General features: G+C 73.7%; 51 protein-coding genes (1 of these 51 running past the window's edge). 40 read left to right on the top strand and 11 right to left on the bottom strand.

Annotated features, from left to right (window positions below):
• A protein-coding gene (locus ACXJKF_RS16970; protein WP_456788891.1) for a malic enzyme-like NAD(P)-binding protein crosses the window boundary here: on the bottom strand, positions 1-674 show its 5' end (the start). 721 nt of this gene lie to the left of the window's left edge; the window shows 674 of its 1,395 coding nt (coding positions 1-674); it begins with the start codon at positions 672-674; its stop codon lies beyond the left edge, outside the window.
• 34 nt (positions 675-708) lie between these two features.
• On the opposite strand from ACXJKF_RS16970, the gene ACXJKF_RS16965 reads away from it, so the two are divergent.
• Positions 709-1,536 carry a cell filamentation protein Fic gene (locus tag ACXJKF_RS16965; protein WP_456788890.1) on the top strand — a complete coding sequence of 276 codons (828 nt, stop codon included), beginning with the start codon at positions 709-711 and terminating at the stop codon, positions 1,534-1,536.
• A 388-nt stretch (positions 1,537-1,924) separates the two neighbouring features.
• Here ACXJKF_RS16965 and ACXJKF_RS16960 read toward each other — a convergent pair whose 3' ends face one another.
• Positions 1,925-2,731, bottom strand: coding sequence for an HAD family hydrolase (locus ACXJKF_RS16960; protein ID WP_456788889.1), 807 nt, complete (start codon positions 2,729-2,731; stop codon positions 1,925-1,927).
• 370 nt (positions 2,732-3,101) lie between these two features.
• Between ACXJKF_RS16960 and ssd the strand changes: the two genes are divergently transcribed.
• From ssd to ACXJKF_RS16915, 9 genes are all read left to right on the top strand, one after another.
• Positions 3,102-3,866, top strand: coding sequence for a septum site-determining protein Ssd (gene ssd / locus ACXJKF_RS16955; RefSeq protein ID WP_456788888.1), 765 nt, complete (start codon positions 3,102-3,104; stop codon positions 3,864-3,866).
• Positions 3,863-5,062, top strand: a complete 1,200-nt coding sequence (locus ACXJKF_RS16950) for a TadA family conjugal transfer-associated ATPase (RefSeq protein ID WP_456788887.1) — start codon at positions 3,863-3,865, stop codon at positions 5,060-5,062. Before ssd ends, ACXJKF_RS16950 begins: the two co-directional genes overlap by 4 nt.
• Positions 5,059-5,847 (top strand): type II secretion system F family protein, encoded by a 789-nt coding sequence (locus ACXJKF_RS16945; RefSeq protein WP_456788886.1) that lies wholly within the window; start codon positions 5,059-5,061, stop codon positions 5,845-5,847. Before ACXJKF_RS16950 ends, ACXJKF_RS16945 begins: the two co-directional genes overlap by 4 nt.
• A gap of 142 nt (positions 5,848-5,989) precedes the next feature.
• Positions 5,990-6,541, top strand: coding sequence for a type II secretion system F family protein (locus ACXJKF_RS16940; RefSeq protein WP_456788885.1), 552 nt, complete (start codon positions 5,990-5,992; stop codon positions 6,539-6,541).
• A 459-nt stretch (positions 6,542-7,000) separates the two neighbouring features.
• Positions 7,001-7,642 carry a DUF4244 domain-containing protein gene (locus tag ACXJKF_RS16935; RefSeq protein ID WP_456788884.1) on the top strand — a complete coding sequence of 214 codons (642 nt, stop codon included), beginning with the start codon at positions 7,001-7,003 and terminating at the stop codon, positions 7,640-7,642.
• Positions 7,639-7,989, top strand: coding sequence for a TadE family type IV pilus minor pilin (locus ACXJKF_RS16930; protein ID WP_456788883.1), 351 nt, complete (start codon positions 7,639-7,641; stop codon positions 7,987-7,989). Before ACXJKF_RS16935 ends, ACXJKF_RS16930 begins: the two co-directional genes overlap by 4 nt.
• Positions 7,990-7,991: 2 nt before the next feature.
• Positions 7,992-8,447 (top strand): Rv3654c family TadE-like protein, encoded by a 456-nt coding sequence (locus ACXJKF_RS16925; RefSeq protein ID WP_456788900.1) that lies wholly within the window; start codon positions 7,992-7,994, stop codon positions 8,445-8,447.
• Positions 8,448-9,082: 635 nt separating this feature from the next.
• Entirely contained in the window at positions 9,083-9,430 is a 348-nt protein-coding gene (locus tag ACXJKF_RS16920) for a hypothetical protein (RefSeq protein WP_456788882.1), read from the top strand.
• Complete coding sequence (locus tag ACXJKF_RS16915) at positions 9,412-9,936, top strand: GyrI-like domain-containing protein (protein ID WP_456788881.1); 525 nt, start codon at positions 9,412-9,414, stop codon at positions 9,934-9,936. The genes ACXJKF_RS16920 and ACXJKF_RS16915 overlap by 19 nt, the downstream gene beginning before the upstream one ends.
• A 124-nt stretch (positions 9,937-10,060) precedes the next feature.
• Here ACXJKF_RS16915 and ACXJKF_RS16910 read toward each other — a convergent pair whose 3' ends face one another.
• Entirely contained in the window at positions 10,061-12,796 is a 2,736-nt protein-coding gene (locus ACXJKF_RS16910; protein ID WP_456788899.1) for a DEAD/DEAH box helicase, read from the bottom strand.
• A gap of 207 nt (positions 12,797-13,003) precedes the next feature.
• Here ACXJKF_RS16910 and ACXJKF_RS16905 point away from each other — a divergent pair, with 207 nt between their 5' ends.
• The 7 genes from ACXJKF_RS16905 (at position 13,004) to ACXJKF_RS16875 (ending at position 20,689) form a co-directional block, all read left to right on the top strand.
• Positions 13,004-13,765: a LamB/YcsF family protein gene (locus ACXJKF_RS16905; RefSeq protein WP_456788880.1), complete on the top strand. Its 762-nt coding sequence runs from the start codon at positions 13,004-13,006 to the stop codon at positions 13,763-13,765.
• Positions 13,766-13,859: 94 nt separating this feature from the next.
• On the top strand, positions 13,860-14,396 hold the full coding sequence (locus ACXJKF_RS16900; RefSeq protein ID WP_456788879.1) for a sigma-70 family RNA polymerase sigma factor: 537 nt from the start codon (positions 13,860-13,862) through the stop codon (positions 14,394-14,396).
• Positions 14,393-15,502 (top strand): hypothetical protein, encoded by a 1,110-nt coding sequence (locus ACXJKF_RS16895; RefSeq protein ID WP_456788878.1) that lies wholly within the window; start codon positions 14,393-14,395, stop codon positions 15,500-15,502. Before ACXJKF_RS16900 ends, ACXJKF_RS16895 begins: the two co-directional genes overlap by 4 nt.
• 18 nt (positions 15,503-15,520) lie before the next feature.
• On the top strand, positions 15,521-16,162 hold the full coding sequence (locus ACXJKF_RS16890; RefSeq protein WP_456788877.1) for a 5-oxoprolinase subunit B family protein: 642 nt from the start codon (positions 15,521-15,523) through the stop codon (positions 16,160-16,162).
• Positions 16,159-17,022, top strand: coding sequence for a 5-oxoprolinase subunit C family protein (locus ACXJKF_RS16885; RefSeq protein ID WP_456788876.1), 864 nt, complete (start codon positions 16,159-16,161; stop codon positions 17,020-17,022). Before ACXJKF_RS16890 ends, ACXJKF_RS16885 begins: the two co-directional genes overlap by 4 nt.
• A 116-nt stretch (positions 17,023-17,138) precedes the next feature.
• Complete coding sequence (locus ACXJKF_RS16880; RefSeq protein ID WP_456788875.1) at positions 17,139-17,474, top strand: STAS domain-containing protein; 336 nt, start codon at positions 17,139-17,141, stop codon at positions 17,472-17,474.
• A 128-nt stretch (positions 17,475-17,602) separates the two neighbouring features.
• Positions 17,603-20,689 (top strand): PKD domain-containing protein, encoded by a 3,087-nt coding sequence (locus tag ACXJKF_RS16875; protein ID WP_456788874.1) that lies wholly within the window; start codon positions 17,603-17,605, stop codon positions 20,687-20,689.
• 4 nt (positions 20,690-20,693) lie between these two features.
• Here ACXJKF_RS16875 and ACXJKF_RS16870 read toward each other — a convergent pair whose 3' ends face one another.
• The 4 genes from ACXJKF_RS16870 to ACXJKF_RS16855 form a co-directional block, all read right to left on the bottom strand.
• Complete coding sequence (locus ACXJKF_RS16870) at positions 20,694-21,902, bottom strand: hypothetical protein (protein ID WP_456788873.1); 1,209 nt, start codon at positions 21,900-21,902, stop codon at positions 20,694-20,696.
• A complete protein-coding gene (locus ACXJKF_RS16865) occupies positions 21,899-22,438 on the bottom strand; it encodes an RNA polymerase sigma factor (protein WP_456788872.1) in 540 nt (179 codons plus the stop codon). The genes ACXJKF_RS16870 and ACXJKF_RS16865 overlap by 4 nt, the downstream gene beginning before the upstream one ends.
• A 68-nt stretch (positions 22,439-22,506) precedes the next feature.
• Positions 22,507-23,922, bottom strand: a complete 1,416-nt coding sequence (locus tag ACXJKF_RS16860; protein ID WP_456788871.1) for a hypothetical protein — start codon at positions 23,920-23,922, stop codon at positions 22,507-22,509.
• Positions 23,919-24,452: a sigma-70 family RNA polymerase sigma factor gene (locus tag ACXJKF_RS16855; protein ID WP_456788870.1), complete on the bottom strand. Its 534-nt coding sequence runs from the start codon at positions 24,450-24,452 to the stop codon at positions 23,919-23,921. Before ACXJKF_RS16855 ends, ACXJKF_RS16860 begins: the two co-directional genes overlap by 4 nt.
• Positions 24,453-24,679: 227 nt before the next feature.
• Between ACXJKF_RS16855 and ACXJKF_RS16850 the strand changes: the two genes are divergently transcribed.
• A complete protein-coding gene (locus ACXJKF_RS16850; protein ID WP_456788869.1) occupies positions 24,680-26,971 on the top strand; it encodes a sodium-translocating pyrophosphatase in 2,292 nt (763 codons plus the stop codon).
• Positions 26,972-26,995: 24 nt separating this feature from the next.
• Here ACXJKF_RS16850 and ACXJKF_RS16845 read toward each other — a convergent pair whose 3' ends face one another.
• Together ACXJKF_RS16845 and ACXJKF_RS16840 are read right to left on the bottom strand one after the other, a co-directional pair.
• Complete coding sequence (locus tag ACXJKF_RS16845; protein WP_456788868.1) at positions 26,996-28,057, bottom strand: substrate-binding domain-containing protein; 1,062 nt, start codon at positions 28,055-28,057, stop codon at positions 26,996-26,998.
• A complete protein-coding gene (locus ACXJKF_RS16840; RefSeq protein WP_456788867.1) occupies positions 28,054-29,847 on the bottom strand; it encodes a heparinase II/III domain-containing protein in 1,794 nt (597 codons plus the stop codon). The genes ACXJKF_RS16845 and ACXJKF_RS16840 overlap by 4 nt, the downstream gene beginning before the upstream one ends.
• Positions 29,848-30,016: 169 nt before the next feature.
• On the opposite strand from ACXJKF_RS16840, the gene ACXJKF_RS16835 reads away from it, so the two are divergent.
• From ACXJKF_RS16835 to ACXJKF_RS16805, 7 genes are read left to right on the top strand one after another with little or no spacing between them, the layout of a single operon-like run.
• The gene (locus ACXJKF_RS16835) at positions 30,017-31,060 is read left to right on the top strand and encodes a hydroxyacid dehydrogenase (protein ID WP_456788866.1); all 1,044 of its coding nucleotides are present in this window, start codon (positions 30,017-30,019) and stop codon (positions 31,058-31,060) included.
• Positions 31,057-32,925, top strand: coding sequence for a DUF2264 domain-containing protein (locus ACXJKF_RS16830; protein ID WP_456788865.1), 1,869 nt, complete (start codon positions 31,057-31,059; stop codon positions 32,923-32,925). The genes ACXJKF_RS16835 and ACXJKF_RS16830 overlap by 4 nt, the downstream gene beginning before the upstream one ends.
• A 49-nt stretch (positions 32,926-32,974) precedes the next feature.
• The gene (locus tag ACXJKF_RS16825; protein ID WP_456788864.1) at positions 32,975-34,264 is read left to right on the top strand and encodes an ABC transporter substrate-binding protein; all 1,290 of its coding nucleotides are present in this window, start codon (positions 32,975-32,977) and stop codon (positions 34,262-34,264) included.
• Positions 34,265-34,324: 60 nt separating this feature from the next.
• A complete protein-coding gene (locus tag ACXJKF_RS16820) occupies positions 34,325-35,260 on the top strand; it encodes a carbohydrate ABC transporter permease (RefSeq protein ID WP_456788863.1) in 936 nt (311 codons plus the stop codon).
• On the top strand, positions 35,260-36,150 hold the full coding sequence (locus ACXJKF_RS16815) for a carbohydrate ABC transporter permease (RefSeq protein WP_456788862.1): 891 nt from the start codon (positions 35,260-35,262) through the stop codon (positions 36,148-36,150). Before ACXJKF_RS16820 ends, ACXJKF_RS16815 begins: the two co-directional genes overlap by 1 nt.
• Positions 36,147-36,764 (top strand): hypothetical protein, encoded by a 618-nt coding sequence (locus ACXJKF_RS16810; RefSeq protein WP_456788861.1) that lies wholly within the window; start codon positions 36,147-36,149, stop codon positions 36,762-36,764. Before ACXJKF_RS16815 ends, ACXJKF_RS16810 begins: the two co-directional genes overlap by 4 nt.
• Positions 36,764-37,423, top strand: a complete 660-nt coding sequence (locus ACXJKF_RS16805) for a ThuA domain-containing protein (RefSeq protein ID WP_456788860.1) — start codon at positions 36,764-36,766, stop codon at positions 37,421-37,423. Before ACXJKF_RS16810 ends, ACXJKF_RS16805 begins: the two co-directional genes overlap by 1 nt.
• On the opposite strand, the gene ACXJKF_RS16800 is transcribed toward ACXJKF_RS16805, so the two are convergent.
• Complete coding sequence (locus ACXJKF_RS16800) at positions 37,345-37,896, bottom strand: DUF3995 domain-containing protein (protein ID WP_456788859.1); 552 nt, start codon at positions 37,894-37,896, stop codon at positions 37,345-37,347. The two genes, ACXJKF_RS16805 and ACXJKF_RS16800, sit on opposite strands and share 79 nt — an antisense overlap.
• 92 nt (positions 37,897-37,988) lie before the next feature.
• On the opposite strand from ACXJKF_RS16800, the gene ACXJKF_RS16795 reads away from it, so the two are divergent.
• Together ACXJKF_RS16795 and ACXJKF_RS16790 are read left to right on the top strand one after the other, a co-directional pair.
• Positions 37,989-38,669, top strand: a complete 681-nt coding sequence (locus ACXJKF_RS16795) for an endonuclease/exonuclease/phosphatase family protein (RefSeq protein ID WP_456788858.1) — start codon at positions 37,989-37,991, stop codon at positions 38,667-38,669.
• A gap of 165 nt (positions 38,670-38,834) precedes the next feature.
• Positions 38,835-40,406: a DUF7059 domain-containing protein gene (locus tag ACXJKF_RS16790; protein ID WP_456788857.1), complete on the top strand. Its 1,572-nt coding sequence runs from the start codon at positions 38,835-38,837 to the stop codon at positions 40,404-40,406.
• A gap of 208 nt (positions 40,407-40,614) precedes the next feature.
• On the opposite strand, the gene ACXJKF_RS16785 is transcribed toward ACXJKF_RS16790, so the two are convergent.
• Complete coding sequence (locus ACXJKF_RS16785) at positions 40,615-43,557, bottom strand: glycosyl hydrolase (protein WP_456788856.1); 2,943 nt, start codon at positions 43,555-43,557, stop codon at positions 40,615-40,617.
• A gap of 275 nt (positions 43,558-43,832) precedes the next feature.
• Between ACXJKF_RS16785 and ACXJKF_RS16780 the strand changes: the two genes are divergently transcribed.
• The 13 genes from ACXJKF_RS16780 to araA all read left to right on the top strand — a co-directional run bounded on the left by ACXJKF_RS16780 (position 43,833) and on the right by araA (position 57,422).
• Positions 43,833-45,005 (top strand): efflux RND transporter periplasmic adaptor subunit, encoded by a 1,173-nt coding sequence (locus tag ACXJKF_RS16780; RefSeq protein WP_456788855.1) that lies wholly within the window; start codon positions 43,833-43,835, stop codon positions 45,003-45,005.
• Positions 44,998-45,717, top strand: a complete 720-nt coding sequence (locus ACXJKF_RS16775) for an ABC transporter ATP-binding protein (RefSeq protein ID WP_456788854.1) — start codon at positions 44,998-45,000, stop codon at positions 45,715-45,717. The genes ACXJKF_RS16780 and ACXJKF_RS16775 overlap by 8 nt, the downstream gene beginning before the upstream one ends.
• On the top strand, positions 45,714-46,946 hold the full coding sequence (locus ACXJKF_RS16770) for an ABC transporter permease (RefSeq protein WP_456788853.1): 1,233 nt from the start codon (positions 45,714-45,716) through the stop codon (positions 46,944-46,946). The genes ACXJKF_RS16775 and ACXJKF_RS16770 overlap by 4 nt, the downstream gene beginning before the upstream one ends.
• Before the next feature lie 23 nt (positions 46,947-46,969).
• Entirely contained in the window at positions 46,970-47,920 is a 951-nt protein-coding gene (locus ACXJKF_RS16765; protein ID WP_456788852.1) for a hypothetical protein, read from the top strand.
• Entirely contained in the window at positions 47,913-49,865 is a 1,953-nt protein-coding gene (locus tag ACXJKF_RS16760; RefSeq protein ID WP_456788851.1) for an HlyD family efflux transporter periplasmic adaptor subunit, read from the top strand. The genes ACXJKF_RS16765 and ACXJKF_RS16760 overlap by 8 nt, the downstream gene beginning before the upstream one ends.
• An 83-nt stretch (positions 49,866-49,948) precedes the next feature.
• Positions 49,949-50,779 carry a pyrroline-5-carboxylate reductase gene (proC, locus tag ACXJKF_RS16755; protein ID WP_456788850.1) on the top strand — a complete coding sequence of 277 codons (831 nt, stop codon included), beginning with the start codon at positions 49,949-49,951 and terminating at the stop codon, positions 50,777-50,779.
• A 29-nt stretch (positions 50,780-50,808) separates the two neighbouring features.
• Positions 50,809-51,792: a LacI family DNA-binding transcriptional regulator gene (locus ACXJKF_RS16750; protein WP_456788849.1), complete on the top strand. Its 984-nt coding sequence runs from the start codon at positions 50,809-50,811 to the stop codon at positions 51,790-51,792.
• 101 nt (positions 51,793-51,893) lie between these two features.
• Complete coding sequence (locus ACXJKF_RS16745; protein WP_456788848.1) at positions 51,894-52,304, top strand: hypothetical protein; 411 nt, start codon at positions 51,894-51,896, stop codon at positions 52,302-52,304.
• Entirely contained in the window at positions 52,301-53,122 is an 822-nt protein-coding gene (locus ACXJKF_RS16740; protein ID WP_456788847.1) for an MmyB family transcriptional regulator, read from the top strand. Before ACXJKF_RS16745 ends, ACXJKF_RS16740 begins: the two co-directional genes overlap by 4 nt.
• A gap of 35 nt (positions 53,123-53,157) precedes the next feature.
• A complete protein-coding gene (locus ACXJKF_RS16735; protein WP_456788846.1) occupies positions 53,158-53,496 on the top strand; it encodes a cupin in 339 nt (112 codons plus the stop codon).
• Between the two features lie 112 nt (positions 53,497-53,608).
• Positions 53,609-55,189: a xylulokinase gene (locus ACXJKF_RS16730; RefSeq protein ID WP_456788845.1), complete on the top strand. Its 1,581-nt coding sequence runs from the start codon at positions 53,609-53,611 to the stop codon at positions 55,187-55,189.
• 29 nt (positions 55,190-55,218) lie between these two features.
• Complete coding sequence (locus ACXJKF_RS16725; protein WP_456788844.1) at positions 55,219-55,923, top strand: L-ribulose-5-phosphate 4-epimerase; 705 nt, start codon at positions 55,219-55,221, stop codon at positions 55,921-55,923.
• A complete protein-coding gene (gene araA, locus ACXJKF_RS16720) occupies positions 55,920-57,422 on the top strand; it encodes an L-arabinose isomerase (protein ID WP_456788843.1) in 1,503 nt (500 codons plus the stop codon). Before ACXJKF_RS16725 ends, araA begins: the two co-directional genes overlap by 4 nt.
• Positions 57,423-57,671: the final 249 nt, after the last annotated feature.

The raw sequence follows: 57,671 nt of genomic DNA, 5'->3' as shown, positions 1-57,671 counted from the left end.
CGCAGCCGGCGCTCGATCTCGAAGCAGCGCGGCGCCGAGATGTCCTCCAGGTTGATCCCCGCGAACACGGGTGCGATCGCGCAGATCGTCTCCACGATCTGGTCGACGTCGGTGGTGTCCAGCGCGATCGGGAAGGCGTCGATCCCCGCGAACCGCTTGAACAGCACCGCCTTGCCCTCCATGACCGGCAGGCTGGCCAGCGGGCCGATGTTGCCGAGGCCCAGCACCGCGGTGCCGTCCGTGACCACCGCGATCGTGTTGCGCTTGATGGTCAGGCGGCGGGCGTCCTCGGGGTGCGCGGCGATGGCCTCGCAGACGCGCGCGACGCCCGGCGTGTACGCCATCGACAGGTCGTCGCGGTTGCGCAGCGGCACCTTCGACTCGATCGACAGCTTGCCGCCGATGTGCATGAGGAACGTGCGGTCGCTGACCCGCTCGACGACCACGCCGTGCAGACCCTTGAGGGCCTCGACGATGTCCGCGGCGTGCTGCTCACCCCGCGTCGCGCACGTGACGTCGACGGTCATCTGCTCGTGGCCCGACGCCGTGACGTCCAGCGCGGTGACGATGCCGCCGGCCTTCTCGATCGCCGTGGTGAGCTCGCTGACGGCGGTCGGTCKGGCCTGCACCTCCAGGCGTGCCGTGATGGACGAGGAGACGCTCGGGGAGACCATTCGGACATTGTGCCGCGCTCACTAGGGTGACGGCGTGACCGACCCCCTGGCCCCGCTCCTCGATCTGCCCGGAGTCGGCGACGCCGTCGACCGCGCCCGGGTCGCGTGCGAGGAGCTGCGCTGGCACGAGGCCTACCGGCGGCGGTGGCGGGAGGTCCGCGCCGAGGCCGGTCTGCGGGCGACCCGTGCGTCGGCCGAGATCGAGGGCGTGCGCGTGCCGCTGTCGCTGGTGCGGTCGCTGGCGACGAGCGGTGGCGACGAGCCTGTGGTCGTCGGCGGGCTCCGCGCGACCGCCCTCGTCGAGCGCTGGATGCCCGCCCTCGGCGACCGTGGCGCCGTCGCCCTCCCTCCGCTGGGCCAGCTGCTCGCGCAGGTGCACGTCGCCGCGGCCGGCGGCTGGCTGCCCGACGCCGCCGTCGGCCGGCTGCGGTCGGCCGAGCAGCCGGGCGACCTGCGCGGCCTCGGGCCCGCACCCGTCGGCGAGGAGCTCGCCGCACGCGTCGCGCTGCTGGGCCGGACGGTGCAGGAGTCGTCGGCGCCGGCACTCGTCGTCGCGGCCGTCGTGCACGGGGAGCTGCTCACCCTGCGGCCGTTCGCCGCCGCGAACGGGGTCGTCGCCCGCGCAGTCGCGCGGCTGGTGCTGACCGCGCGGGGTCTCGACCCCACCGGGTCGCTGGTCGCCGAGTCCGCCTGGGCCGCGGCCCTCAACCCGTACCTGGGCGCTGCGGCCGGGTTCGCGACGGGATCGCCGTCCGGGGTGGGTGCCTGGGTGCGCGCGTACGGCGACGCCGTGCTGACGGGTGCCGCCGAGGCGCGGGTGATCGCGGACGAGGTGCTGGCGGGCTCGCTGGGGTCGTCGTAGGTCAGCGCGCGAGTCGAGCGTCGCGGTGCCTGTCGCGTCGGGTCATCGCCCGGGCGGACTCGTCTCGCGGCCTCGACGCGTCGCTCATGGCTTGGTCAGCGGGCGTCGCGTCCGTCGTCAGACGAACGACGGCGCCCCTGGGGGCGCCGTCGCCAACAGCTGACCGGGAAGGTGATCAGGCGTGCGTCGGTGTCGGTCGCGACGGGACCAGCCCGGTCGACCTGCCCATAGGTGGGCTCTCCTGCGCGTGGGTGCCTTCACGGTCATGCAGTTGTGAGGCCTGTCGTACCGCACATCCCCGACGAGCGGAACCCGGGCGGACGACGACGCAGGCCACGTCGATGGCGGCGCCGGATGCTGGGACGGATGTCCGTGATACGGGACGAGCTCACCGGCTCCGACGGCGCCGACGGACGAGGACCCAGGTGACCACGACGCCCGCCACGACGAGGGTCACGACGCCCGCCGTGGCGATGCGTGCCCGGCGCGGGAACAGGGGCACCGGACGCACGAACGAGAGCGTCCCCCAGCCCCGCTCGAGCGCGAGCCTGCGCAGCCCCCGGTCCGGGTTCACGGCGAACGAGTGGCCCACCGCACCGAGCATCGGTGCGTCCGTGATCGAGTCCGAGTACGCGTAGCTGGCCCCCAGGTCGTACCCCTCGGCCAGCGCGAGCTCCCGGACGGCGGACGCCTTGTTCTCCCCGTAGGCGTAGAAGTCGATCTCGCCGGTGTACCGCCCGTCGACCACGTTCATGCGCGTCGCGATGACGTGGTCCGCACCGAGGATCGCAGCGATCGGCTCGACCACCTCGGCGCCCGACGCGGACACCACCACGACGTCCCGGCCCGCCGCGTGGTGCGCGTCGATGAGCGCGACGGCCTCCGCGTACACCGTCGGGTCGATGGACTCGTGCAGCGTCTCCGCGACGATCGAGGACACCAGCGACACGTCCCACCCCGCCACCATGCGCGACAGCTGCGCGCGCAGGCGCTCCGTCTGGTCCTCGTCCGCACCGCCGACCAGGTAGAGCAGCTGCGCGTAGGCCGTGCGCAGCACCGAGCGCCGCGTGAGCAGGCCCTGGGCCAGGAACGGGCGGGAGAAGGCCGTGGCGGACGACGTCGCGATGATCGTCTTGTCGAGGTCGAAGAAGGCAGCCTCGCGCAGCACGCCCTGCTGCGTCGGGTCCTCGTCCATGGTGCTCCGCGGTGGTCGTCGTCGATGTCGGCGGCCCCCGTGCCCGGGTGCCTGGCGGCTCGCGGTGAGCCTAGTGGGCGGGGCTGACACGGCGCGGCTGCTGGGCAGGGCTGGTCCCACGGCTGGCCTGCGAGCAGCAGGGCGAGCGGGAGGACGAGGCGGGCCACGCCGCGGATGGAGCCGCGGAACGTTGGTGGCCGATCGGCGAGCGGATCCGCTGACACCCCGACCCGGTGCCGAGCCGCCCACAGCCCGCCGAGCTCGCGCGATGGTCACAGGACGCCGCAACGGTCGGCCCCGAGCCGGTGGCGCGCGGCAGTGTTCGTCGTGCGCCGGCGGTCAGGTCGGCAACGACGGAGAGGCAGTGCCGATGACCCCCCTCGCCGGTCCGCGTCCCGTCCCTCCGACCTGGCCGTCGGTCGCCTCACCCCCGCAGCGCGCGCTCGTCGTCGGCATCGTCGCCGGGCGCGGTGGTGCCGGGGCATCGACCCTTGCCGCAGCCGTCGCCCGGCACCTCGCCCGACAGACCGCGACCGTCCTGGTCGACCTCGACCGGGCGTCCGCGGGGATCGACGTGCTGCTCGGCCTGGAGGGCGCCGACGGTGTCCGGTGGCCGGACCTGGCGGACGCGCAGGGCGAGGTGCCCGGTGCCGACGTGCTCGCCCTGCTGCCGCGCTGGGGCACCTGCGCGGTGCTCAGCGCCGACCGGGCTCGACCCGGCGCACCCGAGCCGGCGGTGGTCGCCGACGTCCTGCACGCGCTGACGTCCGAGGCAGGTGCGCTCGTCCTCGACCTGGACCGGGCCGCCGTCGTGGCGGGCGAGTCCCTGGTGGCGGCGTGCGACGCGGTGCTCGTCGTCGCACCGCGCGACCTGCGCACGGTCGCCGGGATCCTCGCGATGCGCCCCCACCTGGGCCCACCGGGCGCTCCGACGTGGCTGGTCGTCAGCGGCCCGGCACCCGGCGGACTCGGTGCGGCCGAGCTGTCCGAGGCGGTCGACCTGCCCGTCCTGACGACCCTCGCGTCCGACCGCGCCCTGGCGGCCGCGCTCGAGCGCGGCGGTGTGCCCGACGCCGGCCGCACAGCCCGCTCGGCAGCCCGGGTCGTCGCGGCCCTCCACCGGGGCCTGACGTGAGCACGCTGGTCCGAGGGGTCGGCCCGGACTTCCTCGACGCGGTCCGCACGCGGCTCGGCGCGCACGGCGCCTCCGACGGCTCCCTCGGTGTCGCCGTCGAGGCGGCGGTGCGGGACGCCGGCGCGGTGCTGGGCGCCAGCGCGCTGCGCTCCGTCACGCGGACCGTGCGCGACGAGCTCTTCGGGGCCGGCCGGCTGCAGGTGCTCCTCGACGACCCGGACGTCACCGACGTGCTGGTCAACGGTCCGCGCGACGTCTGGGTGGAGCGGTCGGGACACCTGAGCCGCGCGGACGTGGACCTCGGTGGTGCCGACGACGTCCGGGCGCTCGCTGTCCGGCTCGCGGCCGCGGGGGGTCAGCGGCTCGACGACGCCTCGCCCGCGGTCGACGCKCGGCTCCCGGACGGCACCCGGCTGCACGCCGTGCTGCCCCCGGTGGCGGGCGCCTGCGCGCTGATCAGCCTGCGCGTGGTCCGGTCCCGTGCGTTCACCGTCGAGCAGCTCGTCACGTCGGGGACGCTCGCGCCCCCGCTGGTGCCGGTGGTCCGCGCGCTCGTCGCCACCCGGGCGAACCTCCTCGTCTCCGGGGCGACGGGCTCCGGGAAGACGACCCTGCTCGCCGCGTTGCTGTCGTTGGTCCCGCACGACGAACGGCTCGTGGTCGTCGAGGAGGCCGGCGAGCTGGCCCCGGCGCACCCGCACGTCGTCCGGCTGCTCGCGCGGCACGCGAACGTCGACGGCGCCGGACGGGTGGACCTGACGGACCTGGTCCGGCACGCGCTGCGGATGCGGCCCGACCGGATCGTCCTCGGGGAGTGCCGAGGTGCCGAGGTCAGGGAGGTGTTCGCCGCGCTGAACACCGGGCACGACGGCGGGTGCGCCACCGTGCACGCCAACACCGCCGCCGACGTGCCCGCGCGGCTGGAGGCGCTCGCGGCGCTGGCCGGGATGTCCCGTGAAGCCGTCGCCGCGCAAGCGGCGAGCGCCTTCGACGCGGTGCTGCACCTGCGGAGGGCCGATCGCCGGTACGTCTCCGAGGTCGGCGTCGTGGGGAGGGACGCGGCCGGTGAGCTCGAGGTGGCGTGCGCGCTCCGAGTCGACCCGTCGGGTGTCACCTCGCCCGGGCCGGCCTGGTCGGCGCTCGCGGACCGCCTCGGGCTGTCACTTGCCCGCACGACGCTGGAGGCGTCTCGGTGAGCGCCGTCGTCGGGGTGCTCGTGGCGCTCGCCGTCGTCACGTCGGMAGGAACCGGTGGCCGCCCGGTCGCCGCGAGCGCGCGAGAACGCCCAGGCGACGGGCCCACGCGTCGACGGGCTGCACCCGACCTGTCGGCGCTCCTGCTCGGTGTCTGCGCGCAGCTCCGCGCCGGCGCGGCGCCTGGTGAGGCGTGGTCCCGCGCGACCGGCACGCCGGTGGCCGGACCGGTGCCGAGCGTCGGCGTGCTGCTGACGTCGACGTCCCGCTCGACCGGCATGGGGTTCCTCGGTCGAACGACACTCCGCCCACGACCCGCACCCCGCCGACGCTCTGTGCTGTCCAGACGCTCCGACGACGGAGCCGTCCAGCGCGTCCGAGCGGTGCTGGCCGCGGCGCGGCTCTCCGACGAGCTCGGCGCACCCCTGGCGGGCGTGCTCGAACGGATCGCGTCCGCCGTCGCAGCGGACGAGGAGGCCGACGGTGAACGCCGGGCGGCCCTGGCCGGACCGCGGTCCACCGCTCAGGTGCTCGCATGGCTCCCGATGCTCGGCGTGGCGCTCGGCGCCCTGCTCGGCGCGGACCCCGTGGCGGTGATGGTCTCGGGTGGGCTCGGGACGGCGTCCGTCGTGCTCGGTGGGGCCTTGCTGCTGGTCGGCCGCTGGTGGACGGCCGCCCTCCTCGCCCGTGCGGGCCGTGCCGGCGACGATCCGACGGGGAGGTCCCGCACGGGCGCGTCCAGGACCGTCCCGTCTCGCACGGCTGAGGCCCGAGCGGACGTGCCGTGAGCGGGTGCCTGGTGAGGACGCGTCCCGTGAGCGCGCGTGCCCACCGCGGGCGAGCTGTGGCGAGGGCATCTCGGGCCGGCGCACAGGGCTGGCGCACCTCGCGCGCGGAAGTCGTCCACGCCGCCGTCGACGGCGTGCGATCGTGACGCCCTTCGTGCTCGCGGTCCTCGTCGCCCTCTCGTGCGGAGCGGGGACCAGCCCGTGGTGGTCCGGACGGGTGCTCCCGGCCGCACGGGAGCGAGGGCGGCCGGACGATCCCGTGATCGTGCCCGGGCTGATGGACGCGGTGCTGCTGCTCGACCTGCTCGACGTCGCGATCAGCACCGGAGCATCCCTGCCGCGGGTGCTGTCCGCGGTCGGCTCGGCCGTGGGAGGCCGGCAGGGGGCCGAGCTGGTGCGAGGCGGGACCGCGCTGCTGCTCGGTGCGTCGTGGCAGTCGGCGTGGGCGGGTGCCACGGTGACGGACGTCGTCGGCGCCCTCGAGGCCAGCTGGAGCACCGGGACCGCACCCGGGCCGGCGTTGCGCGCGCGAGCGGACCAGCTGAGACGGGACCGTCGGACCCGGAGCCGCACCGCTGCCGGTGCTCTCGGGGTCCAGCTGGTCCTGCCGCTCGGGCTGTGCTTCCTGCCCGCGTTCGTCCTGCTCGGGCTCGTGCCGATGCTCCTCAGCCTCGCGGGCGACCTGTTCGGGTGACCAGTGAGGCGGGAGTCGGCTTGAGTCCGTCCCTCACCTACCGACGCATCGCCGGCGCTTCCGACTCCTCGCTGCCGATTTCCTGCGCCGGTGTCGCTCGACCTCTGCCGATGTCGCCCTCGACGGCGGGTCCTCCGCGGCCGGGATGTCGCGCTGCGGCCCTGCCCAGGCGTCGTCTGGTCTCCGCGCTGACCGTCGACCACGCCTGTCTCGTCGCGGTGGGTCCCTCGTCTCCCTCCACCGCGGTCGGCGTGCCTCGGCTGCTCTGACAGGTTCCCTCCGAGCGGGATCGCACGGTGCCCTGCTGCGTCGCCACGAGCGGCTGCGCTGCTGCGTCCCGACGACGGCGCGCGACGCTGCGGTCGGCCTGCCGTGCGTCGATCGCGGCTGCATCGCCATGCCTGGTGGGTTCCTCGTGCGTCTCGCTCGCTCAACCTGCGTCTCGCTCCGTCTCCTCGGATGTCTCGGTCGTTCGAGACGTCCACAGCCCGGCTCGCCTGCACTCGCGCCACCGATGTGCCGGGCCCGGGCCTGGGCGGAGACGTCGCGGTCGAGGCTGGCGGTGCGCCGGACACTCGGCGGCGCCACGCGAGAGGAGAGGCCATGACGCATCACCCCACGGTCCCCGGGCCGGACCACCCGAACCCCCAGGACGACGACCCGACGCCCGGAGGTGCCACCCTCCGACGGGCCCCACGGCGGGGCTCCGCAGACGGCGAGGTCGGCCTCTCTCGACCGACACACGCCATCGGCGAGAGAGGCGCGACCGGTTCTGTCGATACCGCGGACGTTGCCGATGTACCGGGTGTCGCGGTCGTGGTTGAGGCGGCCGGTCGTGGCGTCCCCGGACGTGCACGAGCGGACAGCCGTCGGCTGTCGGACGGTCGACGCCGTGCGCGGCTGCCACGGTCGGTCGTGTCGTGGCACGAGCGCGGCCGGCGGACCCGGGACGAGCTCGCGGAGGCGGGGATGGCGACCGCTGAGTACGCGATCGCCACCCTCGCCGCGGTCGGCTTCGCGGGGCTGCTCGTGGTGATCCTCAAGGGGAACGAGGTCAAGGGTCTGCTGCTCGGGATCATCCGCCAGGCGTTGTCCTCGTGACCGCCGCGGGCCGGCGGGACCGTGGCAGTGTCACCGCCGAGCTCGCGGTCGGTCTGCCCGCGGTCGTCCTCCTCCTGGTGGCGCTGCTCACGGTCGCGTCGTCGGCGATCGCGCAGACCCGCTGCACCGACGCTGCCCGGGCGGGTGCCCGGGCAGCCGCACTGGGGGAGCCGGACGCTGCGGTGACCGCGACCGCCCGGCGGCTGGCCGGCGAGGACGCGTCGGTCGCGGTGACTCGTGGCGGCCAGTGGGTCACCGTCGAGGTCTCGTCGGCGGTCGTGTCGGGGTCGTGGGGGACCGCCGGGCTGCGGGCTCGGGCGACCGCGGTGTCGCGGGTGGAGCCGTGACGATGCGCCGCCGGAGCTGGAAGGGGCGCCACGTCCGCCACGACCTCGGGCGCCCGCGAGGGGGCTCCGACGTGCAGGGTCCGGGCATCCGCCAGCCGGGGTGCGCGCGGGCGCGACGTGGCGAGCAGGGATCCGGCACGGTCCTGCTCCTGGCGCTCGTCGCCGTCGCGCTGGTCGTCGCGGCGATGCTCGGACTGCTGGCCTCGGCGCAGCTCGCTCGTGGCCGGGCGCAGACGGCGGCAGACCTCGGCGCGCTCGCCGGCGCCGCTCAGCTGTTGGTGGGGCGGCCGGGAGACGCGTGCGCGACCGTCGCCACGGTCGTCCGTAGCAACGGCGCCAGGCTGACGTCGTGCTCGGACGAGGGGGCCGGAGTCGTCAGGGTGCGGGTCGTCGTACCCGGTGCTGCCGGTTCGGCGTCGGCGTCGGCACGTGCCGGGCCCGCGTCGGCACGCCCGTGATGCCGGGTTCGGACCGCTCGAACCGCTCGAACCGCGTCGAACCACGTTGCACGCGCGAGCGGACGCGCTGACGCGACGCGACCCGTCGCGACTCGCGGACCTGCCACCGGCACGTCGTCGAGCGCTCGCACCGACTCCGTCTTCAGAGCATTTAGGCCCTAGCGCGTCGCCTTCGCACGGCCGGACGCTGGGAGCAGGAGGCGCCATGAACGGGCCCGGCGCGACACGAGTGGGTAGCGGGCTCGCGCTCGTCCTGCGGTCCGGGACCCGGCCGCCGCGCGGTCGGTGCGCGCAGGACGACGAAGGGTCCCGGGGCGACGGGCCGACACCGGTCGAGGGCGCCGTGACGATTCCACCGGTGGTCGCGCCGCGAGATGTCGCCCGGGCGGCGGACGCTCGGCGGACGACCCTTCGATGTCCCGGCAGCCGTCGGCACGACCAGGGACGAGAGCCGCGTGCGTGGGACGTCACGCCGGGGGCCCGTCGCGCGCTGCGTCCGAGCTCGGACGACAGGTGAGAAGGAGAAGGAGGAGATGGAGATGTTGCGCAAGATCGCTCGTGGACTCGTCGTGCTTCTCGTGGCAGGGATGGCGGGGCTCTCGGCTCAACCGGCCACAGCGGCGACAGAACGACCCGTGGCGGATGTGACGATCCTGCCGAGAGCGCACGTGACCGACGGCGGGGCGTCGATCACCGTCCGGCTCCTCGTCCGGTGCCGGCCGGTCGACGGCGTCCAGTGGGAGGGCTTCGTCAACGTCACCCAGGGCGACGTGTTCGCCTGGGCGGGGCTGCCGCTCGTCTGCGACGGACGTCTGCACATGGCGCACGTCGTGCTCCCGGTGAGCGCTCCGCCGGACACTGCGTGGTTCACACCGGGTGGTGCCGAGGTGTCCGCCGTGATCATGGACGAGAACACACTCGTCGAGTACGCCAACGACGCACGCTCGGTGAGGGTGGTGGCGATGTGCMGCCGCGGTTCCTGACCGTGCTCGTCATCGACGTGTCCGGGACCGACCCGAGGAGCATCATGGACATCACCCTCGAAGACCAGCCGACCGTGATGGTCGCGATCCTGCGCGAGCGCGTCGCGATGGGCGCCCTGGCCGCCTTCTACGACCGGGCCTATCGCACGGTGCTCGAGCAGGCGGCGGCATCCGGGCTCGCCGTCACCGGCCCGGCGTTCGGCTGGTACCGCCACATGCCGACGGACTCGGTCGATCTCGCCGCGGGCTTCCGGGTCGGCGCGGACGCCGCCCGGGCGCTCGGGGACGGAGTCGAGGTCGTGGAGCTGCCAGGCGGCCCGGCGGCGGTCGGGGTGCACCTCGGTAGCTACGACGGCCTCTCCGGAGCGTGGGCCGAGCTCCGCACGTGGATGTCGGACCATGCTGCGCAGATGCGTGGCGACTTCCTCGAGGTGTACGTCACGGACCCGTCGGAAGCCGATCCGAGCCAGAACGAGACGCGTCTGGTGCTGCCGATCGTCACGTGAGCTGACGTGGCACCGCCGGCCGCCCCCATCCCGCGGCCGGTGCGAGGCGTGCGCGAACGGCGACCTGAGACAACGGCTCGCCGGCCGCAGGTGACCGGTCGCTCGGCCGGAGGCGTGCGCTGGCTCAGGTGGCCGTCGGGGCGTGGGCGAGGACCGCGGTGAGAAGCCGGATCGCGGCTGCCTTGTCCAACGGGTTGTTCGCGTTGCCGCACTTGGGCGACTGGACGCACGCGGGGCACCCGGCGAAGCAGCGGCAGGAGGCGATGGCGTCGCGGGTCGCTCGCAACCAGGTGGCGCCGAGCGTGAAGCCGCGTTCCGCGAAGCCGGCGCCGCCGGGGTAGGCGTCGTGCACGAAGACGGTGGCCTGCTCGGTGTCGACGTGCAGTGCGGTGGACAGACCGCCGAGGTCCCACCGGTCACACGTCGCGAGCAGGGGCAGGAGGCCGATGGACGCGTGCTCGGCGGCGTGCAGGGCGCCCGGGGTGGCCTCGACGGTGACGCCGGCCGCCAGGAGGACCTCCGCGGGGGCGGTCCACCAGACGGCGGTGGTGCGCAGGGTGCGGGCGGGCAGGTCGAGCTCCTCGGTGCCGAGCACCTGCAGGTCCGGGATGCGTTTGCGCTGGTAACCGAGGACCTGGGTGGTCACGTCGACGGACCCGAACCCCCAGGTGACGGGGCCCCAGGGGACCTCGGCGTCGACGGACTGGATCTCGGTGGTCGTCACCCAGCGAGCCCACGTGCCGTAGTCGACGTCGCGGCGGGTCACCAGGGCGACGCCGTCCTCGAGCCGGAGCTCGTCGACGACGTAGGACGCGCCCTGGTGCACGTAGACGGCTCCGTCGTGGACGGTGGCGTCCGCGGAGGCGGCGTCGACCGTGCCGAGCAGGCGGCCCGTGACGGACTCGACGACGCGGACAGGGTCACCGCCGGAGCCGCGCAGGTCGGTCAGGCGGCTGGCCTGCTCGTTGTGGGTCCAGTACCAGCCGGAGGGGCGCCGGCGCAGGGTCCCGCGCTCGACCAGCTCGGCCAGCAGCTCGGCGGTGCGCGGCCCGAAGAGATCCAGCTCCTCGAACCGGAGGGGAAGCTCGGCGGCCGCGGCGCACAGGTGCGGCGCCAGGACGTAGGGGTTGGTGGTGTCGAAGACGGTGGCCTCGACGGGGGTGTCGAAGATCGCCTCGGCGTGGTGCACGAGGAACGTGTCGAGCGGGTCCTCGCGGGCGACGAGGACGACGAGACCGTCGGTGCCGGCGCGTCCTGCGCGGCCCGCCTGCTGCCAGAGCGAGACGCGCGTGCCGGGCCACCCGGCGATGAGGACGGCGTCGAGCCCGGAGATGTCGACGCCCAGCTCGAGCGCGTTCGTCGTCGCGAGCGCCCGCRGCGCGCCGGACCGGATCGCGGCCTCCAGGGCGCGACGTTCCTCCGGCAGGAATCCGCCGCGGTACGCCTGCACGGAGGTCGCGAACGTCGGGTCGATCTCCAGCAGGTGCGCCCGCGTGGTGGCCGCGACGGACTCCGCGCCGCGCCGCGACCGCGTGAAGGCGAGCGAGCGCGCGCCTGCGGCGGTGAGGTCGGCCAGCAGGTCGGCGATCTCGGCGGTCGCCGTGCGCCTCGGACGGTCGGAGGGCTCCGCGACGACCCGCTCGCCGGTTCCGAGCGGACCGGAGCCTTCGCGGGTGTCGAGCTCCTCGGACCTCGGAGCCGCGCCGAGCAGTCCCGTTCGGCCGTCCGCGCCGAGCGGGTCCGGAGCGTCGCCGCCGTGCCCGACGCTCGCGCCGAGCGGGCCAGGCGCGTGACCGCCGTGCCCGGGGGCTGCGCCGAGCGGGCCGGGCGCGTGCCCAGCGCCGAGGTCGGGAAGCGCCTGGGCGAGGAGGTCGGACAGGACGACGGGGTCCTCKGCGCCGGCGAGCGCGGGCGGCGACGCGACGCTGCCGACCGCACCCCAGATGTCGTCCGGGCCGGGCGGGCTGAGATCGTCGGCGCTGCGGGTGACGTGGCGGGGGAGCGCGAGCGGGGTGGCCCACGGGTCGTCCTCGGGCAGGAGCGCGGACCAGGGGGCGTCGGAGCCGGGCAGCTCGGGCGGCTGCCACAGGACGAACGTCTTGCGACCGGCGGGGGAGGCGTCGGCGGTCACGGCGGTGACCTCGGAGGGGTCGACACCGATGAGCCGCGCCGCGCTGGCGGCGGGGTCGGAGGTGGTGGCGGACGCGAGCAGGAACGTCGGCGTCGACCCGTAGGACGCGGCGAGCCGGCGCAGGCGTCGCAGGACCAGGCCGACGTGCGCACCGAAGACCCCGCGGAACGCGTGGCACTCGTCGACCACGACGTACCGCAGCGACCCGAGCAGCCGCGCCCACCGCCGGTGCTGCGGCAGGAGCGCGAAGTGCAGGAAGTCGGGGTTGGTCAGGACGACGTCCGCGTGCTCCTGCACCCAGCGGCGCTCGTCGAGGGACGTGTCGCCGTCGCAGGTGGAGACGCGGACGTCGCGGGTGCGGCCGGCGACGAGGAGCCGGTCGAGGGCGGCGAGCTGGTCGGCGGCCAGCGCCTTGGTCGGGCACAGGTAGAGGGTCGTCGCGCGACGGGTCACCGACTCGATGCGGCCGGGGTCGAGCAGCGACCCGGCGCTCGCGGCGCGGGCGGTGGACAGGGCGGGGAGCCAGAACGCGAGGGACTTGCCGGAACCGGTCGAGGTGGCCAGGACGGTGTGCCGGCCGGACCAGGCGGCGTCGGCGGCCTCGACCTGGTGCAGCCAGGGACGCTCGACCCCCAGCGCGCGGTACCCCTGCACCAGGTCGGCGTCCGCCCACGACGGCCAGTCCGCCTGCGTGCCGGCCCGCGCGGGCAGGTGCCGGACGTGGGTCATGCGGTCCGAGCGACCCCCGGCGGCGAGCAGCACGTCGAGCAGCGCGCCGGGTTCCACCACCCGCCCATCCTCGCACCGGGCACGTCGGCCGCCGTCCGCCCTTGCTGCGGCCCTCCGCGGCCGGAGCCCGCGCCGCCGCCGTACAACTCCAGGCTCCGGTGACGTGAAGCGCCGACACGTCGACGGCGGGACGGGCAGGATCGGTGCATGGCGGACCGGATCGATCTCAACTGCGACCTCGGCGAGGAGCTCGACGCGTGGGAGCCCGGCGTCGACGGACTCGACACGCTGCTGCTCGACATCGTGACCAGCGCGAACGTGGCGTGCGGCTTCCACGCGGGCGACGAGCGGACCATGGCCGCGGTCTGCCGGGCGGGGGCGACTCGGGGCGTGTCGGTCGGCGCGCACGTGTCCTACCTCGACCGCGCGAACTTCGGCCGACGCTTCCTCGACGTGCCGGCGGAGGTGCTGGAGGCGCAGGTGGCGCAGCAGATCGAGACGTTGCAGGCGATCGCGCTCCGGGAGGGCACGCGGGTGGCGTACGTGAAGCCGCACGGTGCGCTGTACAACGCGGTCGTGCACCACGAGGAGCACGCGCGGGCGGTCGTCGCGGCGATCACGGACCTGCCCGTGCTCGGGCTGCCGGGGTCCGCCGTGCTGGCGGCGGCGGACGCGCGAGGGCTCCGCGCGGTCACGGAGGCCTTCGCCGACCGTGGCTACCGCCCGGACGGCACGCTGGTGCCCCGCTCGGAGCCGGGGGCGCTGGTCACGGACGGCGACGAGGTGGCGGCGCGCGTGCTGAGGCTCGCCATCGAGGGCGTCGTCCGGTCCGTCGACGGGACGGACGTGCGCGTGGACGCCGAGTCGGTGTGCGTGCACTCGGACACTCCCGGTGCGGCCGTGCTGGCCCGCGCGGTCCGGTCGGTCCTCGTCGCGAACGGCGTGACGGTCGTGCCGTTCGTCGCGTGAGGACCCTCACGACCCCAACGAAACGAGGCGCCCGTCCGTCATGGTCGATGGCGGGCCCCTCGGCCGGCACGGACGAGCAGCGAGGCGGACACGGGTGGACTGGCAAGAGGTGCTGGACACGCTCGTGCGCGACCGCGGAGCGGCGCTGCTGCGGTACGGGTACCTGCTGACGGGCGACGCTGCCGACGCGCAGGAGCTGGTCCAGGACGCGCTGGTCGCGGTGCTCGCACGCAAGGCCCGGTTGCGGGAGCCCGCCGCGGTGGAGGGCTACGTCCGCCAGACGATGCTGTCGTCGTACATCGACGGGTACCGGCGCCGCCGACGGTGGCTGGGCCTGCGGCACCTGGTGGCGTCCCCGGAGGTCACGGTCGACCACGGCGACGGGGTGCACGCCCGACGGGACGTCGTCGCGGCGCTCGGGGGCCTGGCTCCGCGGGTCCGTGCGTGCGTGGTCCTGCGCTACTTCGAGGACCTGACGGTCACGGAGATCGCGGACCGGCTGCAGCTCTCGGACGGCACGGTGAAGCGGTACCTGAGCGACGGGGTGCACGCGCTGGAACGGGTGCTCGGCCCCGTTGCCGAACCCGCGTCGCCCGAGTCCCACCTGATCACCACCAGGAGCACACGATGAGCCTCGACCTGTCCGCGGCGCTGCGAGACGCCGCCGAGCGCGCTCCGGTCGGCACGCTCGAGCCGACGACGCTCGGCCGTCGGATCCGGCGGCGCCGGGCGGCGCAGACTGCGGCGCGGTCCGCCGGGGGTGTCGGCCTGGCAGGTGTGCTGGCCGTCGCCGCCACGCAGACGCCCGGGCTGCTGGGCAGGTCGCCCGGGGGCTCGGTGCCGGGCCTTCCCGCCGACGAGGTCGCCCACGAGCTGCCGCGGGCGGACCCCGACGCGGCACCGGGGGAGTGCGGCTGGGTGGTCGAGCCCGCCGCCGAGCCCGAGGTCGACCTCGGAGTCGCGCTCGACACGTACCAGCAGCGCTCCTACCTGGCGCTGCCGGTGTCGCTGACCGTGCACGTGCCGGCGGGGTTCACGCTGCGGGACCCGGTCGACGTGGTGGTGGCGAAGGACGGGGTGGTCGTCGCGCGGGCGTCCCGGCCGCACGACTTCGCGGTGGCGGACGACCCCGGTCCGCACACGATCGGCAGCTGGAGCGAGATGGCGCTCACCACGTGCGGCGGGGCCGATGCGACCAAGGCGCTGCCCGACGGGGAGTACGTGATGTACGGGGTGCTCGCAGGCGCTGACGGTGCCGGACCAGCAGCGCTCAGCCCCGGTCAGCCGCTCGTCGTGGCGGGCAACGTGCGTGAGCGGTGGTGCGGGGCGGACCTCTCCGTCCTCCCCCGCCGTGACGACCGGGTGCAGATCGACGCGGGCTCCGTCGACGACGTGAGCATGAACCTCCTGCTCGTGTGGAAGGGCGACGCCGAGGCGTCGATGGTCAGCGCGCGGACGCTGCTCGTGGACGACCGGACCGGTCGGATCGTGAGCGACTCGGACACGTGGGACCCCGCGCTGGGGCGGCTGACGGCCGATCTCGATCCCGGGTCCCCGCTCCCTCTCACCCCGGCGGTCAGGACGACGTCGTGCGTGGACGACGCACCGCTGCCGTCCGGGACGTACCGGGTGTACAGCGTCGTGACGGTCGCGCCGACGTCGCGCGACACCGGTGGCCGACTGACCGTCAACGCGACCGGGGTGGCGGAGGCGGCCGGGACGCTGACGGTGCCGTAGGTCCGGCAGGATCGGTCCATGACCGACGCACACGCGCCCCGGGTGGTGCCCTACGGGGACGACGCGGTCCTCGTGGAGCTCGCCGGCCTGGCGGAGGTCCGTGCGCTCGACGACGCGGTGCGGGCCGCGCGCACGTCGGACCCGGACGCCGGGGGCATCGTCGACCAGGTCCCGGCCGCGCGGACGCTCCTGCTGCGGGTGCGCGCGGACGTGGACCCGGGGGCGTTGCCGGTGGCGCGCTGGTGGGCGGCACGGTCGTCCCGGGCCGCCGAGGCTGCACCCCACGAGGTGGTGCTCGCCGTCGACTACGACGGTCCCGACCTCGCGGACGTCGCCCGGCTGACAGGGCTCACCGTCGACGAGGTCGTCGCGCGGCACACCGGTGCGCGGTACACGGTGGCGTTCGGCGGTTTCATGGCCGGGTTCGCGTACCTCGTCGGCCTGGACCCGGCGCTGCGCGTGCCACGGCTGGACAGCCCGCGCGAGCGCGTCCCCGCGGGGTCGGTGGCGATCGCCGACGAGTTCAGCGCCGTCTACCCGGCGGCGACCCCCGGCGGCTGGCGGCTGCTGGGCACCTGCGACGTGACCCTCTTCGACGTCGACCGCGACCCTCCGGCGCTGCTGCAGCCCGGCACGCACGTGCGGTTCACGCCCGCATGACGGGCGCGCTGGAGGTCCTCGACCCCGGCCTGCTCACCCTGGTCGAGGACCTGGGGCGGCCCGGGTGGGCGCACGTCGGCGTCGGCCGGTCCGGTGCGGCCGACGCGGGCGCGCTGCGCCTGGCCAACCGGCTGGTCGCCAACGACGAGGGCGCCGCGGGCCTGGAGGTCCTGCTCGGCGGGCTGCGCGTGCGCGCCGTCGGGGACGTGACCGTCGCGCTCGCGGGCGCGCGTGGCCCGACGTGGCTGGACGACCGGCCGGTCGGGCACGAGGCCGTCCTGGAGCTGCGCTCGGGCACGGAGCTGCGCCTCGGCACGGTCACCTCCGGCCTGCGGACGTACGTCGCCGTGCGCGGGGGGATCGACGTGCCGACGGTGCTGGGGTCCCGCTCCACGGACCAGCTCGCGGGGCTGGGGCCGGCTCCACTGCAGGCCGGGGACGTCCTGGCAGTCGGGCTCGCCCCCGTGGAATGGCCGGTCGTGGACCTCGCGCCGGTCCAGCCGCCACCGGACCGCGTCGAGCTGCCCGTGGTGCCGGGGCCGCACGCCGACTGGTTCGCGGACGTGCTGGTGCGGCTGCAGGCGGGCGAGTGGCACGTGACCCCCGCGACGAACCGGGTCGCGGTCCGGCTGACGGGACCGGCGCTCGCCCGCACCGCCGACGCCACCGGGCGCGAGCTGCCGTCGGCGGGCCTGGTCCTCGGTGCCGTGCAGGTGCCGCCGGACGGGCAGCCTGTCGTGTTCGGCGTCGACCACCCCGTCACCGGCGGCTACCCGGTGGTGGCGGTGGTCCGCCGGTACGCGCACGGCCGGCTCGCCCAGGTCCGGCCGGGGGACCGGGTCTCGTTCGTGCACGGCTGAGCCCGCGCGACGTCCGCACACCAGGGCGTCCCGACGACCGGACGGGCGGACGCTGCCGCGGGTCCCTCGTGGTCGGGTCGCGCGTCTGTTTGAATGCACGAGAGGGAGGGGACCCCATGGACGTGCGTGTGACCAGCCGGGATGTAGGTCCGCGGACGGTCGYGGAGGTGGACGGCGAGATCGACGTGTCGTCCGCCGACGCGCTGCGCGACCAGATCGCGGAGCTGCTCGAGCGGGACCGGACCGATCTGGTCATCGACCTGCGGGCGGTCCGGTTCATGGACTCCACGGGCCTCGGCGTCCTCGTCGGCACCCTGAAGAAGGTCCGCCTGGCGGGCGGTCAGCTCCAGCTGGTGATCGACTCCGAGCGGCTGCTCAAGGTCTTCCGGATCACCGCGCTGCTCCAGGTGTTCACCGTGCACGACACGGTCGAGGCGGCACTGGACGCCTGACCGGGTGAATACGGGCGTGTCCGGTTTGTCAGATATTGACAGGGTTCTCCTCGGGGCGTGAACTCGTCGGCGGGACGACTGGCCGCCGACGTCGCGGCGACCGCTCCCCGCTCAGCGAGGGGACGACGATGCGGCTACGCGCCAGCCTCGCCACCGGTGCGGTCAGCATCCTGACGGTCGTGGGCCTGGTGACGCCCGCGCAGGCCGCCGGTGCTCCGCCGAGCGTCCCCGTCCTGGTGGGGCCGGCCGCCGGTGCGCCGTCGGTCCCGGCGGGGGCGCAGCTGCAGGTCCGTGCGAGCGACCCCGACGACGCCCAGGTGGACGTGACCTTCCACGCGCAGGCGGACACCCCCGGCACCCCGGGGTCGGGCGACCCGTTCACGCTCATGCTCATGCCGGACACGCAGAACTACGTGAGCACGTCGGCGAACACGGACATCATGCGGCAGCAGGCGCAGTGGATCGTGGACAACCGGGCGGCCCTGAACGTCGCCTTCGTCGCGCACCTCGGCGACATCGTCGGGTTCGAGACGGCGACCGTCCAGTGGGAGCGCGCCTCGCAGTACCTGGCCCTCCTCGACGCGGCGAACGTGCCGAGCGCGGTGCTGCCCGGCAACCACGACATGAACCTGACCACCGGGTCCGCGGTGCTCTACCAGCAGTTCTTCCCGGTGAGCCGGTACGCGAACGCGGCGTGGAACTCGCCGACGGCGTCCTACGGCGGGTACCTCGGCCAGGACCAGTTCGGCGACGACCCCGTGGACCGGCAGAACCTCGACTCCTACTCCCTGTTCACCGCGGGCGGCATGGACTTCCTGCTGCTGAGCCTGGAGCTCAACGCCCCCGACGCGGTGCTCGACTGGGCGCGGCGGGTGCTGGCCGCGCACCCGGACCGTCGGGCGATCGTCGCGACGCACAGCTACGTCGACACGGCCGGTGGCCTGACCACCCAGGTCGCCCGCACGGACGGCGGGAACAGCGGGCAGGCCATCTGGGAGGAGCTGGTGCGTCCCAGCTGCTCGGTGTTCCTGGTGGTCAGCGGGCACTTCTCCGACGCGGTCACCGCCGAGGCGCGCCGGACCGACACCAACGCCTGCGGGCAGCCGGTGCAGGCGATGCTCTCCGACTACCAGGACCGCCCGCACGGCGGCGACGGCTGGCTGCGCTACCTGACGTTCGACCCGGGTGCCGACGAGATCCGCGCGTTCACGTACTCGCCCTACCTCGGGCAGTTCGAGACGGACGCCGACAGCCAGTTCACGGTCCCGTTCGACATGACCGAGCCGGCCGACCTGCCCGTGGTCGGCACCGCGACCGTCGCGTCCGGCGCGGTCGCGTCGGTCCCGGTCCCGGCGCTGCCCCCGGGCACGGTCGTCGACTGGTACGCGACGGTCGACGACGGCACGACGGTCACGCGCGGACCGACGTGGTCCTACACGACCGCGCAAGCGGGCCCGGCGACGCTCGCGTCGGACGCCTTCTCGCGGACGGTCGCGAACGGCTGGGGCTCGGCCGACGCCGGTGGTGCGTGGACCGTCGGGGGCGGCACGACACGGTTCTCGGTCGGCTCCGGCACGGGACTGCAGTCGGCCGCGGCCGGGGGGACCGTCGCCGCGACGCTCGGGTCGGTCGTGTCGACCTCGTCGGACGTGTCGGTGTCCGTCGGGCTCGACCGCGTGCCGTCCGGACCGGTGTACCTGACGGTCTCGGGGCGGGCGGTCGGGAGCGCGGACTACGGCGCCCGCGTGAAGGTGCTGGCCACGGGCGCGGTGCAGTTGCACACCGAGCGGTCGGGCACGGTGCTCACGGGCAACACGCTGCCCGGGCTGACCCTGGCCGCCGGTGACCGGCTGCGGGTCCGCGTGCAGGTCGAGGGGACCAGTCCGACGACGGTGCGGGCGCGGGCGTGGAAGGTCGGGTCCACCGAGCCGACCACGTGGCAGTACACGGCGACCGACTCGACGGCCGGCCTCCAGACCGGCGGCGGGGTGCGCCTGACGACGTACGCGAGCTCGACCGTGACAGGCGGTGCGATCGTCGCGCGGTACGACGACCTGCTGGCGACGGGTGTCGGCGGGACGACGCCACCGCCGAACGTCGCGCCGACCGCGAGCTTCACCGCGACCGCGGCCGGGCTGACGGCGTCCGTCGACTCGTCGGCGTCGACCGACTCCGACGGCACGATCGTGAGCCGCACCTGGGCGTTCGGCGACGGCACGACGGGCACGGGCACGACGACCAGCCGCACGTACGCCGCGGCGGGCACGTACACGGTCACGCTCACGGTGACCGACGACGACGGCGCCACGGCGAGCACCACGCGCCAGGTGACCGTCACCGCGCCGCCGCCGAACGTCGCGCCGACGGCCAGCTTCACGGTCACGGCGGCCGGTCTGGTGGCGTCGGTGGACTCGTCGGCGTCGGCCGACCCGKACGGCGCGATCGTGAGCCGGACCTGGGCGTTCGGCGACGGCACGACGGGCACCGGCACGACGACCAGCCGCACCTACGCCGCGGCGGGCACGTACACGATCACGCTGACCGTGACCGACGACGACGGCGCCACGGCGAGCACCACCCGGCAGGTCGTCGTGGCCGCCGTGCCACCGCCGACCACGCTCGCGACGGACTCGTTCACCCGCACGGTCAGCAACGGCTGGGGCGGCACGTGGACCGTCGGCGGCGGGAACACCCGGTTCTCCGTGAACGGCAGCGTCGGCCTGCAGGCGCCGGCCATCGGCGGCACCCTCACGGCGACGCTCGGCGGGGTGTCCTCGACCGCGACGGACACCACGGTGGCCGTCAGCATGGACACCGTGCCCACCGGCCCGGTGTACCTGACGGTCGCGGGACGGGTCGTCGGGTCGGCCACCTACGGCGCGCGTCTGAAGCTGATGCCCACCGGCGTCGTCCAGCTGCACACCGACCGCAGCGGCACCGTGCTGGCGGGCGGCACCCTGCCGGGCCTGGCCCTGACCGCGGGACAGCAGCTGCAGGTCCGGGTGCAGGTGCAGGGCACCTCACCGACGGTCGTGCGCGTCAAGGCCTGGGCCGCCGGCTCCACCGAGCCGGCCGCCTGGCAGTACACGACKACCGACTCGACCGTAGGCCTGCAGTCGGCCGGCGCTGTCCGGCTGCAGACCTACCTCAGCTCGTCGGCGACCACCCTGGCGGTGGCGCGCTGGGACGACCTGGCGGTGGCGCCGATCGGCTGACGCGTCAGTCCCGGCGGATCGTGTAGAAGACGGTCGGCTCTCCGTCCTCCGACGTCGATGGTGCGACGGTGACGTCCCACCCCGCCACGGTGAAGGTGAGGCCGGACGGGACCGGCAGCACGTCGTCCGGCACGTCGTCGCCGAGCAGCCGGACGGCCTCCGTGGCGGCGTCGTCGCCGTCGACGGCGATCATGACGTCCCACCCCTCGCTGCTCGACCCGCGCGCCGGGGTGACCGAGACCAGCCGGCCGCCGATGAGGGGGACGTCGTCGACCGGGAAGCCCTCGGGGAGCGCGGTCGGTGCGGGGGGCATGTCGAGCAGGGACACGGACCAGGGGCCCGCCACGGCGCGCTCGCCTGCGTCGACGTAGCTCACGTAGACCGAGTAGTCGCCGGCGGGCAACGGCACCCCCCCGGGGTCCTGGTCCGTCGCGCAGGTGCTCAGCTCCGTGCTGGTGATGCTCGTGACCACGGAGCTGTCGGACGAGGAGATCCACCCGTACTGCGGGTCGGGCGACGGGTCGGCGTCGGACGCCACGACGGTGCCGTCGTGGGTGATCAGGATCTGGCTCTCGAGCTCGTCGCCGACGACGGTGATGTACTCCGGGGTCTGCGCGACCTCGAGCTGCTGGCGCGCGACCTCCACGCCACGGTCCAGCGCGTCGACCTCGCCCACCGTGAGCGGGACGCCGGCCGGAGGACTGGCCAGCCTGCTCGAGCGACGCGCCTCCGCGGCAGCCAGCGACTCGTTCGCGCTGCGCACCTGCTCGGCGACCGCGGCGTCCCGAGCCTCCGGCGACAGCTCGCGCACGAGGATCGGGTTCATGAAGCGTCCGAGCAGGGTCCCCAGATCGGTGCCCTGCGGCGGGACGGTGGAAGGGTCGTCCATGTACCAGGAGCCGTCGTCCGCCGACGGCATCAGACCGACACGTCCGGGCTCGGCCACCGGGAGGAGGCCGATGTCGGAGCCGCACGTCCCGGGCCCGGCGTCGGCACGCGCCGCGGGGAGCACGGACAGGGGGTCGCGTCCCCCGACGTACACGGCGCCGAGCGCCACGGCCCCGACGGCACCGACGGTCACCCCGCCGCGCACTCCCGCACGGACGGTGCGGCGGCGCCGGATGCGGCCGGTGAGGGACAGGACGTCGAAGGGGGAGTCGTCGGGGCCGGTGTCGACGGCGTCGTGCAGGGCGCGGGTCAGGTCGGGGCTCATCGGGTCACTCCTGTCGGGACGAGCTGGATGTCGATCGTGTGGGCGTCGGGCAGCGGTCCCAGCAGGGACTCGAGCTGGCCGATGGCGTCGAAGAGGTACCGCTTGACGGTGCCGTCGGAGAGCGCGAGCCGGCGGGCGATCTCGGGCACGGTCAGGTCGTCGTAGAACCGGAGCACCACGCAGGCGCGGAGCCGGGGCCGGAGCGTGAGGAGCGCGGTCTGCACGTCGAGCCGCGCCGTGCTGGTAGGCCCGTGGTCGGCCGTGTCGTCGTCCCGCGCGAGCAGGTGCCGGACCGCCGTCCACCGTGCCCGGCGCCGGTAGGCGTCCAGGAAGATCGTCAGGATCGCCTGCCGCACGTACGACTCGGCCGCGGCCGTCTCCCGCAGAGGGCGACCCTGGCTGAAACAGCGAACCAGCGCGTCCTGGACCAGGTCCTCACCCTCGCGCTCGTCGCCCGTGAGCAGCGTCGCGTACCGCACGAGCGCACGCCCCCGAGCCCGCACGAGCTCGTCCAGTACCTGTTCCCAGGCCGTCATGCCACCTCCCTGTGGTGCCGTCATCTTCCTGGACGACCGGGAGGTGCGAATCGTTGGTCAGGTGAGGGTCAGGTGAGGGTCACCGGGAACGGCGCGCCCAGCGTGACGGAGTAGATGTCGTCCGGTCGGGGCAGGTCCACCGTCTCGGTCGCCGTCCGGACGACCGGGGCGTTGAAGATCCACGCGGGGTAGACCGTGTACTCACCCGGCGGCAACGGGGTCCCGGTGCTCAGCGGGTAGCCGCCGTCCTGGCTGCACGACGTCAGGACCCGTCCGTCCGCGGAGAACGCCAGGGGTGCGCCGGCACCGAGGTCGAGCGAGGAGAACGCGTCGTTCGCCTGCACGGTGGTGCCGACGACGACACCGTCCTGCACGACCCAGTACTCGATCGCGTGGTAGCCGAACAGTCGCAGCCGGCCCGGGCCTGTGTACTGCACCGCAGCGGTCGCGGTCAGAGGGGCACCCGAGGCGATCGTCGTGGCGACGGGCGCCACCTGCAGGTCGAGCATCGCCCCGCGGACCGGTGCGGCCGGTGCGGGTGCGTCGCAGGCGGGCGGCCCGGCGAAGGTGGTGCGGTCGAGCGGCACGTCCGCCCCGGGCAGCGGGGACTGCGACTCGGCGTCCCCCGTCACCGTCACGGTCGTGGGCTCGCCGACGGCCGTCGCCCGGGTGCCGCCCAGCGCGGCCGCCTGCTCGAACGTGAGCGAGTTCTGGAAGAGCTCCGCCGGAGCCTCCTGGAGGTCGTCGTAGGTCACGACCTCCGCCCACGGGCGCAGCTCGTACGTCCCTGCGGGCAGGGGTCGGCCGACGGTCGTGGGGCCGCCGTCGCCGGGGTCGCACACCGTGAGCCCGAGCGGGCCACGGAACGAGGTGATCTCGCCGTCGTTGCCGCTGCGCCCGGCCATGACGTCGTACGGCTCCGGCGAGAAGCCCGCGGTGCCGACGACCACGCCGTCCTTCAGGACCGCGACGCGCGGCCCGCCGTCGGGCACGGCGTACGCGAGGAAGTCGCCGTCGAGCTCACGGTCGACGACACCGCCGGCTGTCAGGAAGTCGCCCGAGGTGAGCGTGGCGGCATCCGGGGCCACCCGCGCGACCACGCGGTCGTCGACCGGGTACGCCGGTGCGGCGTCCGCGAGCGCACCGCAGGCGCCGAACGGCAGCGCGGGGTTGCCCACCGGCAGGACGACGGGCGCCACGGTCGGCGTCGGGTCGGGCGTGGGCGTCGGCGACGTCGTCACGGTGGGGCTCGGCGTGTGGGCCGGGGGCGGCGGCGCCTGGTCCGGGAGGAGGGCGAACGCCGCGCCGGCGACGATGACGACTCCGGCCGCCGCTCCGGTGACCGCGAGCGCGGCGCGCGTCCGGCGGTGCCGACGGGCGAGGCCGGTGATCCGGTCCACGGGCAGGGGTGCCCGGACGGCTCGGTGGTGCAGCTCCGCACGGTCGGCCAGCTCGTTGAGGGCCGACTCCAGGTCGCGGTTCATCGCGCGCCTCCCTTCGTGATCGTCGCGACGTCCTCGGAGGCCAGACCCGGCTGCGGGCCGAGCAGCGGCTCCAGCTTGTGCCGCGCGTCGGACAGGTAGCGCTTGACGGCTCCCTCGGACACGCCCAGCCGCAGACCGATCTCGGGGAGCGTGAGGTCGTCGTAGAACCGGAGCACGACACATGCGCGCTCGCGGGGCGTCAGCACGGTGAGCGCGCGTGCGACGTCGGCCCGGTCGCCGGCGGCCGTGTTCGGGTCGTCGGTGACGTCGGGCGTCGCCAGCAAGGGGGTGACGGCGGCGAAGCGGGCCCGGGCCCGGTAGCCGTCGAGGTAGGTGTTGAGGATGACCCGTCGCACGTACGCCTCGACCCAGGTGACCTCGGCGGGGCGGCGTCGCGAGTAGGTCCGGACGAACGCGTCCTGGACCAGGTCCTCGGCCGAGGCCATGTCCCCGGCCAGCAGGTACGCGTACGCGACCAGCGCCGACCCGCGCTCGGTGACGAGCCGGTCGAGATCCGACTCCCAGCTCATGCTCGTCCCCCTCGGTCGGTGCGCAACTGCCTTCACCTGTCCAGACGCCCCCCGGCCGCGAACGGTTGGGGTCCCCACGAATCGTCCCGCGAACGGCGTCCCCGATCACGCTTGCGTCGTGGTGCGATCCACGTCACATCTACTGGCTAGACTCGCCCGGTCGCGCAGCAACGGGGCTGTGGGACGGGCGTGGTCAGGGGGGCCTCGCTGATGTCCGAGGAGGATGCATGGTCGAGCTCGGGTCCACGAGCATCACGATCGTCAGTGTCATCGCGGCCGTTGCGGTCGCGTCCCTGCTCATCGCCGTTGTCCTGCGCCGCCAGGTGCTCGCGGCCGGTGAGGGGACCGAGTCCATGCGCGAGATCGCGCGCGCGGTCCAGGAAGGGGCGTCGGCGTACCTGAGCCGGCAGTTCCGCACCCTGGCCCTCTTCGCGGTCGTCGTCTGTGCCCTGCTGTTCCTGCTGCCGGGCGACAGCGGCGTCAAGCTGGGCCGGTCGGTCTTCTTCCTGCTCGGGGCCGCGTTCTCGGCCGCGATCGGGTATCTGGGCATGTGGCTCGCGACGCGGGCGAACGTCCGGGTGGCGGCAGCCGCGTCGGAGGTCGGTGGGCGTGCAGAAGGTGCGCGCATCGCGTTCCGGACCGGCGGGTTCGTCGGCATGAGCGTCGTGGGCCTCGGCCTGCTCGGCGCCGCGTCGGTGGTCCTGATCTACCGGGCGGACGCGCCTGCGGTGCTCGAGGGCTTCGGCTTCGGTGCCGCGCTGCTCGCCATGTTCATGCGGGTCGGCGGCGGCATCTTCACCAAGGCTGCCGACGTCGGCGCCGACCTGGTCGGCAAGGTCGAGCAGGGCATCCCGGAGGACGACCCGCGCAACGCGGCCACGATCGCGGACAACGTCGGCGACAACGTGGGCGACTGCGCGGGCATGGCGGCGGACCTGTTCGAGTCGTACGCCGTCACGCTGGTCGCGGCCCTGATCCTGGGCAAGGCGGCGTTCGGTGAGCAGGGGCTCGTGTTCCCGCTCATCGTCACGGCCATGGGTGCCGTCGTCGCGGTGCTCGGCGTGTTCATCACGCGGGTGCGCGGCGCGGAGAGCGGCCTGGCGGCGATCAACCGGGGCTTCTACATCTCGGCGCTCGTCGGCGTCGCACTCTCCGCGGTCGCGGCGTTCATCTACCTGCCGTCGTCCTTCGCGGACATCACGGGGGTCAGCGACGCGCTGGCGACGCACGGTGGTGACCCGCGGGTGATCGCCTCGGTCGCCGTGGCGATCGGCGTCGTGCTGGCGGGCGTCATCCTCTGGGTGACCGGGTACTTCACGGGCACGACGAGCAAGCCGACGCTCCACGTCGCCCGCACCACCCTGACCGGCGCGGCCACCGTGGTCCTGTCCGGCATCGGGGTCGGCTTCGAGTCCGCCGTCTACACGGCCGGCATCATCGCAGCGGCCATCTGCGGGCTCTTCCTGCTGGCCGGCGGCTCGGTGTCGCTGTCCCTGTTCCTCGTCGCGCTCGCGGGCTGCGGCCTGCTGACCACGGTCGGCGTCATCGTCGCCATGGACACGTTCGGGCCGGTGAGCGACAACGCGCAGGGCATCGCGGAGATGTCCGGCGACGTCACGCCCGAGGGTGCGCAGATCCTCACGGACCTCGACGCCGTGGGCAACACGACGAAGGCCGTCACCAAGGGCATCGCGATCGCGACGGCCGTGCTGGCCGCGACCGCCCTGTTCGGCTCCTACGCCGACGCGGTGTTCAACGCGCTGCAGACGGCGGGCGAGGCGGGCGACGAGCTCACCCAGGCGATGCTGAACTACAGCATCATCAGCCCGGTCACCCTGGTCGGCGTGATCCTCGGCGGCGCGACGGTGTTCCTGTTCTCGGGCCTGGCGATCGACGCCGTGACCCGCGCCGCAGGAGCCATCGTGTTCGAGGTGCGACGCCAGTTCCGCGAGCACCCCGGGATCATGACGTACGAGGAGCGACCGGAGTACGGCAAGGTCGTCGACATCTGCACCCGTGACTCCCTGCGGGAGCTGGCCACACCCGGTCTGCTCGCGGCGTTCGCGCCGATCGCGGTCGGGTTCGGGCTCGGCGTCGGGCCGCTCGCCGGCTTCCTCGGCGGGGCCATCGCGACCGGCGTGCTCATGGCGGTCTTCCTGGCCAACTCGGGCGGCGCCTGGGACAACGCGAAGAAGATCGTCGAGGACGGCAACTTCGGCGGCAAGGGGTCCGACGCGCACGCGGCGGCGGTCATCGGCGACACCGTCGGCGACCCGTTCAAGGACACCGCCGGTCCGGCGATCAACCCGCTGATCAAGGTCATGAACCTCGTGGCCCTGCTCATCGCGCCGGCCGTCGTCGCCATCTCGGTGGGCGACGACGCCAACCAGACGGCCCGTCTGTCGATCGCGGTCGCGGCCGCGCTCGTCGCCGGTGGCGCGGTCGTGGCGTCCCGGCTCCGGGCGGCACGTGCGGACAAGAACGACCTCACGCGAGAGGCCGAGAAGGCGCTCGCCTGACGGCAGCCGGCTGCTCCCCCGTCCCTAGGACGGGGGAGCGGTCGACTCCCGGATCATCAGCTCGGGCGTGACCGTCACGCGGTGCACGGCCCGGGCGGGCTCGCCCAGCCGGCCCACCAGCAGCTCGACCGCCGTCCGGCCGATCGAGCGGCGCGGCGGGCGCACGGCCGTCAGCGGAGGGTTGGCCAGCCCGGCGACCTCGTCGTCGTAGGCCACCACGGACAGCTGCCCCGGCACGCGGATGCCACGCTCCTCGCAGCGCTCCACCAGCGAGATCGCCTCCGGGTCGGAGTGCACCAGCAGCGCGGTCGTCCCGGCCGCCAGGCACGCGTCGAGGATGCGGTCCACCTCCGCGCGCCACAGCGGGTCGCGGTAGTTCACCATCGACAGGTCGGGTGCGGCGTCCAGGCCGAGCCCCTCGCACGCGCTGAGCCAGCCGGTGCGGACCTTCGGTGCGGTCGGGCTCGCCTGGGAGTAGGCCAGCCCGATGCGTCGGTGGCCCAGGGACGCGAGGTGGTGCACGGCGATGCTCGCGCCGAGCGCGTGGTCGGACACCACCGACTCCATCGGCGCGCCGTGCGGCGGGATCGTCGCGGTGCGCTCCAGCAGGACCACCGGGACGTCCAGCCCCGCCAGCCGCGCCAGCAGGGCGTCGCCGCCGGGCCCGGACAGGTTGGGCGCGATGAGCAGGCCGTCGACGCCGACGGTCTCGACCAGGCCGGTGACCTGCCGCTCGTCGTCCTCCACCTGGTACGACGAGCCGCGCAGCACCAGCCGGACACCGAGGCGCGCGGCGGCCTCCCGGGCACCCTGGAGGACGCCCGGGTAGTAGTAGTCGAGCGACGGGACGACCATGCCGAGCGTCGCGGCGACGGGTGCCTCCTCGTCGCCCTCGGGGGTGGCCAGCAGGGTCGCGCCGCCGTGCACCCGGCGGACCAGGCCCTCGTTGGCCAGCTGCGTGATGTCGCGGCGGACGGTCACCGGGGTGACACCGAGCGCGGAGGCGACGTCGCTGACCCGGACCGTGCCCTCGCGGCGCAGGACGTCGAGCAGCTGGTCGCGGCGGGTCACCGGCAGGGACGTCATCGGGCTGTCTCCGCAGCGATCTCCATCGTCACGACCAGCGAGCCGTGGCCCGCGGAGTCGTCGACGGCCAGCTCCAGGCGCATGAGGTGGTCGCCCCACACGTCGGAGAGCATCGGGTCGTCCAGCGGCCGGACGGTCAGCGACGAGGTCACCGTGGCAGGGTCCCAGGTCAGGCGGGTCGGGCGCGCGTCATCGGGCGGGTGGATCGTGACGTGTCCCGGTGCGGTGACCTCCACGGTGCMGGCCAGCATCCAGTGCACGACGCTCCCGCCGGGACCCGGTGCGACGTCCCAGTCGTCCGCGACGAGCACCCGGGACGCCGCTCGGTCGAGCGTGACGGTACGGGTCCAGCGGGTCAGGTCCTCGGTCGGGTAGGCCGCAGCGAGGTCGAGCCGGAGCCGTTCCCCGTCGTGGGACGGCTGGGTGGCCCGGAACTGGCGACCGTCGTGCTGCGGGGTGCCGCGGACCTCGGGCACGGAGTGCCACGAGCTCTGCATCGTCCAGATCGCGTACCGGTCCGGGCCGAACGTCTGCGCTGTGTACGTGGGGCGGCCCGGGTCGACGACCACGGGCACGCCGTCGACGGCGACGACGACGGAGCCGACGTCGTTGTGGTTGTGCGACTCGCCGTTGTGCCCGCCCTTGAGCGCGACGGCCAGCCCGCGCGGCGATCCCGCGGTCTCGCGCAGGAGGCCCACCTCCGTGCTCGGGAACCAAACCTGCGCGGGCAGCGGGGACGGCGGGGCGATCGTCGGCCACGCGTCGTAGGCGAGCGACTCCAGGGTGCGGCCGATGCCTCCCCGCTCGGGCAGGGCGGCGCAGGCGTGCTCCGCGGCGGCGTGCGCGGCGGCCGCCTCCGAGCCGGTGCGCAGCGCCCACGCGTGGAGGACGTGCCACGGCAGGTCGGTCGGGGGTGTCGCGGTGCCGTCGCCGACGCCGAGGTACCACGGCCCGCCCAGGTGCATCGTGTGCGGGTAGTCGACCATCGCGCGCACGACCGGCCACGTCGAGGCGTCCTCGCCGGTGGCGTGCTCCAGCAGGATCAGGGCCTCGAGCGCGCGGCAGGCGCCCTGCCACCAGTAGCCGTAGCCCTCGTCGATCGCGCCGTCCGGCGGCAGGGACGCCAGGTAGTCCCCGAGGCCGCCGGCCACCCGCGCCACGACGGGATCGCGTTCCTCCGGCTCGAGCAGCACGAGTGCGGCCGTCAGCACGTTGGCGTGGATCCACGCGGTCCAGTTGCTCAGCGGCGGGACCAGCCAGCCCCAGTCGTCGCGCGCGACGAACGGGTCGAGCACCCGCGTGCGCACCTCGTGCCGGATCCGGCGACGCAGCCCGGGGACGCGGGTGTCCAGCTGGTCGCCCAGCACGTGGTCGATCCAGGCCAGCCGCGCGGCCACCTCGCCGGCGCCCAGGTCGAGCACGGGCTCGGTGACCACCGGGACGACCGTGCCCAGCGCGGCGGCGGCGACGTCGTGCGCGGGCCAGCACCACGAGCTCTGCTCGCACAGCAGCGTCACGCCGTCCGCCACCTCGTCGACCCACGCCGGCTCGTCCGTCACGAGCGCCGCGACCACGGCCCGGGTCAGCCGGTCCTCGCGCCCGAACACCTGGGCCTCGTACTCGACCCGGTCGCCGTCGCGGCGGTAGCGGGCGTACTGGCTGGCCAGGGGCTGCGGCCAGGGTGTGCCGCGTTCGGACTGCGCACGGGCGAGGACACCACGGTCGTCGACCGTCGCCCAGAACGAGCGGTCGGTCTGCAGAGGAAGTCCTCCGCGCACGGCTGTCGACATGAGCCCTCACTTCGGATCGGCGATGATCGAAAATGATCGTAACTCATCGGGGAAGCGCTTGACGAGGATCGTTTATGTGCGTTTAACTCCACTCTGCCGGTCAACGGCGGGTCGAACCGATCAAAGACGACATCGACCCCGACGCCACTTCGATGAGGAAGGACGACGCGTGACGCACCMCAGCACCCCCGCAGCCGCGCGGCCCCACGTCCTGCTGCTCATGAGCGAGGGCACGTTCGATCTCCAGTTCCACGCGGAGCAGGTCGACCGGCTGCGCGAGCTCGCCGTGGTCGGGGAGCCGCTGCGGCTCGACGACCTGGACAGCCCGCAGGCCCGCGCGCAGCTGGCCGAGGCGGACGTGATCGTCACGTCGTGGGGTGCACCTGCGATCACGCCGGCGCAGCTCGCCGCCGCACCCCGGCTGCGGGCCATCCTGCACGCGGCCGGCACCGTGCGCGGCCTGGTGCCGGACGAGGCGTGGGCGCGGGGGATCGTCGTGACGTCCGCCGCCGACGAGAACGCTCGGCCGGTCGCCGAGTACACGCTCGCGGCGATCATCCTGGCCGGCAAGCGCGCCCCGTTCCTCGCCGCCGAGGCCCGCACCCGTCGCGACCGCTGGTCGTTCGCCGACAAGCAGGGCAACCTCAGTGACCTGAGCAACCGGGGCCGGACCATCGGCATCGTCGGCTGGTCCCGCATCGGGCGCCGCACGGTCGAGCTGCTCGACGTCCTGGAGACCGACGGCGTCCTGGTCGCCGACCCGACGATCACCGCGGACGACCTCATGGGCACCGGCGCGGAGCTGGTGGCACTGCCGGAGCTCCTGCGTCGCAGCGACATCGTCAGCCTGCACGCCCCCGCCCTGCCGGAGACGCGTCACCTCATCGGGGCCGACGAGCTGGCCCTCATGCCCGACGGGTCGACCCTGATCAACACCGCCCGGGGCGTGCTCGTCGACACCGCGGCCCTGGAGCGCGAGGCGTCCAGCGGGCGGCTCTTCGCGGTCCTCGACGTGACCGACCCCGAGCCGCTGCCTGCCACGTCGGTCCTCTACGACCTGCCCAACGTCATGCTCACCCCGCACATCGCCGGCTCGCTGGGCTCCGAGGCGCGGCGCATGAGCGACCACACCCTGGACGAGCTCGAGCGCCTGATCCTCGGACGTCCCGTGCTGGCGCCGGTCACCCGCGAGCACCTGGTGGTGGGCGCATGACGCGCCGGGAGATCCGCAGCCGGGAGCAGTGGGCGGCGCTCGCCGACGAGATGCTGCTCGCGGTCCGCCCGTACGCGTCGCCGCAGCACGCGCTGATCACCCTGCCCGGTACGCCGGGCGGCTACGGCACCGCGGTCGACGGGCTCGAAGGGTTCGCGCGCACGTTCCTGCTGGCCGGCTTCCGGCTGGCGGGGGAGCGCGGCGCGGACCCGCACAACCTCGCGGAGTTCTACGCCGCGGGTCTCGCGACGGGCACGGACCCGTCCTCGCCCGAGCGCTGGGTGCGCCCGGAGGAGCACGGTCAGGCGAAGGTCGAGGCCGCGTCGCTGGCGCTCATCCTCGACCTGACGCGCCCGTGGCTCTGGGACGGCCTCGACTCCGGGGTGCAGGAGCGCGTCGTCGACTACCTGTCGTCCGTCGTCGGCGACCGCGGCTACCCGCGCAACAACTGGCTGTGGTTCCGGATCGTCGTCGAGACMTTCCTGCGGTCGGTGGGCGGCCCGTGGTCGGCCGAGGACCTGGAGGAGGACCTCGCGCTGCACGCGTCGTTCGCGCGCGCCGACGGCTGGTTCTCCGACGGCGACCAGCGCTCCTACGACCACTACGTCGGCTGGGCGCTGCACCTGTACCCGGTGCTCTGGGCGCGGATGCAGGGCGCGTCGGTGGAGCCCGAGCGCCAGGCCCGGGACGTCGCCCGCCTCGACCGGTACCTGCAGGACGCCATCCGTCTGGTCGGCGCCGACGGCAGCCCCCTGATCCAGGGCCGTAGCCTCACCTACCGGTTCGCCGCCGCCGCGCCCTACTGGGCGGGCGCCATCGCGGAGGTGCCCAGCACGTCGCCCGGGCAGCTGCGCCGGGCCGCGTCGAGCATCGTCACCCACTTCGTGCAGCACGGCGCGCCCGACGAGKACGGTCTGCTGACGCTCGGCTGGCACGGTCCGTGGCGGCCGCTCGCGCAGAGCTACTCCGGCACCGGGTCGCCGTACTGGGCGGCCAAGGGCATGCTCGGGCTCGCGCTGCCGGCCGACCACCCCGTGTGGACCGCCGCCGAGGAGCCGCTGCCCGTCGAGGTGGCCGACGACCTCGTCGCCGTGCGCGCGCCGGGCTGGATCGTCAGCGGGACCCACGACGACGGCATCGTGCGCGTGGTCAACCACGGCACCGACCACGCGCTCGAGGGTTCGCTCGACGGCGACTCGCCGCTGTACGCCCGGCTCGGGTACTCCACCGCGACGGCGCCCCTGCTCGACGACGAGGCGTGGGCCGAGCCGTTCGACCAGGCCGTCGTGCTGGTCGACGCCGACGGGCGGTCCACCCACCGCTCCGGGATGACGGCGCTGGAGTGCCGGGTCGACGAGGGAGTCGGCGTCGCGGCCTCGCGCAGCGTCGCGCACCGCGTCGAGGTGGACCCGACGGTGCAGACGCACGGCTCCGGCCTCGTCGGCACCTCCGTCGTCGTCGGCACCCTCACCACGCTGTCCGTCGTGCGCGGCGCGTGGGAGGTCCGGGCCGTCCGCGTCGACGACGCCGACCCGGGCCTCACGCTCCGCAGCGCCGGCTGGCCCGTCTCCGGCGAGCCGGCGTTCCTGGCGGACGGCGTCCGCAGCGGGGGCCTGACCTCGCTGCTCGTCGCCGACGGGTCCGCCACCGAGGTGCGGCTGGACAAGGACGCCAGCCCGCTCGGCACCTGGACCGCGACCCCGTGGGCATCGACCCCGGTGGTCGCCGGCAGCTGGTGGGTCACCGCCGTCTGCCTCGCACAGCACCCGAACGAACCTCCGACCGCTGCCCTCATCGACCAGCAGCTGACCGTGACGTGGGCCGACGCCCGCGTGACCACCTGCACGTTGCCCCACCAGCAGTAGCACCCGGGCGACGGCGCCCGGCGTGATGACGACCCAAGAGGAGAGCACCATGAACAGGAAGGCCCTGGCCGCCATCGGCGCCGCCGCGGCTCTCTCGCTGACGCTCGCCGCGTGCGGCAGCAGCAGCGGGGACGCGCCGGCCGACGAGGCCACCGAGTCCGGACCGGTCGAGCTGTCGGTCGCCGTCTGGAGCATGGACCAGACGCCCGAGTTCCAGGCCCTCTTCGACGCGTTCGAGACGGCCTACCCGGACATCACCATCAAGCCGGTCGACATCCTCGCGGACGACTACCCGGAGAAGGTCACGACGATGCTGGCCGGTGGCGACACCACCGACGTCCTGACCATGAAGACCCTCACGGACTACTCGCGCTACGCCGGCCGCGGCCAGCTCGAGGACGTCACCGACCTGGTCACCGACTACCCGGACGGCAAGCTGGCCGGCACCGACGGCTACGACGTGGACGGGAAGTACTTCGCGGTCCCGTACCGGCAGGACTTCTGGGTCCTGTACTACAACAAGGGCCTGTTCGACGCGGCCGGCCTCGACTACCCCGGCCACGTCACGTGGGACGAGTACGCCGACCTCGCGCAGAAGCTCACCGGCACCGACGCGGCCGGGCAGAAGGTCTACGGCACGTACAACCACATCTGGCGCTCGGTCACGCAGGCCGCGGCGCAGGCGCAGAACGAGGGCGCCGACCTGCTCAGCGGGGACTACGGGTTCCTCAAGGACCAGTACGACCTCAACGTGGGCCTCCAGAAGGACGGCTACGCGCTCGACTACTCGACGGCCAAGACGCAGCAGGTCAGCTACCGGACGATGTTCGAGACGCAGGCCACCGCGATGATGCCGATGGGCACCTGGTACATCTCCGGGATCCTGCAGGCCAAGAAGGACGCCAAGTCCACGGTCGAGTGGGGCATCGCCCCGATGCCGCAGATCGACGACGTCGACCAGACCACGACGTTCGGCGGACCGACCGCGTTCGCGGTGAACAAGGCGTCGAAGCACAAGGACGCCGCCAAGACGTTCCTGGAGTTCGCCGCGTCGCTCGAGGGCGCCAAGGCGATCTCCGCGATCGGCGTCGTCCCCGCCCTGCAGAGCGACGACGTCACCGCCGCGTACTTCGCGCTCGAGGGCATGCCCACCGACGAGCTGTCCAAGGAGGCGTTCGCGCCGGACGACGTGGCCCTGGAGATCGCCCCGTCGGACATCACGGCCGACGTCGACGTGATCCTCAACGAGGAGCACGACCTGATCATGGTCGGCGAGAAGACGGTCGACCAGGGCATCGCCGACATGGAGAGCCGCGTCAAGCAGGACGTCCTCGACTAGCAGCCCTTCGCGCGGGCCGGCTCCCACGGGCCGGCCCGCGCGGATCGGCGAAGGAGCACCATGGCCATCACCGCAGCGCCACCGACGGCGCCGACAGCGTCGTCCGCGGGGTCCGGCACCACCGGGCGGCAGTCCCGCCGCAACACCCTCATCGGCATCAGCTTCATCCTGCCGAACTTCCTCGGGTTCGCCCTGCTCACGCTGGTGCCCGTGGTGGCCGCCTTCGGGCTGGCGTTCATGGAGTGGGACTCCTACAACCCCGCCGAGTTCGTGGGTCTGGACAACTTCCAGAAGATGTTCGGCAGCGACACGTTCTGGATCGCGCTGCGCAACACTCTCTACTACGGCATCGGTCACGTGCCCCTGACGCTGCTGTGCTCGCTGGGCCTCGCGCTGGTGCTCAACCGCAAGCTGCGCGGCGTGCGGTTCTTCCGGACGGCCGCGTTCTTCCCGTACGTCACCTCGATGGTGGCCGTCGCAGTCGTCTGGAACATGCTCTTCAACCCGACGATGGGCCCCGTCAACCAGCTCCTGACCACCCTCGGCGTCGCCAACCCGCCCGGCTGGACGTCCAGCACCGACTGGGCCATGCCCGCCGTCATCATCACGAGCGTCTGGCGGGACATGGGCTACTACATGATCCTGTTCCTCGCCGGCCTGCAGACCATCCCCGTCGAGTACTACGAGGCCGCCCGCGTCGACGGCGCCAACGCGTGGCAGCGGTTCTGGCACATCACCCTGCCGACCCTGCGCCYCACCACGTTCCTCGTCCTCATCCTGCTGACCGTCGGCTCGTTCAAGGTCTTCGACCTCATCGTCGTCATGACCGACGGCGGACCCGGCCGCGCCACCCTGGTGCTCTCCCAGCTGATCTACCGGGAGGGCATCGCCCAGGGCGAGTTCGGGTACGCGTCCGCGATCTCCCTGGTGCTGTTCGTCATCGTGCTCCTCGTCACGGTGCTGCAGTTCCGCCTCGGTGAGCGGAAGGACCGCTGATGAGCGTCGTCGAAGCCCCCATCGCCACGGTGTCCCTGGACCCGGCGGACGTCCCGTCGCCCGGACCGTCGCGGCACCCCGTGCGGACCGCCGTCATGTACGTGCTGATCACGGTCATCGCGCTCGGCGTGCTCGTGCCGTTCGTGTGGATGGTCTCCTCGTCGCTGAAGAACAACAACGAGGTCTTCACCGTCCCGACGCAGTGGATCCCGCGCGACTTCCAGTGGCACAACTACGTGGACATCTGGTCGCGCATCCCGATGACCACCTACCTGCGCAACTCGCTGGTCCTGTCGCTGGTCATCACGTTCCTGCAGGTGCTCACCGGCTCCTTCGCGGCGTACGGGTTCTCCAAGGTGCGCTGGCGCGGCCGGGACGCCCTGTTCGTCGCCTACATCGCGACCATCGCCGTGCCGTGGCAGGCGTACATGGTGCCGCAGTACGTGATGCTCCAGAAGGCCGGGCTGGTCAACACGCTCTGGTCGCTGATCCTGCTGCAGGCGTTCGGCGCGTTCGKGGTGTTCCTGCTGCGGCAGTACTACCTGACCATCCCCGACGAGCTCTGCGAGGCCGCCCGCATCGACGGCCTGTCCGAGTACGGCATCTACCGGCGGATCATCCTGCCGCTGTCCAAGCCGGCCCTCGCCAGCCTCGCTCTGCTCACGTTCGTCGCCACCTGGAACGACTACATGGGGCCGTTCATCTACCTGACCAGCAACGAGCTGTGGACCGTGCAGCTGGGGCTCAAGTCGTTCGTCGGCCTGTTCGACGGCGACTACGCCATGATCATGACCGGCTCCGTGATCTCGGTCGTGCCGATCCTCGTGATCTTCCTGCTCGGGCAGAAGTACTTCATCCAGGGCATCGCGACGAGCGGGCTGAAGGGATGAGCACCCTGTCGGTCACCACCTACGAGCGCGGCTTCCGTGGCCTGTGGACCGGGCTCGTCGTCAACCTGCTGCTCGCTGTGGCGTGCTCTCCGCTGCTGCTCGCGCTCGTCCTCGTGGAGGACCCGCTGGCGTCGCTGCCGTTCTTCGCGGTGCTCTCGTGCGTGTGCGGGCCGGCGCTCCTGGGGGCCTTCGGGGCCTTCGCTGCCGACGACCGGCCGGCGACTGCGTTCGTCGCCGCGTACCGGCGCGGGTTCCTGCGCGGGCTCGCCCTCTGGGCGGGTGGGGCCGCGGTGCTCGGCGTGCTCGCCGTCAACGTCGTCGGGGCGCTGGCCGGTGACGTCGCGTTCGCGCGGCCCTTGCTGCCGATGTTCGTCGTGCTCGCGGTGCTCGTCGTCGCGGTGCTGCCGTACGCCCTGGTCGGCGCCCCGCTGCGGGTGGCGGCCGTGGTGGCGCTGCGCCGCTGGTACCTGTCCGCGCTCAACGTCGTCGTGCTCGCCGTCCTGGCCGGCGTGCTCCTGGTCAAGCCCGGGATCGGGGTCCTGGTCGCGTGCGCGCCGCTGCTCTATGTGGTGTGGTCGAACGCCCGCTACGCAGTGAGCCCCCAGGAGGACTGATGACCCACGCGCTCGTGCTCGCCGGACACGGACGCTACGAGGACCCGTGGCACGACACCGCCGCGATCGCCCACCGCGTGGCGCAGCTCCTGGCGGAGGACGGGATCGACGCGACGATCCGCGGGACCCTGCCCGGTGCGCTCGACGGCATCGAGCCGGACCTCGTCGTCGTCGCCTCCGGTCGCGGGCGACCCGACCCCGAGTTCGACGGCACCGACGCCGACTGGCTCCCGTTCCACGCGCGGCTGTCGGCGCTCGTGGCGTCCGGCGTCCCCGTGCTCGGGCTGCACCAGGCGGCCAACACGTTCCTCGACTCGCCCACCTGGGAGCCGCTGCTCGGCGGGCGCTGGGTCGAGGGCACCACCTGGCACCCCCCGCACAGCACCGCGACCTTTCGCGTGGTCTCGGACCACCCCGTCTCCGCCGGGTTGACCGAGATCACGGCCGACGACGAGCAGTACCTGTCGCTGCGGGTGTCGCMCGACGTCCACGTGCTCGTCGTCGCCGACCACGAGGGCACCGCGCACCCCGTCGTCTGGGTGGCCCCCGGCCCCGGCCGGATCGTCTACGACGCCCTCGGTCACGACGTCCGCTCGTACGACTCCCCGTCGCGCGTCGACCTGTTCCGTCGCGAGGTCCGCTGGCTGCTGAGCCGCTGACACCGCAGGGTCGCACCGGCCAGGAGGAGACCCCACACCAGGAACCAGGGCTCCCACAGGAACAGCCGCCACGTGAGCGCGCGCTCGGACAAGGGCTCGTCGAGCTCGACCACGCCCGCCGCCACGAGAGCCACCGACGCCGTCTGGAGCGTGCCGTAGAGCACGAGCACGCCGCTGCCGAGCCAGCCCAGGACCAGGAGAGGTCGCCGAGGCAGGTGACGACCMCACGGCTGGACCAGCGCCAGCGCGAGGACACCACCCAGGACCTTCAGCACCAGGGCGACGGCGTTCGCGGCGAGCAGCGCCGGCTCGCCGGCCCGGGCCATCCGCTCGATGGTGCCCCCGAGCGTGTCCAGGCCGACCGTGCTGCCCAGGGCCCACGCGAGGCTGACGCCCGCGAACGCGAAGGCCACCACGGCCGCCCCCCACGCCACCCACCGCGGGGGGACCCAGCGGTCGGACGGCGGCTCCATGACGGACCACGCTAGTCCGCGGCTGCCCGGCGCGACGCTGCGTGGCGCACTGCCCGTTGTGCCCGTTCGCAGGTCCTCGCAAGGATGGGGCGATGACCACCGCCCCTGACCGCGCCCGGCTGCGGGTCATGACGTACAACGTCAAGGGCTTGCAGCTGTCCCGGCCCGACGTCGTCGACGTCGTGCGCGCGGCCGCACCGGACGTGCTCGGCCTGCAGGAGCCGCCGCGCGGTCTCCTCGGCTGGATCCGGACCTGGCGGTTCGCGCGCGACGTGGGGATGCGGGCCGTGGTGAACGGTCGGGGCGCCCGCACGACGGCCCTGTTCGTCGCGCGGGGCCGGTCGGTCACCGGTCCGTCCGCCGTGCGGCTGCCGAACCTGTCCGGTCGGACCGCCCGCGGCGTCGCCGTCGCCACCGTCGACGGCATCCGGTTCGTCGTCGTGCACCTGTCGCTGGTCCGCGACGAGCGCGCCGCCCACCTGTCGGACCTCCTCGTCCACCACGTGCCGACGGTGCGGACGGTCGTGCTCGGCGACCTGAACGAGCCGCCCGGCGGGCCCACCTGGACGAGCCTGACCACCGTGCTGGTCGACGTCGACCCGCTGGGTGACCCGACGTTCCCCGCAATCGAGCCGCGCCTGCGCATCGACGCGATCCTGCGGTCCCCGGACCTGACTGCGGGCACCGCCCGGGTCCCGTCCGGCCAGCCCGCCCAGGTCGGGAGCGACCACCGCCCGCTCGTCGTGGACCTCCACCTCCTCCACGACGCCTGAGACCGCTGCGTCCGAGGAAGTGAGCGCCCGGGCGACCAGATGCTCGGACACTCTGCTGGGAGCAGGTGCAGTGTCCGAGGAAGTGAGCGCCCCGGCGACCAGATGCTCGGACGTTCTGCTGGGAGCAGGTGCAGTGTCCGAGGAAGTGAGCGCCCCGGCGACCAGATGCTCGGACGTTGCGGGGATGATGGCGGGGTGCCTCTCGACATCGCGCCCGGTGCGCCCCTGATCGACCCCGCGCTCGTCGCGGCGCTGCGCGACGACCTCACGGCTGCGGGGTACGGCGTCGCCGGGGTCGAGGAGGTGCTGGGGGCGGTCGCCGCCGACGCGCTGCACCGTGAGGAGCCGGTGCCGGCCCTGCGGGCGACCGAGGCGGCTGCCGACGACGTCGTCGCGGCGCTGGTCCGCACGTTCCTGCTCGGTGTCACCACGTCGCGGCGCACGCTCGAGTTGGCGTTCCCGACCCTGACGGTGGACGGGGCGTCGCGGCTCGGCCTGGTCGAGGTCGACGGTGACGACGTCCGAGCTCGCGTCGACCTGCGGCCGTACACGGCGGTCGACGGGGGTGGCGAGGTCGACTGGTGGATCGCGTCCGACCTCGGCGAGCTGGCGACCGGGCAGGCGCTGCGCACCGATCACGTGCTGGGGGTCGGCGGGGCGTCCACCACGCTGGCGCAGGTCACCGTGCGCGACGAGCGCGAGCACGTGCTCGACCTCGGCACCGGCTGCGGGATCCAGGCGCTGCACGCCACGCGGCAYTCGCGCCGGGTGGTCGGCACGGACATCTCGCGACGCGCGCTCGCGTTCGCGGGGTTCAACGCGGCGCTGGCCGGGGTTGAGCTCGATCTGCGCGAGGGGTCGATGCTCGAGCCCGTCGCCGGCGAGCGCTTCGACCTCGTCGTGAGCAACCCGCCCTTCGTCATCACGCCCCGGACGCCGGGGATGCCGTCGTACGAGTACCGCGACGGCGGCCGGGCGGGGGACGCGATCGTGCGCGAGCTCGTCGAGGGCGTCGGCGCGGTGCTGGCACCCGGCGGCGTGGCGCAGCTGCTGGGCAACTGGGAGGTGCGTCGCGGCGAGCAGTGGCACGAGCGCGTCGGCTCCTGGCTCGACGCCTCCGGCCTGGACGGGTGGGTGGTCCAGCGCGAGCTGCAGGACCCCGCGCAGTACGCGGAGACGTGGATCCGCGACGGCGGCACGACCCCCGACCGCGACCGGGCCGCCTGGGCGCAGCGGTACGGGCAGTGGCTGGACGACTTCGCGTCGCGGGACGTCGAGGGCATCGGGTTCGGCATCGTGACCCTGCGCAAGCCGCTCGGCGCGCCGACCCTGCGCCGGCTGGAGGAGGTCACCGGGACGGTCCGGCAGCCGCTCGGGCCGGCCGTGGCGGCCTCGCTCGCGGCGCACGACTGGCTCGCGATGTCCGACGACGACCTGGCCGGCCAGCGCCTCGTCGTCGCCCCCGACGTCACCGAGGAGCGGTACCTGACCCCCGGCGACCCGGACCCGCAGGTGGTCCTGCTGCGCCAGGGCGGCGGGTTCGGCCGGGCGGTGCAGGCCGGGACCGCGCTCGCGGGCTTCGTCGGCGTCTGCGACGGCGAGCTCACCGTCGGCCAGATCGTCAACGCCCTGGGTGCGCTGCTGGAGGTCGGCGCGGACGCGGTGGCCGCGGACGTCCTCCCGTCGGCCCGCGGCCTGGTCCGCGACGGCCTCCTGCTCCCGGCGCACCAGCCCTGACGACGTCCGAGGATCTGGCTGCCCCGCCGACCACTTCCTCGGACGCTCCACATCACCAACGACGGACGTCCGAGGAAGGGGCTGCTCTGGCGGCCACGTCCTCGGACGTCCGGTGGTGAGGGGGTGCTGACGTCCGCACCCCGAGGAGAGGGGGCCTCGGGAGTGCGGACGTCAGCGGGGGAGACGCGCGGGCACACGCGTCGGTCGGTCAGCGGATCTCGACGTCGTCGATCACGTGGGTGCCTGCGTTGAAGTACAGGTTCACCTTCTTCACGTCGGCCAGCTGCACGCCGCACTCGGCGCTCAGGGTGGCCAGGTCGACCAGCACGTCGGACGTCGGCGCGGAGATCCACCCCACCTGCGCGGTCTCGCACCAGGTCCACGACGACCCCAGCTGCAGGGCCGCCTTGGTGTCGAAGCCCGTGGTGGACACGACGTCGAACCGCAGCTCCGTGCGCCCGGTCCAGTCGCCGGTCGACGGACCGAACCCGAACCAGCCGCCGTCGGGAGCGGCGGCGTCGATCGTCAGCGTCCCACCGGTTCCGGTCGCCGTGCCCTCACCGATAGGCCCCCAGCCCTGGGCGCCGTCCGCGAAGTCCGTCAGCACGACGGGCTCCAGCGGGCTCGGCCGGTGGTCGTACCGGTCGAGGTACCCGGCGAAGTCGCCGCGCGTGACCACCTTGAGCACGCCGTACTTCGTCGCCGAGGTCGGCACGATGATGCCGGTCTCGGTCGCCCACGCGATGGCCTTGCCGAACGGGTGCCACGACGGGACGTCGGTGAACGCCTCCGGCGCCGCAGGCTCGGGCGACCCCGCCAGCCGCCAGAGCAGCTCAGCCGCGGACGAGCGGTCGAGCGGCCCCTTGGGCAGGTACAGCGGGATCGACGTGTCGACGAGCTTCTCGCTCGCCAGCCACTCGATCTCCTTGGAGAAGGCGTGCTTCTTGGGCACGTCCAGGAACGTCGGCTTCTTCGCCGTGGGGACGAAGGTGGCCTCGGAGTAGCGGTAGAGCAGCGACGCCACGGCCTCGCGGGTCTCCGGCTTGGTCGGCCGGAACGTGCCGTCCGGGTAGCCGTCGTCGAGGCCCTGGTCGTGCAGCCAGATGATGCTGTCGAAGTTGGGCGACCCCGGCGGGACGTCGGAGAACAGCGGCGGCGGCTCGACACCCGGCAGGGCGGCGATGTTGTCGACGACGATGCTGCCCGACGGGTCGCCGGTGCCGTCGTCGGCCGCGTTCACGTAGATGTTGAACTGCGAGATCGCCTTGAGGTCCGCGTCGCTGATCCGGCGGTTGGCGTTGGCGGTGTCCCACGGGGCCGGTCGCCAGTCGACGAACGGGAAGGTCACCACCCCGGCCTCGGTGCCCGCCAGCGACGGGTACGCCTCGTAGGAGACGCCACCGGCCACCAGCTGGAGCACCATCTTGTTCCCGGAGCCGTCCGGCTTGACCCAGAGCGCGAGCTCGTTGAAGTCGGACCAGTCGCCGCTGATCTGCTTGCCCAGGCCGGTGTAGGTCTGGGTGGCGAAGTCGTAGTCCATCCGCAGCGCCTTGGACTCCCCGCTGGTGTCGAGCGAGATGGTGTTGGCGCCGTAGGAGACGTACTCGGCCCGCAGCGCGGTGTCGTCGCCGTAGCCCTCGTAGTCGTCGACGACGCCCGGTCCGAACGTCGGTCGCGGCCCGAGGACCACGGACGAGCTCTCGGTGAGCACCTCGACACCGTCGGCGACCACGTGGACCTCGAGCGTCTTCGTGCTGTTGTCCAGCTGCGCTGCGGGGATGTCCCACGGTGCCGACCACCAGAGGCCGTCCCCGGGGGCGAGCTCGATCTCGGTGTCACCGACGGTGGCGTAGACGCGGTCGGCGTCGACGTTCTGCACGGTGGCGCGGATGGTCGTCGGTGACGTGGCCACCCGGGCGCTGTCGGCCGGGGAGGCGATGTGCAGGACCGGGCCGGCGGGMGTCGTGTCGACCGTCCGGTCGAACGCGCCGGTGACCTCACTGGCGAACAGGGTGTACGGGTCGGCCGCGTAGTCCTGGAAGTCGGGCAGCAGGGCGTCGCCGGTCACGGGGACGTAGTGCTGGCCGGCGTCGAAGTTGGCCCACGTCTCCATGTACGCGTTGCGGCTGGCCTTCGGGTCGGCCTTGATGGCGGCCAGCACCTTGGTGAACCACTTCTCCGGGCTGGAGCCGGTGGTGCCGACGCCGTTGGTCACGCCGAACTCGGTGAACGCGGAGACCTTGCCCTTCGCGTCGGCCAGGTCGGCGATCATGCCGAGGTCCTTGACGAGGCCGTCGAGGAACGCGGCCGAGCCGGTGTTGTCGTACGCGTCGAGGCCGAAGACGTCGACGAACTCGTCGCCGGGGTAGGTGCGCAGGTAGGTGTCGGCGTTCCCGCCGAACCCACTGCCCGGCCCGAACGCGTAGAGGAAGTTGGAGACGCCCTTGATGTCGCGCAGGTACTCGACCGTGTAGCGGAAGAGCTCCTTGTACTCGCCGGGTGAGCCGAACGCGGCACCCCACCAGAACCAGGAGCCGGCGTTCTCGTGGTACGGCCGGAAGATGATCGGGATGAGGTTGCCCTCGGCGTCGCGGGCACCGTCGGCCGCGGCGGCGATGTTGTCCAGGTACGCGTTCAGGTCGGCGTTCTTCGCGCCGCCGGGCAGGACCGCGCGCAGCGTGTCGCCCGTGGTGTCGTAGAAGCTGCCGCCGGTGACGAAGTTCTCCATGTGCGCGGAGAGCGTGTTGATGCCGCCGAGACCGTGCGCCTTCTCGATGTAGTCGTCGAGGGCCGCGATGTTCTGCTCGGTCGTGTTGCCCGCGGAGCCCGGGGCCTCGTCGCCCTGCAGGATGAGCGTGTCCCAGCCGAAGACCGCCGGGAAGTCGCCGGTCATGTTCTTGACGTCGGACTTGGTGCCGTCGGCGCCGGTCACGGTCAGGCCGTAGGACGTCGTGTGCTGGTGGCCGAACAGGATGCCCTCGCCGCGGATGCCGTCGAGGTAGGAGAACAGGGAGCGGGTCGCCGGGCTGGCGTCCGGGTCGACGATCGTGACGGTCTCGGCCGCCTGGGCGGCCGGCAGGGTCACGAGCCCGCTGAGCGCCGCTGCGGTGAGCCCCGCAGTCAGAGCGCGCGCGAGATGACGGTTCTTCATTGAACCTCCTGGGTGGTCTCGCCGCGTAGACCCGGCGATGTCGCCGGTCGCAGCCGAGGCGGAGCAGAGTTAGTCAAGTTACCAAAGAAAGGATGTACCGGACAGATCCGAAACGATTGAGGGCTGTCCGCTGCGCCTCGCCCACCGGCTCGACCCGGACTCACCAAGGCCCGTCGCCGATCCACAGGTGAGGCACAGGTCAGTGCTACGGGCGGCCCAGCGCGCGTCCCTACGTTCGGCCCAGGTCATTCGGCCGGGTCGACGTGAGGGAGAACATGCAGCACGTATGGAGGCGGACGACGCCGCTGACGAGGACGGTCACCGCCGTCGTCCTCGTCGCGCTCGTGGCCGCGGGGATCTGGTGGTTCGGGATCAGGGACGCGTCGGCGGCGTCGGCGGAGCCGGTCACGCGGACCGTGGCGGCGAGCCTGACCACGATGCAGAAGTCGGTCGGCGGCAGCGGGACGCTGACGCCGTCGGTGCAGCAGGACGTGAGCCTCGAGGTCAGCGGCACCGTCACCGCGGTGCCCGTCGCGGTCGGGCAGACGGTCACCGTCGGGCAGACGCTCGCGACCGTCGACACCCTCCAGCTCACCGCCGACCTGCTGCAGGCGAAGGCCACGCTGGCCGACGCGCAGGCGAGGCTCGCCGACGCGTCCGGCACCGCGCAGGTCGCCGCCGCACAGGCGCAGGTCGACGTCGCCCGGTCCGGGGTAGACACCGCGCAGGCCGCGATGGACGACGCCACCCTGACGGCACCGGTCGCGGGCCTGCTCACCGCCGTGAACCTGGAGGTCGGTGACGCGGTCGGCGGGAGCGAAGGGCCGTCCGCCGAGACCGCCGCCCAGTTCACCATCGTCGGCACCGACGCCTGGCAGGTCGACGTCACGGTCTCCGACGCGGACGTCGCGCTGGTCGAGGTCGGCGACCAGGCCGAGGTCACCCTCGACGGGGCGACCGAGCCGGTGTTCGGCACCATCAGCGCGATCGGTCTGCTGTCCACCAGCGACACGGGCGTCGCGGCCTACCCCGTCACCGTCGCGGTCACGGGCGACCAGGAGGGCCTGCACGACGGGGTCGCCGCCGAGGTCGAGCTGGTCTACGAGCGCCGCACCGACGTCCTGACCGTGCCCAGCCTGGCGGTCACGACCGCCGAGGACGGGACGACGACCGTGCAGCAGACGGACTCCGAGGGCCAGATCGTCGACGTCCCGGTGACGACCGGGGAGACGTCCGGGAACGTCACGGAGATCACCGAGGGACTGGCCGAGGGCGACGAGGTGGTGCTCGCGGTCTTCACGCCGGGCACCGGCGGCACCGGTCGGCAGAACCAGGACCTGCCCGAGGGCGGGCAGTTCTTCGAGGGCGGTCCCGGTGGCGGGCCCGTGTTCGAGGGCGGACCCGGCGGAGCGACGCAGAACCAGCAGGGCGGTCCGGCGAATGGTTGAGCTCGCGTCGCCGCGCGTCGAGACCCGCACCGAGGCGGTCATCGACCTCGTCGGGGTCACCAAGACCTATACGTCCGGCAGCATCGAGTTCGAGGCCCTGCGTGGTGTCGACCTGCGGATCGAGCCGGGTGAGTACGTCGCGGTGATGGGCCCGTCGGGCTCGGGCAAGTCCACGCTGATGAACCTGCTCGGCTGCCTGGACACCCTGACCCGCGGCACGTACCACCTGGCCGGCGAGGACGTGGGCGAGCTCGACGAGATCGACCTCGCCGACATCCGCAACCGGCGCATCGGCTTCGTGTTCCAGCAGTTCCACCTGCTCCCGTCGCTGTCGGCGTGGCGCAACGTCGAGCTCCCGCTGGTCTACGGGCGCGTGCCCTCCACAGAACGCAAGGACCGGGCCGCGGCGGCGCTGGACCGGGTCGGCCTGGCCGACCGGCTGGACAACCGGCCGGGCGAGCTGTCCGGCGGTCAGCAGCAGCGCGTCGCGGTGGCCCGCGCCCTCGTCGGCGAGCCCGCCCTGCTGCTCGCCGACGAGCCCACGGGCAACCTCGACTCGACGTCGACCGGGGACGTGCTGGACCTGTTCGACGAGCTGCACCAGCAGGGCCGCACGATCGTCCTGATCACGCACGAGGCCGACGTCGCCGCCCGCGCGGACCGGGTCGTGCGCGTGCACGACGGCCTGATCGTGTCGGACGGTGCCCGATGACCTGGACCGAGACCCTGCGCACCGGCTGGTCGGCCGTCACGTCGCACGCGATGCGGTCGATCCTCACGGTGCTCGGCATCCTCATCGGCATCGCGGCGGTGATMCTCACGGTCGGGCTCGGGCTGGGCACGCAGAAGGACGTCAGCGCGCAGATCAGCCAGCTGGGCAGCGACCTGCTCATCGTCCGGCCGGGCAGCAGCACCAGCGCCGAGGGCGTCCGCGGCGGCTTCGGCTCGCGCACCACCCTGACCACGGCCGACGCGGAGGCGCTCGACTCGTCGGTGAACGCACCCGACATCGGGAAGGTCGCCGCCGAGAAGACGTCGTCCGCGTCGCTGGAGGCCAACGACACCAACTGGACCACGAGCGTCGTCGGCACCAGCACGGACTGGCTCGACGTCCGCGGCCGCACGCTCGCCTCCGGGGAGTTCTTCACGGCCGACGACGAGGCGTCCCGCGCCGCGGTCGTCGTGCTCGGGCCGTCGACGGCCGAGGAGCTGTTCGGGTCCACTCGCGTGGTGGGCCAGACGGTGACCGTCGGCGACACAGACCTGCGGGTGGTCGGCGTGCTGGAGGCCGAGGGTGCGTCCGGCGAGAGCGACCTCGACGACCTGGCGGTCATCCCGATGTCGACCGCCGCGGACACGCTCGTCGGCGGCCAGGACCGCAACGCGGTCTCGACGATCTACGTGCAGGCCGCGTCGTCGAGCCAGCTGGGCGCCGCCTACCAGGAGGCGCAGGCGCTGCTGCTCAACCTGCACGGCATCACCGACGCCGACAGCGCCGACTTCACGATCAACAGCCAGGACGCCCTCGTGTCCACGGCGACCGCCGTCTACAAGACCCTGACGGTCCTGCTCACCGGCATCGCGGCCCTGTCGCTGCTGGTCGGCGGGATCGGGGTCATGAACATCATGCTCGTCTCGGTCACCGAGCGGACCCGCGAGATCGGCCTGCGCAAGGCGCTCGGCGCCCCGCCGTGGGCCATCCGCCGGCAGTTCCTGGTCGAGGCGGCCGTGCTCGGCCTCGCCGGCGGCGTCCTCGGCGCGGCGCTCGGGATCGTCGCCGCGCAGGTCCTGCCGGGACTGCTCGACACCTCCGTCGTCGTCTCCGGCGCCGCCGTGGCCGGGTCGGTCGTGGTCGCGATCGGCATCGGCCTGGTGTTCGGCGTCTACCCCGCCACGCGCGCCGCGCGGCTGGCCCCCATCGACGCGCTGCGCGCCGAATAGCCCTCTCAGCAAGGAGCCCTCCCATGTCCACCCTGACCACGCGACTGCTTCCCGCGCTCGCTGCGGCCTCGGTCCTCGTCCTCGCCGGCTGCACGGCCGGTACCTCGCAGGCGGCTGCGCCGACGGCCTCCGACGCCCCGCAGCAGCAGGGCGGTGACGGCCCGCAGCGCTCCGGTCCCGGCGGGGGAGGCGGCGCGTCCGGCGAGATCGCGTCCGTCACCGGCACGGTCCTGCAGGTCCGGTCGACGGACTCGCAGACCGCGGTGACCTGGACCGACGCCACCACGTTCTCCGCGACCGTCGCCGGGACGCTCGCCGACGTGACGGTCGGGTCGTGCGTCGTGGCGGTGTCGACGGCGAGCGCGGACGACACGACCGGGGACGACACTGCCGGCACCGATGCTCCGGTCGAGGCGACGAGCATCCAGGTCACCCGACCGACCGACGACGGCACCTGCGCCGGCGGCTTCGGCGGCGGGCCGGGCCTCGGCGGTGACCGCCCCGACGGGGCGCCGACCGACCTGCCGACGATGCCGGAAGGGGAGCGGCCCGACGGCGCCCCGACGGACCTGCCGCCCGGCGGTGGCATGCGGTCGTTCGGCGGCGGCGCCGTCGKCACGGTGACCGCGGTCGACGGCAGCACGCTCACCGTCGAGAGCACCGGTCCCGACGACGCGACGACGACCCGCACGGTCACCGTCACGGACGCGACCACCTACACGACGACCGTCGCGGCCGACGCTTCCGCGGTCGTCGTGGGCCAGTGCGCCAGCGCGCGCGGCGAGGCCGACGACAGCGGCAAGGTGACGGCGACCAGCATCACGGTCTCCGCCCCGACGGACGGTGAGTGCTCGGTCGGGATGGTCCAGCGCTTCGGTGGCGGACCCGGCGGCGGTGCCGGTCCGGGCGGTCCCGGTGGGGGTCAGGACGGCGGTACCCAGGACACGACGCAGGACGGTGGCACCGATGTCTGAGCTCGCGGCCCGCCCGTCCGTCGCCCGTCGGCAGCGCGCCCGACGACGACGCATCGTCGCGCTCGGAACCGCCGGTGCGCTGGTCCTCGTGGCCGCCGGCGGCGGGGTCGCCCTGGCCGTCGGCGGGTCCGACGACGGCCGGTACCGCACCGCCGCCGCCGAGCGGGCGAGCGTCGAGCAGGTCATCGACACGGTCGGGACGATCGCGTCGTCCAGCCGCCGGGACGCGTCGTTCTCCGTCGACGGCACCGTGGCGACCGTCGCCGTGACCGTGGGGCAGGTCGTCGCGGCCGGTGACGTGCTGGCGACCCTCGACACCGGGGCTCTGCAGGACGCGGTCGAGCGCGCGCAGGCCGACCTCGCTACCGCCCAGCAGCAGCTCAGCGACGACCTCGACGCGCAGGCGTCGTCGAGCACGACGTCCTCGACACCGACCTCGTCGTCGCCGACCCCGTCGGCGTCCCCCTCGTCGTCGTCGCCCTCGACCTCGGCGGCCGACGAGGCCCCTGCCGAGGGCGACTCGCACGAGGACCCCGAGGCCCCCGCCGACCCCGCCGTCGAGCGCGGGGCCGCCGAGGTGCGGGCGGCGCAGGACGCGCTGCTCGACCAGTACGGGCGGACCGCCGACGCGCTGGCCGCCAGCAGCGCGACCGTGACGGCCTCGCAGGCGACGTGCGCGGCGTTCCTCGCGGTCGTCGGCGGCGACGTCGGCACGCCGGAGCCCACGCCGGAGCCCACGCCGGAGCCCACGCCGGAGCCGACGACAGAACCCACGCCGGAACCCACCGGGGAGCCCACGACCGAGCCGACCACCGAGCCGACCACCGAGCCGACCACAGAGCTGCCGGCCGCAGCACCCGCCCCGACCGACGAGCCCGACACCTCCGCCGTCGAGCAGGCGCTCGCCGACTGCCAGGCCGCGCTGACCGGTGCGCTCGACGCGCAGACGGCGACGGACACCGAGCAGCAGGCGCTCCTGACGCTCGCCACCGCGCTCGACCAGGCGGTCCAGGCGCTCCAGGTGGCCGTCGAGGCGTCGTCCACGAGCACGAGCACCCCGTCGACGAGCACGCCCTCGTCGAGCACCCCGTCGACCAGCGCGCCGTCGACGAGCACCAGCACCCCGTCGTCGAGCACCCCGTCGGGCGGCTCCGACGACTTTACGACGATCACCGCGGCGACGATCGTGGCCGACCGGGCGGCGATCGACCTGGCGGAGGCGAACGTCACTCTGGCGCAGAGCAGGCTCCCGTTCGCGACCCTGACGAGCCCGATCGCCGGCACGGTGGCCGCGGTCTCGCTGGCGCCCGGCGACCAGGTCACGGCGTCGTCGACCACCGCGGTCGTCACGGTGCTCGGTCCCGACGGCTACACGGTCACCACGAGCGTCCCGCTGTCGTCGATCGACATCGTGTCGGTCGGCCAGCCGGCGCAGGTGACGACGCCCAGCACCGACGCGGCGCTCACCGGCACGGTCAGCAGCATCGGCATCCTCGACACGTCGACCACCGCGGACCCCGCGTACACGGTCGAGCTCGCCGTCGACCCCACGGACGAGACGCTCTACGACGGCGCCTCGGCGCAGGTCCGGATCACGGTCGCGGGTGCCGACGAGGTGCTCACCGTCCCGACGTCGGCCGTCCACGTCGACGGCGCGACGGCCACGGTCCAGGTGCTCCGGGACGGCACCCCGACCGAGGTCACGGTCACCCTCGGGGCGGTCGGCACGGAGCGCACGGAGGTCACGGACGGTCTCGCGGTCGGCGACGACGTGGTCCTCGCGGACCTCGACGAGCCGATCGAGTCCAGCACGTCGACCACGACGGGCCTGTCCGGCCTGGGCGGCGACCAGACCGAGCTGCCGGGGCCGCCGCAGGGTTTCGTGATGAACGGCGACCCGGGCGGTGGCCCGCCGGCGCAGTTCTCCGAGCGCAGCAGCGGCTGAGGGCGAGCGCCTTCCCCGGCGCCCGCCTCGCGTCGGTAGGCTCGCGGCGTCGCCTCCCGGCGGCACGGACGGGGAGGACCACGATGACCGACGAGCGCACCGGCGGCAGGCCGCAGGTCGCGGTGCTGGGTGGCGGCGTGATGGGGGAGACCCTGCTCAGCGCGCTGCTGACCGCGGGATGGGCGCCGGAGCAGGTCGAGGTCACCGAGCGGCACGTGCCACGGGCCGACGAGCTGGCGGGCCGCTACGGCGTGCGCACCGGCGCGTCGAACGCCGAGGCGGCGGCCCGTGCCGACGTCGTGCTCCTGGCGGTCAAGCCGAACGTCGTCGCCTCCGTGCTCGACGAGGTGTCGCAGGCCCTGCGCGGGGGCGAGCTCGTCGTGAGCGTCGCCGCCGGGCTCCCGATCTCCAGCTACGAGAAGCGGCTCCCCGCCGGCCAGCCCGTCGTCCGCGTCATGCCGAACACGCCGGCTGTCGTCGGCAAGGGCGCCAGCGCGATCGCCGCCGGCACGCACGCGACCGAGGGGCACCTGGTGCTCGTCGAGACGATGCTCGCCGCCACGGGGCTGGTCGTCCGGGTGGAGGAGAAGGACCTCGACGCCGTCACCGCGATCTCCGGGTCCGGCCCGGCGTACGCGTTCTACCTGATCGACGCGATGGCCGAGGCGGGAGTCCTGCTCGGGCTCAGCCGGGACCTGGCGACGAAGCTCGCCGTGGCCACCGTCGAGGGTTCCGCCGCGCTCGCGGCCCAGTCGGGGGACCACCCCGCGGTGCTGCGCGAACGGGTGTCCTCCCCTGGCGGCACCACGGTCGCGGCGGTGCAGGTCCTCGACGCCCACGGCGTGCGTGCCGGCGTCGTCGCGGCGGCGGAAGCGGCCCGGAACCGCTCGCGCGAGCTCGGCCAGCAGTACTGATGATGAACAGCGCCGCACGGCCCCCCGCCATGAGTGACGTCGCCGCGCTCGCGGGCGTCTCCCACCAGACCGTGTCCCGGGTGCTCAACGACCACCCGAGCGTCCGCCCGGAGACCCGCGAGCGGGTCACGGAGGCCATCGTCCAGCTCGGCTACCGCCGCAACAGCGCCGCGCGCACGCTGGTCACGCGCCGGTCCGGCACCCTCGGGGTGGTCACCCCGGCGACCGCGCTGTACGGCCCGACGAGCACCCTGGTGGGGCTCGAGGAGGCCGCGCGCGTGGTCGGCTGGTTCGTGTCCGTGGCGACCATCCGGCAGTTCGACGGCGACAGCATGCACACCGCGCTGGAGCACTTCCTCGGGCAGGGCGTCGACGGCATCGCGATCATCGCGCCGACGACGGAGGTCGCGCAGGCCATCGCCGCGATCGCGTCCCCCGTGCCGGTGGTGCTCATCTCCTCGGCGTCCGACGTCCCGCCCGTGCCGCACCTGCACGCCGTCGGGGTGGACCAGCGGCACGGCGCCCGGCTCGCCACCCAGCACCTGCTCGACCAGGGCTTCCCCGACGTGGTGCACGTCGCCGGCCCGCAGGACTGGTTCGACGCCCAGGACCGGCTCGCCGGCTGGCGCGAGGTCTCCGGGCCCAGCGCCCCGGAGCACATCGAGGCCGGGTGGGACGCCGCCGACGGCTACGAGCTGGGGTTGCGCATGGTCCGCGAGGGGCTGCCGCCGGCGATCTTCGCGGCCAACGACCAGCTGGCGCTCGGCCTCCTGCACGCGTTCTGGGAGAAGGGCGTGCGGGTGCCCGACGACGTCGCGGTGGTGGGGTTCGACGACGAGGTGGGCGCCGCCCACTACACGCCGCCGCTGACCACCGTCCGGCAGGACTTCGGGGCGCTCGGCCGGCTCGCGGTCGACTCCCTGCAGGCCGCGTTCGCCGGTGAGGACGTCGCCCGCCAGCAGATCCCGGCCGAGCTGGTGGTCCGCGCCAGCTCGGTGCGGACCGCTCGGTAGGCCGGCCGGCGGGGCATGACCTGGGAGGTCATCGACACGACGACCTGCCGGACGCGACGGTTCTGGTGCGACATCCGCCACCGGAGCCCGGAGGAACCACCATGACCACGTCCCCTGTCCTGACCGCCGTCCCGACGAGCGAGCGGACCCTGCGCCGCGTCCTGGCGGCGGACGCGCTCGTCGGCCTCGTCGCCGCGGTCGGGCTGCTCGCGGCGACTGACCTGTACGCCCGCCTCACGGGCCTGCCCGCGACGGTGCTCCGGGTGGTCGCCTTGCTGCTCGTCGGCTACGTCGTGGCCCTGGCGTGGACGAGCCGCGCGCGGCCGCTGCGCCGGCGAGCGGTCGGCGCGCTCGTCGTCGCCAACTGGGCCTGGGTGGCCGCGAGCGCGGTCCTCGTCACGACGGTCCCCGCGACGCCGTTCGGGGTGGTCTACGTGATCGGGCAGGCGCTGGTCGTGGCCGGGTTCGCGGTGGCCGAGGCGCGGTTCCTGCGAGACTCGTCGGCACCATGACCACAGGTTCCGGGCCTCTGCTGCGGCAGTGGCGGGTGCGCCGACGGCTGAGCCAGCTCGAGCTCTCCTCGCAGACGGGCGTCTCGACGCGGCACCTCAGCTACGTCGAGACGGGCCGGTCGAGCCCGAGCCGCGACCTGGTGCTGCGGCTGAGCTCGCACCTCGACGTTCCGCTGCGGGAGCGGAACCACCTGCTGATCGCCGCGGGGTTCGCGCCCGAGTACCGCGGCACCCCGCTGGACGACCCGTCGATGGCCGCGGTCCGGTCCGCGCTGCGGGTGGTCCTCGACGGCCACGGACCCAACCCGGCGCTCGTCGTCGACCGGTCCTGGAACCTGGTGGAGGCCAACGCCGCGGTGGCCGTGCTGCTCGGCGACGTGGATCCGGCGCTGCTCGAACCGCCGGTGAACGTGCTCCGCGTCGCGATGCACCCGCGGGGGATGGCGCCGCACATCGCCAACCTGGCCGAGTGGCGCGCGCACGCGCTCGACCGGGTGCGCAGGCAGGTCGCGTCGACGGGGGACCGCGATCTCGCCCAGCTGCTCGCGGAGCTCAGCGCGTACCCCGGCGGCGAGGTGAGGGCCGCCGCGAGCGACGGGGTGGCGGTCCCGATGGGGCTGACCGTCGGCGGGGAGCGGCTGCTGTTCCTCACGACGGTGGCGACGTTCGGCACGCCGCTCGACATCACGGTGGCCGAGCTGGTGATCGAGTCGTTCTACCCGGCGGACGCGGACACCGCCCGAGCGCTCGCCCGGCTGGTGGCGTCCGTGGACCCCGCCCTGGTCTCGGCGGTGCTGAGCCGGACCCGGGGGTCCTAGGCTCGGGTCACCGCCGAGCGCCCCTGGAGGCCCTGATGATCGACATCGCCGAGCTCGCGCAGCGGCACCTCGACGCGGCCCGGACGGACCCGCACGGCCGCTCGGCGGGGGTGGTGGCGCACGACGGCGAGCTGCGCCAGTCGGTGATCGCCCTGACGGCCGGGTCGAGCCTGGGCGAGCACAACTCGCCCAACGCGGCGACGCTGCAGGTCATCCGTGGGCGGGTGCGGGTGGACTCGGCCGAGGGAGACGTCGAGGCGAGCGCTGGGCACCTCTGGGTGCTGACGCACGAGCGGCACTCGGTGCACGCGGTCGAGGACTCGGTCTTCCTGCTCACGACGCTGACCGGCCTGGGCCGGCCGTCCCACGGGTGAGCGCTGAGGCTCCCCGGCGGAAGGTGGACCCGGAGGCGGATGTTAGCGCTAACATGTGTCTCGGCCGCCGGCGTCCGCCGCGGTCCGTGACGGACGGAGCGGAGCCCGCGTGATGACGGTCGACCCCCACGGTGCTGATCCCCGGGAGGCCATCGCCGCCGGTCGGACGACGATCGGCATCGAGCTGGGCTCCACCCGGATCAAGGCGGTCCTCATCGGCCCCGGGCACGCCCCGCTGGCCAGCGGCAGCCACGACTGGGAGAACCAGTTCGTCGACCGCGTCTGGACGTACTCGCTGGAGGCCGTCTGGTCCGGCCTGCAGGAGGCCGTCGCCGCGCTGCTCGCCGACGCCGAGGCGCAGCACGGGGTGCGGCCGACCACGGTCGGGGCTCTCGGGATCTCCGCGATGATGCACGGCTACCTCGCGTTCGACGAGTCCGACGAGCTGCTCGTCCCGTTCCGCACCTGGCGCAACACCACCACAGGCGCGGCCGCGGCGGAGCTCACCGGGCTGTTCGGCCACAACATCCCGCTGCGCTGGTCGATCGCCCACCTGCGCCAGGCGGAGCTCGACGCCGAGCCGCACGTCCCGCAGGTCGCCTTCGTCACCACCCTCGCCGGCTACGTGCACTGGAAGCTCACCGGGCGCAAGGTGCTGGGCATCGGCGACGCGTCGGGCATGTTCCCGATCGACACCGCCGTGCACGCCTACGACGAGCGGATGCTCGCGTCGTACCCCGGAGTCGACGTGGCGTCGCTGCTCCCTGAGATCCTGCTCGCAGGCCAGGACGCCGGCAGCCTGACCGAGGCGGGCGCGGCACTGCTCGACCCCACGGGCACGCTGACGGCGGGGATCCCGCTGTGCCCGCCCGAGGGTGACGCCGGCACCGGGATGGTCGCGACCAACGCCGTCGCGCCCCGCACGGGCAACGTCAGCGTCGGCACCAGCATCTTCGCGATGGTGGTCCTGGAGAAGGCGCTGAGCAGCGTGCACCACGAGCTCGACCTGGTGACCACGCCGTCGGGGGACCTGGTCGCGATGGTGCACTGCAACAACGGCGCGAGCGAGCTCGGGGCCTGGGCCGAGGTGTTCGGGCAGTTCGCCGCGGCCCTCGGAGCCACCGCGAGTGCCGACGACGTCTTCGGGGTGCTGCTGCGCGAGGCCCTGCGCGGCGACGCCGACGGCGGCGGCCTGCTGGCCTACAACTACCTGTCCGGGGAGCCCATCACGGGTCTGGACGAGGGGCGCCCGCTGGTCGTGCGGACCCCCGACAGCCGCCTCACGCTGGCCAACTTCATGCGCACCCAGGTCTACAGCGCGTTCGGCACCCTCAGCCTGGGCATGCGGGTCCTGCGCGGCGAGGGTGTCGAGCTCGACGCGATGTTCGCGCACGGCGGCCTGTTCCGGACCGAGGGGGTGGCGCAGCGGCTGCTGGCGGCCGCCGTCGGCGCGCCCGTGACCGTGGGCAGCACGGCGGGTGAGGGCGGCGCCTGGGGGATCGCGGTGCTCGCCGCCTACCTGGGCGCGGCGCGCGAGCAGGACCTGGCCGGCTACCTGGAGGACCGCGTGTTCGGTGGAGCCGTCGCGACGACGGTGGAGCCGGACGCCGACGACGTCCGCGGCTTCGACGCCTACCTGGAGCGCTACAGCGCCGGGCTGGCGATCGAGAAGGCCGCGGTGGAKGCACTGTGAGCACCTACCCGCAGGGATACCCGCACTCTGTGCTCGCTGAGATCGAGCGCACCCGCGCCGTCGTCGCCACCCTGCACGCCGAGCTCCCGCGCTGGGGCCTCGTGGTGTGGACCGCCGGCAACGTGTCGCAGCGCGTCGTCGTGGGAGCGGCACCCGGCCCCGACGACCTGCTCGTCATCAAGCCGTCCGGCGTCACCTACGACGAGCTCACGCCGGAGTCGATGGTGGTCTGCGACCTCGACGGCACCCTCGTCGAGGGCACCCGTGCACCGTCGAGCGACACCGCCGCGCACGCGTACGTCTACCGGAACCTGCCGCACGTCGGCGGCGTCGTGCACACCCACTCGACCTACGCCACGGCGTGGGCCGCGCGCGGCGAGCCGGTGCCGTGCGTGCTGACGATGATGGCCGACGAGTTCGGCGGCGACGTGCCGGTCGGCCCGTTCGCGCTCATCGGCGACGACTCCATCGGCCGCGGCATCGTCGAGACCCTGCGGGACTCCCGCAGCCCCGCGGTGCTCATGCGCAACCACGGCCCCTTCACCATCGGCAGAGACGCCAGGGCCGCCGTGAAGGCCGCCGTCATGGTCGAGGAGGTCGCCCGCACGGTGCACATCGCCCGTCAGCTGGGCGACACCGTGCCGATCGCCCAGTCCGACATCGACTCCCTGTACGCCCGCTACCAGCACGTCTACGGCCAACAGCCCACGAACACCCCGGAGAGCGACTCATGACCAAGCCCTACGCCGACCGCGAGATCTGGTTCCTCACCGGGAGCCAGGGTCTGTACGGCGAGGAGACCCTGCGGCAGGTCGCGACGCAGTCGCAGGAGATCGCCGCGGTGCTCCAGGAGACCCTCCCGGCGAAGGTCGTGTGGAAGCCCGTGCTGACCGACTCCGACGCGATCCGTCGCGCCGCGCTCGAGGCCAACGCGGACGACGCCGTCATCGGTGTGATCGCGTGGATGCACACGTTCTCCCCGGCCAAGATGTGGATCGCCGGCCTGGACGCGCTGCGCACCCCGCTGCTGCACCTGCACACGCAGGCCAACGTCGAGCTGCCGTGGGACACGATCGACTTCGACTTCATGAACCTCAACCAGGCCGCGCACGGCGACCGCGAGTTCGGGTACATCGCGACGCGCCTGGGCGCTGCGCGCAAGACGGTCGCGGGCCACGTGTCCAACCCGGCAGTGACCGCGTCGATCGACGTCTGGGTGCGCGCGTGCGCCGGCTGGGCCGCGACGCACGAGCTCACGCTCGCCCGGTTCGGGGACAACATGCGCAACGTCGCGGTGACCGAGGGCGACAAGACCGAGGCCGAGCTGCGGTTCGGCGTCTCGGTGAACACGTGGGGCGTGAACGACCTCGTGGCGGCCGTGGACGCGGTGGTCGACGCCGACGTCGACGCGCTCGTCGCCGAGTACGAGCAGCTGTACGACGTCGTCCCCGAGCTGCGCAAGGACGGCGACCGGCACGACGCCCTGCGCTACGGCGCCCGCCAGGAGATCGCGCTGCGCACCCTGCTGGAGTCGCTGGGGGCCAAGGCCTTCACGACGAACTTCGAGGACCTCGGTGACCTGCGCCAGCTGCCCGGGCTCGCCGTGCAGCGGCTCATGGCCGACGGCTACGGGTTCGGCGCCGAGGGCGACTGGAAGACCGCGATCCTCGTGCGCGCCGCCAAGGTCATGGGCGAGGGGCTGCCCGGTGGCGCGTCGCTCATGGAGGACTACACCTACGACCTGACGCCCGGCTCGGAGCGGATCCTCGGCGCGCACATGCTCGAGATCTGCCCGACGCTGACCACGTCGAAGCCGACCCTGGAGATCCACCCGCTCGGCATCGGCGGCAAGGAGGACCCGGTCCGCCTGGTCTTCAACGCCGACCCCGGCGTCGGCGTCGTCGTCTCGCTGGCGGACATGCGCGACCGGTTCCGGCTCACCGCGAACGTCGTGGACGTCGTCCCGCCCACCGCCGACCTGCCGCACCTGCCGGTCGCGCGCGCCGTGTGGGAGCCTCGCCCGGACTTCCGCACGTCCGCCGAGGCGTGGCTGACCGCCGGGGGCGCGCACCACACGGTGCTCACCACGGCCGTCGGGGTCGAGGCGTTCGAGGACTTCGCCGAGATCGCGCGCACCGAGCTGCTCGTGATCGACGAGGCGACCACCCGCCGCGGCTTCCGGGACCAGGTGCGCTGGAACCAGGTCTACTTCCGGCTCGCGCAGGGCTTCTGACGTAGACCGAACGGGTTGGCGACACCGGGAGTTATTGCCTCCCGCGACAACTGTGCATACGGTCGTGACAGCGGCGACGGACGGGGGCGGACCGGTGGCGGTGCAGGGGGTGACCGGGACCAGGTGGCTGCCGCGGGTCCACGGGAGCCCGGCGGCGCACCCGCTCCTGCGGCGAGCCGTGCAGGCCGTGCTCCTCGCCGGCGCGATGGCCGCCGTCGCGCTCGAGCTGGTCGGCCCCGCCGCGGCTTC

It is taken from the genome of Cellulomonas sp. P5_C5, from assembly GCF_054049655.1.
The sequence above is the reverse complement of the archived record's forward strand: the minus strand, read 5'-3'. Positions and strand labels throughout refer to the sequence as shown.

Excerpts from the sequence above, each read along its gene's own strand:
- ACXJKF_RS16960 (WP_456788889.1), bottom strand. The coding sequence starts at position 2,731 with ATGGACGAGGACCCGACGCAGCAGGGCGTGCTGCGCGAGGCTGCCTTC.
- ssd (WP_456788888.1), top strand. The coding sequence starts at position 3,102 with ATGACCCCCCTCGCCGGTCCGCGTCCCGTCCCTCCGACCTGGCCGTCG.
- ACXJKF_RS16935 (WP_456788884.1), top strand. The coding sequence starts at position 7,001 with ATGTCTCGGTCGTTCGAGACGTCCACAGCCCGGCTCGCCTGCACTCGC.
- ACXJKF_RS16925 (WP_456788900.1), top strand. The coding sequence starts at position 7,992 with ATGCGCCGCCGGAGCTGGAAGGGGCGCCACGTCCGCCACGACCTCGGG.
- ACXJKF_RS16905 (WP_456788880.1), top strand. The coding sequence starts at position 13,004 with ATGGCGGACCGGATCGATCTCAACTGCGACCTCGGCGAGGAGCTCGAC.
- ACXJKF_RS16895 (WP_456788878.1), top strand. The coding sequence starts at position 14,393 with ATGAGCCTCGACCTGTCCGCGGCGCTGCGAGACGCCGCCGAGCGCGCT.
- ACXJKF_RS16890 (WP_456788877.1), top strand. The coding sequence starts at position 15,521 with ATGACCGACGCACACGCGCCCCGGGTGGTGCCCTACGGGGACGACGCG.
- ACXJKF_RS16885 (WP_456788876.1), top strand. The coding sequence starts at position 16,159 with ATGACGGGCGCGCTGGAGGTCCTCGACCCCGGCCTGCTCACCCTGGTC.
- ACXJKF_RS16870 (WP_456788873.1), bottom strand. The coding sequence starts at position 21,902 with ATGAGCCCCGACCTGACCCGCGCCCTGCACGACGCCGTCGACACCGGC.
- ACXJKF_RS16865 (WP_456788872.1), bottom strand. The coding sequence starts at position 22,438 with ATGACGGCCTGGGAACAGGTACTGGACGAGCTCGTGCGGGCTCGGGGG.
- ACXJKF_RS16860 (WP_456788871.1), bottom strand. The coding sequence starts at position 23,922 with ATGAACCGCGACCTGGAGTCGGCCCTCAACGAGCTGGCCGACCGTGCG.
- ACXJKF_RS16855 (WP_456788870.1), bottom strand. The coding sequence starts at position 24,452 with ATGAGCTGGGAGTCGGATCTCGACCGGCTCGTCACCGAGCGCGGGTCG.
- ACXJKF_RS16850 (WP_456788869.1), top strand. The coding sequence starts at position 24,680 with ATGGTCGAGCTCGGGTCCACGAGCATCACGATCGTCAGTGTCATCGCG.
- ACXJKF_RS16845 (WP_456788868.1), bottom strand. The coding sequence starts at position 28,057 with ATGACGTCCCTGCCGGTGACCCGCCGCGACCAGCTGCTCGACGTCCTG.
- ACXJKF_RS16825 (WP_456788864.1), top strand. The coding sequence starts at position 32,975 with ATGAACAGGAAGGCCCTGGCCGCCATCGGCGCCGCCGCGGCTCTCTCG.
- ACXJKF_RS16810 (WP_456788861.1), top strand. The coding sequence starts at position 36,147 with ATGAGCACCCTGTCGGTCACCACCTACGAGCGCGGCTTCCGTGGCCTG.
- ACXJKF_RS16795 (WP_456788858.1), top strand. The coding sequence starts at position 37,989 with ATGACCACCGCCCCTGACCGCGCCCGGCTGCGGGTCATGACGTACAAC.
- ACXJKF_RS16780 (WP_456788855.1), top strand. The coding sequence starts at position 43,833 with ATGCAGCACGTATGGAGGCGGACGACGCCGCTGACGAGGACGGTCACC.
- ACXJKF_RS16775 (WP_456788854.1), top strand. The coding sequence starts at position 44,998 with ATGGTTGAGCTCGCGTCGCCGCGCGTCGAGACCCGCACCGAGGCGGTC.
- ACXJKF_RS16760 (WP_456788851.1), top strand. The coding sequence starts at position 47,913 with ATGTCTGAGCTCGCGGCCCGCCCGTCCGTCGCCCGTCGGCAGCGCGCC.
- proC (WP_456788850.1), top strand. The coding sequence starts at position 49,949 with ATGACCGACGAGCGCACCGGCGGCAGGCCGCAGGTCGCGGTGCTGGGT.
- ACXJKF_RS16750 (WP_456788849.1), top strand. The coding sequence starts at position 50,809 with ATGAGTGACGTCGCCGCGCTCGCGGGCGTCTCCCACCAGACCGTGTCC.
- ACXJKF_RS16745 (WP_456788848.1), top strand. The coding sequence starts at position 51,894 with ATGACCACGTCCCCTGTCCTGACCGCCGTCCCGACGAGCGAGCGGACC.
- ACXJKF_RS16740 (WP_456788847.1), top strand. The coding sequence starts at position 52,301 with ATGACCACAGGTTCCGGGCCTCTGCTGCGGCAGTGGCGGGTGCGCCGA.
- ACXJKF_RS16735 (WP_456788846.1), top strand. The coding sequence starts at position 53,158 with ATGATCGACATCGCCGAGCTCGCGCAGCGGCACCTCGACGCGGCCCGG.
- araA (WP_456788843.1), top strand. The coding sequence starts at position 55,920 with ATGACCAAGCCCTACGCCGACCGCGAGATCTGGTTCCTCACCGGGAGC.